This is a genomic window from Lentilactobacillus raoultii, from assembly GCF_900411375.1.
Lineage (GTDB): Bacteria > Bacillota > Bacilli > Lactobacillales > Lactobacillaceae > Lentilactobacillus > Lentilactobacillus raoultii.
Genome location: NZ_LS422991.1, coordinates 1 through 57671, shown reverse-complemented (window position 1 = coordinate 57671; position 57671 = coordinate 1). Strand labels below are relative to the sequence as shown.

The 57671-nt window shown below is 43.0% G+C and carries 58 protein-coding genes and 2 pseudogenes (1 of these 60 running past the window's edge); 38 read left to right on the top strand and 22 right to left on the bottom strand.

Features of this window, described 5'->3' with window-relative positions; all coding sequences use genetic code 11:
* The 5 genes from ED605_RS09480 to icd all read left to right on the top strand — a co-directional run.
* Nucleotides 1–51, top strand: partial view of a fucose-binding lectin II gene (locus tag ED605_RS09480; RefSeq protein WP_225419102.1) — the 3' portion only. It extends 999 nt beyond the left edge of the window; 51 of the gene's 1050 nt are visible here — the last part of the coding sequence; its start codon lies beyond the left edge, outside the window; the stop codon is at nt 49–51.
* Between the two features lie 17 nt (nt 52–68).
* On the top strand, nt 69–842 hold the full coding sequence (locus tag ED605_RS09475; RefSeq protein WP_121978661.1) for a DUF4430 domain-containing protein: 774 nt from the start codon (nt 69–71) through the stop codon (nt 840–842).
* A gap of 322 nt (nt 843–1164) precedes the next feature.
* Complete coding sequence (gene acnA / locus ED605_RS09470) at nt 1165–3807, top strand: aconitate hydratase AcnA (protein WP_121978660.1); 2643 nt, start codon at nt 1165–1167, stop codon at nt 3805–3807.
* 16 nt (nt 3808–3823) lie between these two features.
* Nucleotides 3824–4927 (top strand): citrate/2-methylcitrate synthase, encoded by a 1104-nt coding sequence (locus tag ED605_RS09465; protein WP_121978659.1) that lies wholly within the window; start codon nt 3824–3826, stop codon nt 4925–4927.
* Nucleotides 4920–6209, top strand: a complete 1290-nt coding sequence (gene icd / locus ED605_RS09460) for an NADP-dependent isocitrate dehydrogenase (protein WP_121978658.1) — start codon at nt 4920–4922, stop codon at nt 6207–6209. Before ED605_RS09465 ends, icd begins: the two co-directional genes overlap by 8 nt.
* Nucleotides 6210–6302: 93 nt before the next feature.
* On the opposite strand, the gene epsC is transcribed toward icd, so the two are convergent.
* From epsC to ED605_RS09445, 3 genes are read right to left on the bottom strand one after another with little or no spacing between them, the layout of a single operon-like run.
* The gene (gene epsC, locus ED605_RS09455; protein ID WP_121978657.1) at nt 6303–6860 is read right to left on the bottom strand and encodes a serine O-acetyltransferase EpsC; all 558 of its coding nucleotides are present in this window, start codon (nt 6858–6860) and stop codon (nt 6303–6305) included.
* A complete protein-coding gene (locus ED605_RS09450) occupies nt 6826–8010 on the bottom strand; it encodes a trans-sulfuration enzyme family protein (protein WP_121978656.1) in 1185 nt (394 codons plus the stop codon). The genes epsC and ED605_RS09450 overlap by 35 nt, the downstream gene beginning before the upstream one ends.
* Before the next feature lie 21 nt (nt 8011–8031).
* Nucleotides 8032–8943 carry a PLP-dependent cysteine synthase family protein gene (locus ED605_RS09445; protein WP_121978655.1) on the bottom strand — a complete coding sequence of 304 codons (912 nt, stop codon included), beginning with the start codon at nt 8941–8943 and terminating at the stop codon, nt 8032–8034.
* Nucleotides 8944–9484: 541 nt separating this feature from the next.
* Between ED605_RS09445 and ED605_RS09440 the strand changes: the two genes are divergently transcribed.
* From ED605_RS09440 to ED605_RS09420, 5 genes are all read left to right on the top strand, one after another.
* Nucleotides 9485–10333 carry a helix-turn-helix domain-containing protein gene (locus tag ED605_RS09440; RefSeq protein WP_121978654.1) on the top strand — a complete coding sequence of 283 codons (849 nt, stop codon included), beginning with the start codon at nt 9485–9487 and terminating at the stop codon, nt 10331–10333.
* A gap of 284 nt (nt 10334–10617) precedes the next feature.
* The gene (locus tag ED605_RS09435) at nt 10618–12225 is read left to right on the top strand and encodes an Nramp family divalent metal transporter (RefSeq protein ID WP_121978653.1); all 1608 of its coding nucleotides are present in this window, start codon (nt 10618–10620) and stop codon (nt 12223–12225) included.
* 28 nt (nt 12226–12253) lie between these two features.
* The gene (locus tag ED605_RS09430; protein WP_121978652.1) at nt 12254–12703 is read left to right on the top strand and encodes a universal stress protein; all 450 of its coding nucleotides are present in this window, start codon (nt 12254–12256) and stop codon (nt 12701–12703) included.
* A gap of 118 nt (nt 12704–12821) precedes the next feature.
* On the top strand, nt 12822–14192 hold the full coding sequence (locus ED605_RS09425; protein ID WP_121978651.1) for an MFS transporter: 1371 nt from the start codon (nt 12822–12824) through the stop codon (nt 14190–14192).
* Between the two features lie 307 nt (nt 14193–14499).
* The gene (locus ED605_RS09420) at nt 14500–15921 is read left to right on the top strand and encodes an NAD-dependent succinate-semialdehyde dehydrogenase (RefSeq protein ID WP_121978650.1); all 1422 of its coding nucleotides are present in this window, start codon (nt 14500–14502) and stop codon (nt 15919–15921) included.
* A 216-nt stretch (nt 15922–16137) separates the two neighbouring features.
* On the opposite strand, the gene ED605_RS09415 is transcribed toward ED605_RS09420, so the two are convergent.
* The 4 genes from ED605_RS09415 to ED605_RS09400 all read right to left on the bottom strand — a co-directional run bounded on the left by ED605_RS09415 (nt 16138) and on the right by ED605_RS09400 (nt 19993).
* The gene (locus tag ED605_RS09415; RefSeq protein WP_121978649.1) at nt 16138–17046 is read right to left on the bottom strand and encodes a diacylglycerol/lipid kinase family protein; all 909 of its coding nucleotides are present in this window, start codon (nt 17044–17046) and stop codon (nt 16138–16140) included.
* A gap of 82 nt (nt 17047–17128) precedes the next feature.
* The gene (locus ED605_RS09410; RefSeq protein WP_121978648.1) at nt 17129–17605 is read right to left on the bottom strand and encodes an 8-oxo-dGTP diphosphatase; all 477 of its coding nucleotides are present in this window, start codon (nt 17603–17605) and stop codon (nt 17129–17131) included.
* A gap of 150 nt (nt 17606–17755) precedes the next feature.
* Nucleotides 17756–19096 carry an ammonium transporter gene (locus ED605_RS09405; RefSeq protein WP_121978647.1) on the bottom strand — a complete coding sequence of 447 codons (1341 nt, stop codon included), beginning with the start codon at nt 19094–19096 and terminating at the stop codon, nt 17756–17758.
* 258 nt (nt 19097–19354) lie between these two features.
* Nucleotides 19355–19993: an NAD(P)H-binding protein gene (locus tag ED605_RS09400; protein ID WP_121978646.1), complete on the bottom strand. Its 639-nt coding sequence runs from the start codon at nt 19991–19993 to the stop codon at nt 19355–19357.
* 194 nt (nt 19994–20187) lie between these two features.
* On the opposite strand from ED605_RS09400, the gene ED605_RS09395 reads away from it, so the two are divergent.
* Genes ED605_RS09395 through ED605_RS09385 form a run of 3 tightly spaced genes read left to right on the top strand, consistent with a single transcriptional unit; the run spans nt 20188 to nt 22908 of the window.
* Nucleotides 20188–22098, top strand: coding sequence for a heavy metal translocating P-type ATPase (locus ED605_RS09395; RefSeq protein WP_121978645.1), 1911 nt, complete (start codon nt 20188–20190; stop codon nt 22096–22098).
* 29 nt (nt 22099–22127) lie between these two features.
* Nucleotides 22128–22349, top strand: coding sequence for a heavy-metal-associated domain-containing protein (locus ED605_RS09390; protein WP_121978644.1), 222 nt, complete (start codon nt 22128–22130; stop codon nt 22347–22349).
* A 13-nt stretch (nt 22350–22362) separates the two neighbouring features.
* Nucleotides 22363–22908, top strand: a complete 546-nt coding sequence (locus tag ED605_RS09385; protein ID WP_121978643.1) for a ferritin-like domain-containing protein — start codon at nt 22363–22365, stop codon at nt 22906–22908.
* 70 nt (nt 22909–22978) lie between these two features.
* Here the strand turns inward: ED605_RS09385 and ED605_RS15035 are convergent, their stop codons facing one another.
* The 5 genes from ED605_RS15035 to ED605_RS09360 all read right to left on the bottom strand — a co-directional run bounded on the left by ED605_RS15035 (nt 22979) and on the right by ED605_RS09360 (nt 25905).
* On the bottom strand, nt 22979–23269 hold the full coding sequence (locus tag ED605_RS15035; protein WP_121978642.1) for an SdpI family protein: 291 nt from the start codon (nt 23267–23269) through the stop codon (nt 22979–22981).
* Nucleotides 23270–23404: 135 nt separating this feature from the next.
* Complete coding sequence (locus ED605_RS09375; protein WP_121978641.1) at nt 23405–24022, bottom strand: sporulation delaying protein family toxin; 618 nt, start codon at nt 24020–24022, stop codon at nt 23405–23407.
* A gap of 1 nt (nt 24023) precedes the next feature.
* Nucleotides 24024–24980: a sporulation-delaying protein SdpB family protein gene (locus tag ED605_RS09370; RefSeq protein ID WP_121978640.1), complete on the bottom strand. Its 957-nt coding sequence runs from the start codon at nt 24978–24980 to the stop codon at nt 24024–24026.
* Nucleotides 24981–24994: 14 nt separating this feature from the next.
* Nucleotides 24995–25507, bottom strand: a complete 513-nt coding sequence (locus ED605_RS09365; protein ID WP_162919788.1) for an SdpA family antimicrobial peptide system protein — start codon at nt 25505–25507, stop codon at nt 24995–24997.
* Between the two features lie 23 nt (nt 25508–25530).
* Nucleotides 25531–25905 (bottom strand): DCC1-like thiol-disulfide oxidoreductase family protein, encoded by a 375-nt coding sequence (locus ED605_RS09360; protein WP_121978638.1) that lies wholly within the window; start codon nt 25903–25905, stop codon nt 25531–25533.
* 137 nt (nt 25906–26042) lie between these two features.
* Between ED605_RS09360 and ED605_RS14775 the strand changes: the two are divergent.
* Together ED605_RS14775 and ED605_RS09350 are read left to right on the top strand one after the other, a co-directional pair.
* A pseudogene (locus ED605_RS14775) lies at nt 26043–26168 on the top strand (heavy-metal-associated domain-containing protein); the annotation flags it as partial.
* A 13-nt stretch (nt 26169–26181) separates the two neighbouring features.
* A pseudogene (locus ED605_RS09350) lies at nt 26182–26725 on the top strand (ferritin-like domain-containing protein).
* 81 nt (nt 26726–26806) lie between these two features.
* Here the strand turns inward: ED605_RS09350 and ED605_RS09345 are convergent.
* A complete protein-coding gene (locus ED605_RS09345) occupies nt 26807–27097 on the bottom strand; it encodes an SdpI family protein (protein WP_121978636.1) in 291 nt (96 codons plus the stop codon).
* A 31-nt stretch (nt 27098–27128) separates the two neighbouring features.
* Nucleotides 27129–27422 carry an SdpI family protein gene (locus tag ED605_RS15030; RefSeq protein WP_121978635.1) on the bottom strand — a complete coding sequence of 98 codons (294 nt, stop codon included), beginning with the start codon at nt 27420–27422 and terminating at the stop codon, nt 27129–27131.
* 353 nt (nt 27423–27775) lie between these two features.
* Here ED605_RS15030 and ED605_RS09335 point away from each other — a divergent pair, with 353 nt between their 5' ends.
* Entirely contained in the window at nt 27776–28213 is a 438-nt protein-coding gene (locus tag ED605_RS09335; RefSeq protein ID WP_121978634.1) for a type II toxin-antitoxin system HicB family antitoxin, read from the top strand.
* Nucleotides 28214–28766: 553 nt separating this feature from the next.
* On the opposite strand, the gene ED605_RS09325 is transcribed toward ED605_RS09335, so the two are convergent.
* Nucleotides 28767–29744, bottom strand: a complete 978-nt coding sequence (locus tag ED605_RS09325) for an aldo/keto reductase (protein ID WP_121978633.1) — start codon at nt 29742–29744, stop codon at nt 28767–28769.
* An 85-nt stretch (nt 29745–29829) separates the two neighbouring features.
* Between ED605_RS09325 and ED605_RS09320 the strand changes: the two genes are divergently transcribed.
* The 12 genes from ED605_RS09320 (at nt 29830) to purD (ending at nt 42046) form a co-directional block, all read left to right on the top strand.
* A complete protein-coding gene (locus ED605_RS09320) occupies nt 29830–30276 on the top strand; it encodes a MerR family transcriptional regulator (protein ID WP_121978632.1) in 447 nt (148 codons plus the stop codon).
* Between the two features lie 382 nt (nt 30277–30658).
* A complete protein-coding gene (purE, locus tag ED605_RS09315; RefSeq protein WP_121978631.1) occupies nt 30659–31147 on the top strand; it encodes a 5-(carboxyamino)imidazole ribonucleotide mutase in 489 nt (162 codons plus the stop codon).
* Nucleotides 31128–32261: a 5-(carboxyamino)imidazole ribonucleotide synthase gene (purK, locus tag ED605_RS09310; RefSeq protein WP_121978630.1), complete on the top strand. Its 1134-nt coding sequence runs from the start codon at nt 31128–31130 to the stop codon at nt 32259–32261. Before purE ends, purK begins: the two co-directional genes overlap by 20 nt.
* A gap of 1 nt (nt 32262) precedes the next feature.
* Nucleotides 32263–33003: a phosphoribosylaminoimidazolesuccinocarboxamide synthase gene (gene purC, locus ED605_RS09305; protein ID WP_121978629.1), complete on the top strand. Its 741-nt coding sequence runs from the start codon at nt 32263–32265 to the stop codon at nt 33001–33003.
* Entirely contained in the window at nt 33003–33266 is a 264-nt protein-coding gene (purS, locus tag ED605_RS09300; protein WP_121978628.1) for a phosphoribosylformylglycinamidine synthase subunit PurS, read from the top strand. The genes purC and purS overlap by 1 nt, the downstream gene beginning before the upstream one ends.
* Nucleotides 33263–33949, top strand: a complete 687-nt coding sequence (purQ, locus tag ED605_RS09295) for a phosphoribosylformylglycinamidine synthase subunit PurQ (RefSeq protein ID WP_121978627.1) — start codon at nt 33263–33265, stop codon at nt 33947–33949. The genes purS and purQ overlap by 4 nt, the downstream gene beginning before the upstream one ends.
* Nucleotides 33942–36176: a phosphoribosylformylglycinamidine synthase subunit PurL gene (gene purL, locus ED605_RS09290; RefSeq protein WP_121978626.1), complete on the top strand. Its 2235-nt coding sequence runs from the start codon at nt 33942–33944 to the stop codon at nt 36174–36176. Before purQ ends, purL begins: the two co-directional genes overlap by 8 nt.
* Nucleotides 36161–37606: an amidophosphoribosyltransferase gene (purF, locus tag ED605_RS09285; protein ID WP_121978625.1), complete on the top strand. Its 1446-nt coding sequence runs from the start codon at nt 36161–36163 to the stop codon at nt 37604–37606. The genes purL and purF overlap by 16 nt, the downstream gene beginning before the upstream one ends.
* Before the next feature lie 13 nt (nt 37607–37619).
* The gene (gene purM, locus ED605_RS09280; RefSeq protein WP_121978624.1) at nt 37620–38636 is read left to right on the top strand and encodes a phosphoribosylformylglycinamidine cyclo-ligase; all 1017 of its coding nucleotides are present in this window, start codon (nt 37620–37622) and stop codon (nt 38634–38636) included.
* A complete protein-coding gene (gene purN / locus ED605_RS09275) occupies nt 38633–39220 on the top strand; it encodes a phosphoribosylglycinamide formyltransferase (protein ID WP_121978623.1) in 588 nt (195 codons plus the stop codon). The genes purM and purN overlap by 4 nt, the downstream gene beginning before the upstream one ends.
* Before the next feature lie 2 nt (nt 39221–39222).
* A complete protein-coding gene (gene purH, locus ED605_RS09270) occupies nt 39223–40752 on the top strand; it encodes a bifunctional phosphoribosylaminoimidazolecarboxamide formyltransferase/IMP cyclohydrolase (protein WP_121978622.1) in 1530 nt (509 codons plus the stop codon).
* A gap of 49 nt (nt 40753–40801) precedes the next feature.
* Complete coding sequence (gene purD, locus ED605_RS09265; protein WP_121978621.1) at nt 40802–42046, top strand: phosphoribosylamine--glycine ligase; 1245 nt, start codon at nt 40802–40804, stop codon at nt 42044–42046.
* A gap of 201 nt (nt 42047–42247) precedes the next feature.
* Here purD and ED605_RS09260 read toward each other — a convergent pair whose 3' ends face one another.
* The 3 genes from ED605_RS09260 to ED605_RS09250 all read right to left on the bottom strand — a co-directional run bounded on the left by ED605_RS09260 (nt 42248) and on the right by ED605_RS09250 (nt 44253).
* Nucleotides 42248–42637, bottom strand: a complete 390-nt coding sequence (locus ED605_RS09260; RefSeq protein ID WP_121978620.1) for a tautomerase family protein — start codon at nt 42635–42637, stop codon at nt 42248–42250.
* A gap of 235 nt (nt 42638–42872) precedes the next feature.
* On the bottom strand, nt 42873–43778 hold the full coding sequence (gene pepI / locus ED605_RS09255) for a proline iminopeptidase (protein ID WP_121978619.1): 906 nt from the start codon (nt 43776–43778) through the stop codon (nt 42873–42875).
* A gap of 115 nt (nt 43779–43893) precedes the next feature.
* Nucleotides 43894–44253, bottom strand: coding sequence for a hypothetical protein (locus ED605_RS09250; RefSeq protein WP_121978618.1), 360 nt, complete (start codon nt 44251–44253; stop codon nt 43894–43896).
* Nucleotides 44254–44440: 187 nt separating this feature from the next.
* On the opposite strand from ED605_RS09250, the gene ED605_RS09245 reads away from it, so the two are divergent.
* From ED605_RS09245 to ED605_RS09225, 5 genes are all read left to right on the top strand, one after another.
* Nucleotides 44441–44698, top strand: a complete 258-nt coding sequence (locus ED605_RS09245) for a hypothetical protein (protein ID WP_121978617.1) — start codon at nt 44441–44443, stop codon at nt 44696–44698.
* 11 nt (nt 44699–44709) lie between these two features.
* Nucleotides 44710–44886 (top strand): hypothetical protein, encoded by a 177-nt coding sequence (locus ED605_RS14630; protein ID WP_162919787.1) that lies wholly within the window; start codon nt 44710–44712, stop codon nt 44884–44886.
* 163 nt (nt 44887–45049) lie between these two features.
* A complete protein-coding gene (locus ED605_RS09240) occupies nt 45050–45622 on the top strand; it encodes a CPBP family intramembrane glutamic endopeptidase (RefSeq protein ID WP_162919786.1) in 573 nt (190 codons plus the stop codon).
* Between the two features lie 505 nt (nt 45623–46127).
* Nucleotides 46128–46307 carry a hypothetical protein gene (locus tag ED605_RS09230; RefSeq protein ID WP_121978614.1) on the top strand — a complete coding sequence of 60 codons (180 nt, stop codon included), beginning with the start codon at nt 46128–46130 and terminating at the stop codon, nt 46305–46307.
* A 195-nt stretch (nt 46308–46502) separates the two neighbouring features.
* Entirely contained in the window at nt 46503–46781 is a 279-nt protein-coding gene (locus ED605_RS09225; RefSeq protein ID WP_162919785.1) for a hypothetical protein, read from the top strand.
* 393 nt (nt 46782–47174) lie between these two features.
* Here the strand turns inward: ED605_RS09225 and ED605_RS09215 are convergent, their stop codons facing one another.
* The 4 genes from ED605_RS09215 to ED605_RS09200 form a co-directional block, all read right to left on the bottom strand.
* Nucleotides 47175–48230: an aldose epimerase family protein gene (locus ED605_RS09215; protein ID WP_121978611.1), complete on the bottom strand. Its 1056-nt coding sequence runs from the start codon at nt 48228–48230 to the stop codon at nt 47175–47177.
* 187 nt (nt 48231–48417) lie between these two features.
* A complete protein-coding gene (locus tag ED605_RS09210) occupies nt 48418–49005 on the bottom strand; it encodes a hypothetical protein (protein WP_121978610.1) in 588 nt (195 codons plus the stop codon).
* A 224-nt stretch (nt 49006–49229) separates the two neighbouring features.
* On the bottom strand, nt 49230–50471 hold the full coding sequence (locus ED605_RS09205; RefSeq protein WP_121978609.1) for an MFS transporter: 1242 nt from the start codon (nt 50469–50471) through the stop codon (nt 49230–49232).
* Nucleotides 50472–50654: 183 nt separating this feature from the next.
* On the bottom strand, nt 50655–50885 hold the full coding sequence (locus tag ED605_RS09200; protein WP_121978608.1) for a hypothetical protein: 231 nt from the start codon (nt 50883–50885) through the stop codon (nt 50655–50657).
* 319 nt (nt 50886–51204) lie between these two features.
* Here ED605_RS09200 and pyrF point away from each other — a divergent pair, with 319 nt between their 5' ends.
* The 5 genes from pyrF (at nt 51205) to ED605_RS09175 (ending at nt 57310) form a co-directional block, all read left to right on the top strand.
* Nucleotides 51205–51924 (top strand): orotidine-5'-phosphate decarboxylase, encoded by a 720-nt coding sequence (gene pyrF / locus ED605_RS09195; RefSeq protein WP_121978607.1) that lies wholly within the window; start codon nt 51205–51207, stop codon nt 51922–51924.
* On the top strand, nt 51914–52567 hold the full coding sequence (gene pyrE / locus ED605_RS09190; RefSeq protein WP_121978606.1) for an orotate phosphoribosyltransferase: 654 nt from the start codon (nt 51914–51916) through the stop codon (nt 52565–52567). Before pyrF ends, pyrE begins: the two co-directional genes overlap by 11 nt.
* Nucleotides 52554–53501 (top strand): dihydroorotate oxidase, encoded by a 948-nt coding sequence (locus tag ED605_RS09185; protein ID WP_121978605.1) that lies wholly within the window; start codon nt 52554–52556, stop codon nt 53499–53501. Before pyrE ends, ED605_RS09185 begins: the two co-directional genes overlap by 14 nt.
* A 191-nt stretch (nt 53502–53692) precedes the next feature.
* The gene (locus ED605_RS09180) at nt 53693–56230 is read left to right on the top strand and encodes an excinuclease ABC subunit UvrA (RefSeq protein WP_121978604.1); all 2538 of its coding nucleotides are present in this window, start codon (nt 53693–53695) and stop codon (nt 56228–56230) included.
* A gap of 114 nt (nt 56231–56344) precedes the next feature.
* Nucleotides 56345–57310, top strand: coding sequence for a type I phosphomannose isomerase catalytic subunit (locus tag ED605_RS09175; protein WP_121978603.1), 966 nt, complete (start codon nt 56345–56347; stop codon nt 57308–57310).
* Nucleotides 57311–57671 lie beyond the last annotated feature (361 nt).

Genomic DNA, 57671 nt, shown 5'->3' with positions numbered 1-57671 from the left:
GCGGCTTATCGCCAAGCTCAGAAGAAACAATCGGTCTATTCACTTAATTAATTAGTTGAGGCAGTTTTATGAAAAAAATGATCGGTATTTTGATTGCGATTGTTCTGGTAGTTGGGTTAGCGGTTGGTATCCGCGAAGTAATGGCCCAACATGCCCAAGAACATCCCAGAACAGCGCAATCAAGTCATCCTGCTAAATCGGATCAATCCACTAGTTCGAAGTCTAAGTCAAAGCAAAAGCATCGGGCAAAGGCCAAACAGACATCCAAAAAGCATTCCGCAGCTTCATCGAAAAAGCCGACAACTACCGGTCGTTCGAGTGATCGCCGTGCCAATAAGAAGTCGCATTCCAATGCACGCCATCATGCCCCGGCGTCTTCCGGGCAGTCCAAGTCTTCTAAACACCCGTCTTCTAAGGCAAAAAAGAAGGCTAATCGGCAACCCACCAGCAAGGCGAAGTCTCAAAAGAAGTCCTCTCGTCAAAAGCGAGTTGCAACGGCTAAGGCCAAGCCAAAGTCAGCTCATCACTCTGATGTCGTCGGCAAAGCGTATGTGAAGGTTTCTGGATATAAAAAACAGTTTTATGCCGGTTTCCAAAAGATTACCGGTAAAGCAACGGCTTTCTCACTCTTGATGAGGACCCATCTAAAAGTGAGTTACACTAAGAGTCCGGACGTCTACGTGAGTGCCATTAACGGGTTGAAGGAAAATGATATTCGTCCCGGTAGTGGTTGGATGTATTCGGTTAATGGCAAGTACGTCGATAAATCAGCTGGTGAAAAGCGAGTCAAGCCTGGTGATCGGGTTCACTGGTATTTTTCAGTTGATGGATATAAGCCTTAAACTCAATTATTTTAAAATTTAATTATTTAATCATGAGGTGTCTGGATCAGTAATTGGTCTAGATGCTTTTTTGAATTGATAGCTGTTTTGAGGGATAGATTCACAAAAATGGATTTAGTTTAAGGCTTGACATAGTTAATAAATAAATATGCAAACAGGCCTTGACAGTCCCGGCACTTGCAGGTAGATTAAATATACGTGAAATTATCATTAAAATAGGATGAATTGTTGACAATTTAATCGGAAAAGCCAACTATTATTCGGTTTTTAATAGCTGAATTCAAATAATTCATTGACACCTACAAAGGATGGTGGCTAGTTTATGGACAAATCGTACCGGCAACAACTGCATTTAGCGGACAAAACATACCGGTTCTATGATATTGATGCATATATGGCTGATAGGGGTCGGGATGTTAACTCCCTACCTTACAGTATTCGGATTTTACTGGAAGAAGCCCTTCGGCATGCTGATCAGGATCCTAAGCGAGAGCAGGTCCTTTCTGTTTTTGATGACTGGGATCACCAACATGATCAGGATATTCCCCACCAGCCGGAACGGGTGATTCTTCAAGATTTGACAGGTGTCCCGGCTCTGGTAGACTTGGCGGCAATTCGGGATGCCGTTGCCAAACGTGGTGGCGATGTCAACTCAATTAACCCCGAAGTGCCTGTTCACTTGGTAATTGACCACTCAGTACAAGTTGATCACTCTGGCAACGATGAAGCTTTTTCATACAATATTCGACAGGAGTTTAAGCGAAATGCGGAGCGTTATACTTTTTTAAAATGGGCGCAAAACAGCTTTGACAATTTAACGGTGATTCCGCCTGACACTGGGATTATTCATCAGGTGAATTTGGAGTATCTCGCGGATGTAGTTCATGCTAAGCAATTAGCTGATGGTAGTTATGAAGCCTTTCCAGACACGTTGGTCGGTACTGATTCCCATACAACCATGATTAATGGACTAGGTGTTTTAGGCTGGGGAGTTGGCGGCATTGAAGCAGAATCCAGCATGCTTGGTGAAGCCACCTATATGCCCATGCCAAAAGTAGTTGGTGTCAAACTAACCGGTCAACTCGGCGAGGGGGTTACGGCGACCGATTTGGCATTGGCTTTAACCCATTTATTGCGGGAACATAACGTGGTTGGTAAATTTGTTGAATTTTATGGTGACGGCATGCAGCAACTTCCGTTAGCCTATCGGGCAACAATTGCCAATATGGCGCCCGAATATGGTGCCACGTGCGGCTTCTTCCCAATTGACCAGCAGACACTTGACTATTTGAAGCTAACTAACCGATCATCACAACAAATCGAACTCGTTGAACAGTATGCCAAACACAATCATCTGTTCTACAATCCTAAGGAGACTCGTCATTACAGTGAAACGGAGACATTGGAATTGGCCACGGTGCAAAGTAGTTTAGCTGGGCCAAATCGACCACAGGATACGGTTTATTTAAAGGATATGCCCAAACAATTTGATGATCGACGTGACCTGCCTGATTATCCGATCACTGTTAATGGAAAAAAATTCAAGATTCGGGTCGGATCCCTTGGAATTGCGGCTATTACCAGTTGCACCAACACGTCCAACCCACAGGTCTTGGTAGCCGCTGGCTTGGTTGCAAAAAAGGCGGTTAGCTTGGGATTAAAAGTGCCGGATTACGTGAAAACATCGCTGGCGCCCGGGTCACGAGTTGTCACTCAATATCTAAAAGCCGCCGGGCTACAGCCATATCTGGATCAATTGGGCTTTAATCTGGTTGGTTACGGATGCACCACTTGTATTGGTAATTCGGGTCAATTAAAAGAAGATTTGCAAACGCGTCTAACTGACGATCCTTATCCGATTGCAGCGGTTGAAAGCGGTAATCGAAACTTTGAGGGTCGGGTTAACCCCTTAATTAAGGATACCTACTTGGCTTCTCCGCCCTTAGTGGTTATTTATGCTTTGGCGGGGACCTGTGATATTGATTTGACGACGCAGCCCGTTGGAAAAGATCAAACCGGCCGACCGGTTTATTTAAAGGACTTGTGGCCAAGTGATGCTGAAGTTGATGAATTGACGCATCAATATCTTAAACCAGCCGAATTTCAAAAGAACTATCAATCGATTTTAAATCAAAATGCGGCTTGGGATCGGTTACCGGCACCTCATTCAGCAACTTATCAGTGGGATCCACAGTCAACGTACTTAGCCTCACCACCGTTCTTTGATGACGCGGCGGGCAGCAAGCACCTGACGGGCTTACGGGTCTTAGCTAAGCTTGGGGATTCAATTACTACCGATCATATTTCACCGGCTGGCTATATCGGGGCTCAGACACCAGCTGGCCGATACCTGAAATCCAAGGGTGTTGCGATTAAAGATTTTAATTCATATGGGTCGCGTCGTGGCAACCATGAGGTGATGATGCGGGGAACCCTGGCGAATATTCGGCTTCGAAATCAACTAACGCCGGATAAAACCGGTGGCTTCACCCGGTATTTACCAACTAATGAAGAGACCACTATTTTTGAAGCAGCTCAACGCTATCAAGCTGATCAGACAGGCCTGGTCATTTTGGCCGGTAAGGACTATGGGATGGGGTCATCCCGTGATTGGGCAGCCAAGGGCGTTAAACTATTGGGCGTTAAAGCCATTATTGCTGAAAGCTTCGAACGCATTCACCGGGCCAACTTAGCCATGATGGGGGTCGTGCCGCTTCAATACCTGCCGGGCCAAACGGCTGAAACGCTGGGCCTGGATGGCACCGAGACTTTTTCAATCGAATTGGCTGGTCAGATCGCTCATGTAACGGCAGAAAAATCCGGCCGGCAAGTCAAGTTTGATGCGACAGTTCGTTTTGACACGCCGGTTGATTGGACTTACTACCAGGACGGCGGCATTATGCCAATGATTGTGGCTAACAAAGTTGGTTCAAAAAAAGCACCGCAACATGAGCGGATTCAATAGCCGGAGGTGATAAAAAATGGCATTACCTAAAGGCTTAGCCGGTGTGGTCGTTGATCAAACCAAAGTGAGCTCAACTCAAAACGCGGTACTGACTTATTCGGGGTACCCGGTTAGGGAACTGAAAAATGCGCCTTTCGAAGAAGTGGTCTTTCTGTTATGGCATTCGCGACTGCCAACGACTAATGAGTTACACGATTTTAGAAAACAGTTGGTTTCTCAAATGGCGTTACCGTATGAAACGGTTCAATTAATGGCCCGAATTGCCAGAGAGCCGCAGCACCCAATGAGTATTTTGCGGACAACGGTTTCACTGTTGGGGACGACAAATGACGTTGAGCGCGATGAGCCACCACGAATTTTGGCTAAGATGTTAACTGCGATTGCAGCAATTATTCGCATTCGGGCTGATCTGCCAATTAAGCATGTTCACCGGGAATGGGGAGTGGTGGAAAACTTTATCTACCTTTTCTCGGGAAAGCGGCCAACATCAGATCAAGTCGCAATGTTTAACACGGTGATGGTGCTTCATGCCGATCATGAATTTAACGCCTCGACGTTTACCGCTCGGGTAGTGGCTTCGACTCAATCTGATGATTATTCGTGTTTGACGGCTGCTATCTGTGCATTAAAGGGGCCACTTCATGGTGGTGCCAACGAACAGGTTTTTAGGATGCTTGAAACCATTCGCCAAACCAAGCAGGATCCAATTCAATACGTAAAGGATCAAATTGCCCGTGGTCATAAAATTATGGGCTTTGGTCACCGAATTTATAAAAATGGTGATCCCCGGGCAGCGATTTTACGCAAAATTGCTCATCGGTTGGCCGTCACGACTGGAAATGAAGCCTACTTCACTTTACAGGAACAGATTCGTCAGTATATGTTTGATAAAACCGGCCTTCATCCAAATGTGGATTACTATACCGCATTGATTTATCATTGCTTTAATTTGGATCGGCAAGTTTTTACCACGATGTTTGCGGCTTGTCGAACGGCAGGCTGGTTGGCTCATATCATTGAACAGCAGGCTGAGGGATGTTTGATCAGGCCATCATCCAAATACATTGGTAAAACCGATCGGCATTACCTTACCGACAAGGAGGAAAATAGCGTTGACTGAAGAAAAAATCACCATTAAAAATGGTCAGCTTCAGGTACCTGATCAACCAACCATTCCCTTTATTAAGGGGGATGGCATTGGTCCTGAGATTTGGCAGGCCGCTAAAGTCGTCTTTGATGCGGCTGTTAAAAAAATTTATGATGGGCAAAAACGGATCAATTGGTTACCGTTACTAGCCGGCGAAACGGCTTATCAACAAACCGGACAGTGGCTGCCGGATGAAACACTGGCGGCTTTAAAAAAGTATCTGGTCGGCATTAAGGGCCCGTTAACAACGCCGATTGGGGTGGGCCATCGTTCGATTAATGTCACATTGCGACAGGAGTTGGACTTATACGCCTGCCTGCGACCAGTTCACTATTATCCCGGTACGCCGTCGCCGGTTGTCCATCCTGAAAAAGTTCAAATTGACGTTTTTCGGGAAAATACAGAGGATATTTATGCCGGCATTGAAAGTGATGTTGGGACTGAAGATGCCAAGGCTTGGAAAGAGCTGTTGGCCAAGCAGGGTAAGTTGAGCAAGGTTCGCTTTCCGGAAACTTCGGCTTTTGCGATCAAACCGATTTCAAAACAGGGCTCTACCCGACTGGTCAATGCGGCCATTGATTATGCATTTTCTCACCACCGGCATACGCTCACTTTGGTGCATAAAGGAAATATCATGAAAAAGACCGAAGGCGGCTTTAAAAAGTGGGGCTATGAAGCTGCAGAAAAGTATGGTAACCAAGTCTTTACATGGCATCAGTACGAAGCAATTAAGGCTAATCAGGGTAAAGCAGCGGCTGATGAAGCCTATCAACAAGCCAAAAAAGCGCAGAAATTAATTGTTAATGATGTCATTACCGATAATTTCTTTCAGCAGGCACTCCTTCACCCGGGCCATTTTGAAGTAGTTGCCACGATGAACTTAAATGGTGATTATATTTCCGATGCATTGGCGGCTCAGGTCGGTGGCATTGGCATTGCACCGGGTGGCAATATTAATTATCAAACCGGCCGGGCAATTTTTGAAGCAACTCACGGTACGGCCCCTCAATTTGCCGGCCAAAACAAATTAAATCCGACGTCGTTGATCTTGTCGGGTGCGATGATGTTTGACTACTTGGGATGGACGGAAGTTGCCCAATTGATCCGGCAAGCCATTTCTCAAGCAATTGAGTCGCATCATGTCACTACCGACTTTGCCAAACAACCGACAGATACCGTTTTGAGTACCAGCGGGTTTGGTGATTACGTTGCTGAACTGATTGAAAATGCGCCTCAAAAAACACTTACCAAATAATTATTTTCGACACAATAATTAAATACGAAAAACACCTTGATGATATTTTTACCAACTGGTAAATCTTTTCATCAAGGTATTTTTGGTAAGTCATTAATTTTTAGTGGTTGATGTGTTGGTTGTGAAAGTCACGTTGATGACTTTGGCAGGCAATTTGTTAACAGTTCGGGCAGGATTACCAACCACGGTAGTTTTATCGGCCACATTATTTAATACGATTGCCCCCGCTCCAACTTTACTAAAGGCACCGATCGTGATGGTGCCAAGCAATTGGGCGTTGGCACCAATAAACGCCCCTTTTTTTACATAGGGATGTCGCCGACCTTCAACGGCTCTTCTGGCACCCAACGTCACGCCATGCAGGATAGTGACGTCATCTTCAATAACGGCAGTGGCACCGATTACGACACCAATTCCGTGATCGATGAAAACGCGCTTACCGATTTTGGCTTCCGGTGAAATTGAAATCCCAGTTACTTTGGCGGCATGTTGACTTAGGAGGCCGGCAATTGTGTAAAATCGATGAAAAGCCAGAAAGTGAGCGATTCTGTACCAAAACAGGGCGCGGATTCCGGGGTAGGTTAAGAGAACTTCCAAGAGACTGTGGGCTGCCGGATCACGCTTGAGAACGGACCTTGCTGTTTGAAACATTTTTCTTACTCCCCTTAAGCTGATTGAAGCCACGTTCCAGATCGGCTAACAAATCCTTTTGATCTTCAACGCCAACCGAAAGGCGAATCAATTCGTCTTTAATACCGTTCTTCAACCGAATATCGCGTGGAATCGAGCCGTGAGTCATCAAAGCTGGAATCTCGATCAAGCTTTCCAGCGCCCCCAGACTTTCAGCCAATGTGATAACGTGCAGTTGTTCGACAAATTGCTTTGGATCCAGCCCATTCTGTAATTCAAAAGAAATCATGGCGCCAAAGCCGTGCATTTGTTTTTTGGCAACTTCATAATCAGGATTGTCAGGATCACCAGGATAGTAAATTTTGCTGACAAGTGGTTGGTTTGATAGATAATTGAAAACGGCTTCGGCATTGGCTAAATGAGCACGCATTCGAAGAGACAACGTTTTAATCCCACGTTGCAATAACCAGCTTTCCTGAGGTGCCAAAATACCGCCAATGGCATTTTGAAGATAGCCGATTTTTTCGGCCAACTGGTCATCTTTAGTGACAATCAGGCCGGCAATTACATCGCTGTGACCGCCCAGGTATTTGGAAGCACTGTGAAGAACGATATCGACTCCCTGTTCCAGCGGCCGCTGAACGTAGGGCGAGGAGAAGGTGTTATCGATAATGCTTAAAATTTGGTGTGCTTTGGCAATCTTGGCAACTGCCGCAATATCGGTCACCCGTAAAAGCGGGTTGGTTGGAGTCTCCAAGTAAATGGCTTTGGTATCCGGCGTAATCGCTTCTTCAACAGCAGTCAGGTCACGGGTGTCAACCACTGTAAAGGTCATGCCAAAGCGTTTTAAAACGGCGTCAATCAGGCGGAAGGTACCACCATAGACATCATTGCCAATAACAAAATGGTCACCGGCAGAAAACATTGAGAAGACTGTATCGATTGCAGCTGAACCGGAGGCAAATGCAAACCCGGCTGTGCCGCCTTCCAGCTCGGCAATTAGTTTTTCAACCGCTTCTCGAGTCGGGTTTCCGGAGCGAGAATACTCATATTTATTTTCACCGATTTTTTGTTGGTGAAAGGTTGACGCCATATAAATTGGGACCGAAACCGCCCCGGTTGTTTTATCTTCGCTAATGCCACCATGAATTAATTTTGTATCAAATTCCATTTTAATAACCTCACTTTATTTTTATTCATAAATATTTTCGCTCATGTAACGTTCACTACTATCTGGGAAAATCGTGACAATGGTACTGTTCTCAGGAAGTGTCTCAGCGACCTTTAAGCTGGCAGCCAAAGCGGCGCCGCTTGAACTGCCAATGAATAATCCCTGCTTTTTAGCCATCTCCCTAACTTGATGAAACGCATCGGCATCGGCAATTGTTAAAGTTTTGTCGATGGCAATATTTTTGAAAAATGGCGGAACAAATTCAACACCAATCCCTTCCGTCCGATGGGGATGGGCAGGCCCGCCATTTAAAATCGAGCCTTCAGGTTCCACAACGATGGTTTGAGTTGCCGGATTCTGCTCTTTTAAGTAACGGGCGACACCTGCAAATGTACCACCGCTGCCCGCACCGGCAACAAAAGCGTCAATTGGGCTATTGAGGTCATTAAGCAGCTCCGGTGCCAGGGTGTGATAGTAAGTATCGGGGTTGGCCGGATTCCTGAATTGCATTGGAACAAAGCTATCGGGGGTTTGATCGTGAAGCGCCTCAGCTTTTTCAATGGCGCCCTTGATGCCTTGATCACTAGGGGTGTTAATTAATTTGGCCCCCAAGGCTTTCATCAACTGTTGCTTTTCAAAACTGAATTTTTCCGGCACAACCAAAATGGTTGGTAAATGATGTTGTTGGGCGGCGAGGGCAACGCCAATTCCGGTATTGCCGGCGGTGGGTTCGATAATCGTTGTCACGCCTTCGGTCACCTGACCGCGATTAATGGCATCTTGAATCATGTATTGGCCCAGCCGGTCTTTGATGCTGCCTCCGGGATTAAACATCTCCAGTTTGGCATAGATATGACTGTGATTTGGAATATTAATTTGCAGATCGATCAGTGGTGTTTGGCCGATCAATTCTGAAACGGAATGAATAAGCATGAGAAAGATCCTTTCTAATAATTTGTCGGTGTTAGCTATTTGGATGCTAGGAAAAATGGTCATAATAGTATAGAAAAAGGGCGCAAAATTCTGAAATTCAGAATTTTCGCGCCCTTAGTTCAATTCCAGCCAAGTGGACATTGAACTCTTTTTAGGTCATGACTTCCCAAAAAATGTCAATGCTAACAGGCCGAACATCGCCAAAAACGCGTTGTTCGACAGCAACAATTAATCGCATTAAACATTGATTGATTCATCATGACACCTCCGAAATTTTTGTTGTCATTAATATACACAATTCTAAAACCGCTGTCAATCATTTTTGGACTAAAAGATAAAAAAATCATGATAAATAATTTGGAACTCTAATTTATTTATCATATTTTACGGAGCGGATTGAGCGTAAGTTCAACAATTTAACTGCCTTTCGTCATGGTTGTCAGTTAATATTCTTAAAATAACCGGTATTTTATATAGAAAGTTGATATAATTAATATGACTAGGGCATTTGATTAAATCAATTCATTAGAAAGGTATAATTATGGACATTCAAAAGTTTATTAATCGGCGAAAACAGCTTGGTCTCTCACAAAGCGAGTTGGCGAAGGGGATTTGCACCCAGGCAACCATCAGCAAATTTGAAAACACTGGCAAAATGATTTCAACCAAAATTTTAACGCAACTGTGCCAGCGCTTAGGACTTTCGCTAAGCGATATTTTTCCGGGGCCGCTTGATCAGGACGCAACGATTTTGGAAAAACTTCATCAAGCTGAATTCAAGTTGATTACGATGGAATATGAAGAAGTTGCTGAGACGTTGTCAACGATCGCAATAACGCAGATGGGCGATTCCAATACTAAAATGGAATACCTATTCATTAAAGGCTATTTAATGGCGCTGGGGGATTATCCAATCAATGACGCCGTTTTTTGCTTTGACCAAATTTTAAACGGTCTGGATGACGTTCACCAAACCATTTTCTCGCAGTTAGCTTATGTGGGACTAGGAATCGCCTATGAACATGCCGGAAATATTGAACGGGCTGACTTTTATTTTTCCAAAGTCCCTAAACAATTAATGATGCCAAAGGATCAAGATGTTGACAGTGTTTGGAAAACGCTGACGATGTTGTTTTATACCGGCGACTTTTATTCGTATCAAAATGACTTTACAACCGGCAATCAATTACTTAAATCGCTGATTTCACTCAGTTCAAGGCAGCATGTGACTTTTTACGTTGCCAGAGCACAGTTTCGATTGGCTAGGAATTATGCTGCTCAACAGGTTGACCCAAAGCTGGTTAACGAAACGATTCGGGATGCTTATGCGTTCGCCAAATTTAATGGTAATCAAAAATTAATTGCCAGAATCAACGATTACTCACATTAATAAAGGTAGGCCAAATGTTATCGAGGGTGCCGGCCTTTTTAAAATATCAGAAAATAATTAATGGTTTTGCGTATCACCGTTTCAATTTGAGTGTCGGATTGAGTGTTTACTGAATTTTTTTAAATTTTTTTTGCTAAATTAAAAAGCGTTTCCATTGGCGGTAACTCACAAATCCCGTTTTAATTACTTACAATTATTAAGTTAGGCTCTCCTAAATTCATATTTACTTTACATTGGATTATGGTAATATTGGATTTGAACTTAAAAGGAGGTACCTATGAAAAATGGTAAAAGATAAAGCTCCGAAGAAGCAACATTTGATTCACTATGCAAATGGACCTTCATTGGAAGAAATTAATGGAACAATTGAAGTTCCGAAGGGCCGAGGATTCTGGAAAACGTTGTTTATGTACTCGGGGCCTGGCGCACTAGTTGCCGTTGGTTATATGGATCCTGGTAACTGGTCAACTTCAATTACTGGTGGTCAAAACTTTGAGTACCTGCTCATGTCTGTTATCTTAATGTCGAGTTTAATTGCGATGTTACTTCAATACATGGCGGCTAAACTGGGTATTGTGTCACAGATGGATTTGGCTCAAGCAATTCGTGCCAGAACCAGTAAAACACTTGGATATGTGCTGTGGATTTTAACAGAGTTAGCTATTATGGCGACTGATATTGCCGAAGTTATTGGTGCGGCGATTGCGTTGTATCTGTTGTTCCACATACCATTGGTTTATGCCGTCTTTATTACGGTCTTTGATGTATTGCTTTTGCTATTATTAACTAAAGTTGGTTTTAGAAAAATTGAAGCAATTGTTGTTTGTTTGATTTTAGTTATTCTGTTTGTCTTTGTTTATGAAGTTGCACTTTCAGGTCCTAACTTCGGTGACATTGTTAAGGGCTTAATTCCAACTGGGCAGACTTTCTCAAGTGGTGATAAAGTTAACGGTGATACACCATTAACTGGTGCCCTGGGAATTATTGGTGCGACGGTCATGCCTCATAATCTGTATCTACATTCTGCGGTTTCTCAAACCCGTAAAGTTGATCATAGCGATCAAGAAGATGTTGCACGAACGGTTCGTTTTGCAACTTGGGATTCCAACATCCAACTATCTTTTGCTTGGGTTATTAACTCATTGCTTCTAATCATGGGTGTTGCGGTATTTAAGACTGGCGCCGTTAAGGATCCGTCATTCTTTGGTTTGTTCCAAGCTCTATCAGATTCTTCAATGTTGAGTAATGGGGTATTGATTGCGGTTGCCAAATCTGGTATTCTGTCAATTTTGTTTGCGGTCGCACTGTTGGCTTCAGGTCAAAATTCTACTATTACCGGTACGCTAACCGGACAAGTCATCATGGAAGGCTTTATTCATATGAAGATGCCATTGTGGCTGCGTCGTTTGGTTACTCGTTTGATTTCAGTTATCCCAGTTTTGATTTGTGTTGCTATGACGAGTGGTGAATCACCAATTCGGCAACATGCGGCGTTAAATACATTGATGAATAACTCGCAGGTCTTTCTGGCCTTTGCGCTACCATTCTCAATGTTGCCATTACTAATGATGACCGATAACTCAAAGGAAATGGGTGATCGTTTTAAGAACACGTTGTGGGTTAAAATTCTTGGCTGGATTTCTGTTTTAGGGTTGACTTTCTTGAACATGAAAGGACTTCCTGATAACATCACAAGTTTCTTTGGCGATAATCCTTCTGCAAGCAGTGTTTCACTGGCACATACGATTGCTTATATCATCATTGCTGCCATCATTGCGTTGTTGATTTGGACAATTTATGATTTGTGGTCAAGCAGAAATAAGATGCCAAAGCGTTTTGAAACGACTGAAGAGCACTATAATAAAGATAAGGCTGATAAAAGTAACGCCTAGTGCTGCTGACAGGAGGCTTAGCGAGTAAATGGATAAAGAAAATTCACCACATACAAAGTTTAAACGAATTTTAGTAGGGGTAGATGATTCACCCGATGCACAATTGGCATTTAGATATGCAGTTTCGGAAGCACGGTTGTCCGATGCATCGTTAGTCATCGTTTCGATCCTTGAAAGCGAAGAAATGAATGTTTATCAAGCGCTCAATAAAGATTATGTTCATGGTGAACGTAAAGAATTGGTTGCCCATCTTAACGAGTATCGAAACTTGGCATTACGTGCCGGAGTTAAAACGGTTGATACAGTTGTTGAAGAAGGTGACCCTGGTGAAACCATTGTTAAGAGTGTTATTCCAGCGGTCAATGCTGACTTGTTAGTCGTTGGTTCACTTTCGAAAAAAGGTGTTCGGAAGTATTTTGGTTCGCAAGCAGCATACATGGCTAAGTATTCACCAATTTCGGTAATGGTCGTTCGTTAATCGGAATTATCTAAAATGAATTAAATACGAGATAAAGTTGAGAGGAGCTGGGCACAGGAAAATTATCTGTACCGGCTCCTTTTTCATAATTTTATCCGTAATTAGGGGGATGGAAGTAATGGAGCTTACGGAAAAAAGTCGCAAATGGTTTGTGGCGACGCTACTGTTGGGGACTTTCACAATGTCGATCAGTCAATCCTCTCTTTCGACTGCTTATCCGACATTTATGCGTTATTTTAATCTGCCGGCCAGTACGATTGCTTGGCTGACAACGGGATTCATGCTGATCATGTCGGTTGTAATGCCATTGTCGCCGTGGTTGATGGATAATTTTAAATTTAAGCCGCTATATTTAACGCTGTTAATTAATTTTGTGATCGGGACTCTAATCGTTATTTTTGCGCCTAACTTTCCAATTATGATGATTGGCCGGTTGATGGAAGGCTTTAGTGTTGGTGTCTTATTTCCTTCTTACCAATCAATTATTTTGGAAATCACACCGCAAAATCAACGGGGAGCGATGATGGGGACCGTTGGACTGGTTATGGGCTCAGCGTTAGCGGTGGGCCCAATTATTTCCGGGGTCATTTTACAAGTGATGAACTGGCAAGCAATTTTTGGCTTCTTTTTAGTCGTCCTGTCAATTGTCTTCTTACTAGCGTTGAAGACAGTTGTCAGCCCGCTAAAAACGAAAAAGACCGGGTTTGATTTTATCTCGGTCTTCATGTCACTTGGAATTATTGGCCTGCTGTACTTTATCAACGAAGCTTCTCATATGACAGCCGGTAATTATTCGAATTGGATTATTTTGATTGTATCGTTGGTACTGCTGGCTTTATTTGTTCGCCGACAATTGAAGATGTCCAAGCCATTGTTGAGATTGGATATTTTGAAAATCGGGAATTTTGATCTTGGGGTTGCCCTAACCTCGTTGTCCTATATGTCATTAATTACGGTGACCATTATTATGCCACTTTATTATCAACAGGCTTTAGGGATGTCGCCCTTCTGGTCAGGAATGGCTTTGGTACCGGCAGCTGCCTTTCTTTCATGGCTAAACCGCCGAAGCGGCCAATTAGCCGATCGGATTGGATTTAAGCCAGTGATTACAATCGGATTTGGTCTGTTCATCATTGGTTGGGGATTGTTATTATTGCTATCAGGCTTTAGGAGTGTGTTGGTGGCAATTCTGTGTTCAATGATCATTGAGGCAGGAAATGCCTTTGCAATGATGCCGGCAACAACTTTGGGTGCTAACTCTTTATCGAATGATTTGATTCCTCATGGGTCATCGATTATTGCCACTTTCCGGCAAGTTTTAGGATCCACAGCCATTGTTTTAGCAACGGTCATTCTTGGTAATGGTAATTTTAATGCCGTGTTTATTACTTTTTTAGTTATGGAGATCGCAGCATTAGGGTTAGCCTTGATGATTAAAGATACAACAGCGGAGCGTCATTCATATGCGGCCGCTAAAAATGTAAAATAAATAAACTACTTCAAAGAGGACAGCTTGTTTTTCGTTAGAGCCATCGATTGGTTTTTAGCGAAGTCACAAGCTGTTTTTTACTTTGTGAATGAAAAATATTTACATAGTTAGGTTTCCTAATTTTCTGACGAAACACTTGGTTTTGAAAATCACAAAGTATTTTCTTGTAACTGTTTTCAAGTTGTGCTAATCTTTAAATGGATTCAAAATGTTGAACGCATTGGGGTACATAGACAGTGGATATAAGTTTCGAAACTGTCTGAGATTGTGAGACGTTTAAAATCGACTTTAGGAGGAGAATCAAAAGATGGCATATAGAACTGTTAACCCGTACAACAATGAAGTGGTTAAAGAATATCCATTCGCAACTGATGAGCAGTTACAAAAAACATTGGCAACGGCACATGATCTGTATAAGACCATGCGCAAGCAGCCAATCTCAGAACGTGCAAAAATTCTTCATAACATTGCTGCTAAATTACGGGAACATTCGGATGAACTATCAAAAGCTTGTACCATTGATATGGGAAAACTTTATCGTGAGTCAAAGGGCGAAGTTGAGCTGGTAGCGATTATTGCCGACTGGTTTGCGGACCATGGTGAAGAATTACTTAAGCCGGAAAAAGTTAAGACGATTGCGACCGGTGAAGCTGAGATTCGTCATCAATCAACTGGGGTTGTGATGATGGTTGAACCATGGAACTTCCCTTATTATCAGATCATGCGAGTCTTTGCGCCAAACTTTATGGTGGGTAACCCAATGATTTTAAAGCACGCTTCTAATACACCAACGTCAGCTCAGATGTTTGCCGATGTAGTTGCGGAAGCTGGTGCTCCTAAAGGCTCATTAACTAACCTGTTCTTATCTTATGATCAAGTCACTAAAGCTATTGAAGATCCACGGGTTCAAGGCGTTGCGCTAACTGGTTCTGAACGTGGTGGGACTGCTGTTGCTGGTGCTGCTGGTAAGAACCTTAAGAAGAACACGATGGAACTTGGCGGCATGGATCCATTTGTTGTCTTGGGAGATGCCAACATGGATGATGTGAATGACATCGCATGGCGGGCACGTCTCTACAATTGTGGTCAAGTATGTACGTCATCCAAACGGTTCATTGTAATGGATAACGTTTATGATGAATTTGTTGATTCATTGAAGGCACACTTTGCTGCTGTTAAACCAGGTGACCCAATGGATCCTGCAACGACTTTGGCGCCAATGAATACTGAAAAGGCTAAGAATAAGCTTCAGGGACAATTGGATGATGCGATTGCCCATGGTGCTAAGGTGGTTTATGGTAACCAGCCAATTGACTTACCAGGCCAATTCTTTATGCCAACGATCTTAACGGATATTGATAAAGATAATCCGGCTTATAAGACGGAGTTGTTTGGTCCAATTGCCACCGTTTATAAAGTTCACAGCGAACAGGAAGCAATTGATGTTGCCAATGATTCACCTTATGGCTTGGGCGGCATTGTCTTCTCAGGTGATCCTGATCACGGTGCAGAAGTTGCCGGTCAGATTGAAACCGGGATGGTCTTTGTTAACAACTTCATGGTATCGTTGCCTGAATTACCATTTGGTGGTGTCAAATTATCAGGCTATGGCCGTGAAATGAGTCATATTGGTCAAATGGCCTTTGTTAACGAACAGTTAATTGTTAAAGCTGATAAACCTAATATGGGTAATTTGGCTGGTGGCTTAGTGGCCACTGATCCTGAATAGCCAGTTATGTGATTGACTTTGAGAGCAGCTCGTCCGCAGTATCGGGCACTCACACCAGTGTTTTCTTGGTGACTCTTTTCCGATAGTGTGATACCAATCTTTACAGTTATTGATTAGAGTACAAATCCCATTTTCTTAACAGAAACAAAATTCAAAAAAGCAATTAACAGGTTCTACAAACTTGCTAATTGCTTTTTTGAGTCTCTGGAGAATTCTTTAATCGTTTTTGGAATTTGCCTTACGAGGAAGTAATACCCTGAGAAAATCAGCTTTAATTCGGACGGTAATTGGTAATGCCATTGCCGGATCACCATCAATGCGGGTTTTAATGTCGCGAGATGAGAGGTTTTCGATTTGAATTTGTTTGCATTTTAAATACTTGACGCCTCGAGCGTTCTTAAGATTTCCCGATAAGAAAAAGGCGCCATAAGTCATAATTTTTGGCAGTGTAAATTCTTTCAGAATGAAAACGTGCAGAAAATCGTCATCGTAGGTGGCGTCAGGATTAAAGGCGACGTTGCCGCCGACGGAGTTAGTGGTTGTGATCAGAAGAATTTGGGCCCGCAAGGTTTCACTGCGACCGTTAGCGGTTATTTTCAGTTTGTAGGAACGGTTAGTGAATAACTCTTTGAGACCCTTAAACAGGTAGATCAACACCCCAAACCGGCGCTTTTCGTCCTGTTTGACGTTTTGCGAAATATCTGCCAAACGCCCAAGGGTTAAACTGCTGACCATCGGAATATTACCAATCGTTGCCAAGTCGACTTTGGCAGGCTGGCTATCTAGTAGAGTTAAAATAGCTTGGTCCGGATCCAGGGGAAGCTTCAAAGCACGCGCAAAGTTATTGACAGTGCCACCAGGAATGATGCCTAGAGGAATTGAGTTACCAGCCTTCAAGAAGCCTTTGCAAGCGGTATTAATCGAGCCATCACCACCGATCGTGACCAAACAGTCGTGAGTAGTGGTAGCTGAGGCGGCTTGCTGAACAGCTTCTTTTTCGGAGCCGGTAGCAACCACGTCAACGCTTTTGTCAGCTTCGCTTAAAACTCGCTGCGCCTTCTTCGCAATAGCTTCATTGTCGGATTTACCGGCTGTTCCGTTATACATAATCAGATAAGATCGCATAAACTTCCCTCCTTCGAAATTGCCAAGTGTGGCATCTTGAGTTGAAGTTGCTTCACTTATCATTATATCGAACTCGCTGAATTCATTCCTCTTTGGGGATTATTGATAATGACCCGTTCATGACTTGTGAGGTGGCATCAACGGTGGTTGAATCGGTAAAAATCTTGAGAAACTTCATAAAGCTCTCGGCAGTATTTTTTTCATTTAATTCGGCGAGAGGCAGCCAATAGATTTTCCCCTCATCACTTTGTTTTAAGGTGCCAGAAAAATGGGTCGTTTTATATAAAAATCCCAACCGGCGGTAAGCAGGATCCTGATTAAACCATTCAACGGTTCCACAAGCTTCCAAATGGCTGACGGTTAAGCCGGTTTCTTCGTAAACTTCTCGAACCATGGCGTCATATAAGGATTCATTTTTTTCAACGTGTCCCCCTGGAAATGTATGGCCGAATTTCCAGGCGACATCGGTTTTGTCCTCTACCAACACAGATTGAGTTGCCGGATCATAAATCATACACATATTAACCATTTCAATATGCTCTGAGCGCGAATAAGTCACTTGAATGACTCCTTTCTCTTCATTGTTTTTTAATTCATCGAAAAAAGCTGCTCTTGAAATCAGTATACCAGACTTCAAAAGCAGCTTAATGATTGAGAAATAGTTTAATAAATTAGAAGCAAATTTTGTAGTGCGATGTTAATGAAATTGTCAGTGGTCTCTTGGTCCAGGCGTCTTAGGAGCGTTTAGGCCGGCCATTTGCCCTCTGAATTCTTTAGCGTACATATTCATATCGGATTGATAAGCGGCCATGTCGTTACTGATTTCAACGGTGTAGTCGGCTTCTTCACCGTGTTCACCTTTATCCAGGCCCAGCTCTTCTTCCTTACGGTCAACTCGCATTGGCATAATCACGCCAAGCGCTTTGATAATAATGGCAGCTGCGATTGAAACGAAGACAATGGTGACCAGTGTGGCAAAGACCTGCACGCCTAATTGATGCCAGCCGCCGCCGTAAAAGAGGCCGTTGTGGGCAACAATTGGATTGACTGCTTTGGTGGCAAACAAACCGGTAAAGATACTGCCAACGATTCCACTCACTCCGTGACAACCAAAGGCATCGAGGGCATCGTCGACACCAATTCGGTCTTTGAGATAGTTAACGAAGAAGTAGCTGGCAAAGGTGGAAAACATCCCGATCCAAAACGAACCGGCGATGGTGACAAAGCCACAAGCAGGCGTAATGCCAACCAACCCACATAGTGTTCCGGTACAAACGCCTACCAATGTCGGCTTACCGGAAATAATCATATCCAAAATCATCCAAGTGACCATAGCGGTCCCAGTCGACATGGTTGTCGTAATCGTGGCCTGAGCGGCAATGTTATCGACACCCAGTGCGGAACCGGCATTAAAGCCATACCAGCCAATCCACAGAATGGTGGCACCTAGTAAAACCCAAGGCAGATTGTAATGAGTGTGTGGTTTATCGCCAAACTTAATTCGTTTCCCTAAGAAAGCCGATAATACGAAAGCAGTAACCCCGGCATTAATATGAACAACTGTCCCACCAGCAAAGTCAAGGGTTCCTAGTCCGGCTAACAAGCCGTTTGGACTCCAAACCAGATGAACCATTGGGTAGTAAATCAAAATGGACCAGAGAATTAAGAAAACTAGTAAGAAGTTGAATTTGATTCGCCCAACAACCGCCCCGACAAAGAGCGCCGGTGTAATAATGGCAAACATCATTTCAAAAATTGAAAAGATACCTGTGGGAATCTTAGTCGCGGTTAATGCGCCTAATTTGACGCCGTTCATGAAGAAATTGTTGAACGTTCCAATTACGCCGTGGATGTCGCCTTCAAAAGAAAGACTGTAACCAACCATGACCCAGAGCACAATGGCAACTCCGGTCATCACGAACACGGATAACATTGTGTTGACAACGTTGCGTTTTGACACCAGGCCGCCGTAGAAGAAAGCCAGCCCGGGTGTCATGAATAAGACCAAAATACTGGATAAAATCATAAATGACGTATTTGCAGCATTCATAACATCGCTTCCTTTTTATTTAATGTCATAAATTCTAACATCATCAATTGGAATCGTCCAGACGTTGTTAGAATGGTTCTTAACCAATTTTTAGACTCTTAAAAATGGAAACGATCTCAAAAGCCCGTAATCTAGTGATTTTTGAAAAACAAAAAAGTTGAAAAATATTTTGGCCACTGACCGTTAGATGTTATAAAACATTACAAACATAATAAAAAAAGGCTATTCAATCAGAGTTGAATAACCTTTTAATCATTATTAAGCTTCACTGACGGCATCCTCAATTGGGGTTGCGCCGTCGCTCATCGGCAAAATTTTACCAATGGTGTTATCACTTTTAACGATTTGAGCTAGTACGTTGGCAACGTTTTCGATACTATTGTCGTGATTGGTATACTCGCCCAAACTGACTTTGCCGGTACCCGGCGTTTCGGTTAACGCGGTTGGTTGCAGAATGGTGTAATCAAGGGTGGTATTTTTGATTAACCAGAGATCGGCAAAATGCTTGGCAATCAAGTAATTGGCCAATGGTGATGGATCATCGCCGCTAAACGCATCCGGCGTTAGGGAATCTCTGGAACTCAGCATGACAAACCGCTCAATCCCTTTTTTAGCGGCTTCGATCATCACTTTAACGGCACCGTTCAAGTCAACCTGCAAGAGATCTCGGCCACCAGAGCCGGCAGCAAAAATCAGTGCATCGGCTTCCGGTAGCTCGGCTAACAGGTCGGCCTTCGTATCATGTAAATCGATTTTAAATGGTTTAACGTTGGCAGCCTTCATAATAGCTTCCGGTTTCCTGGCGCCCGCTAAAATTTGATCATTTTTATCTTCGGCTAATTTAGCCACTAATTTTTGACCAACTCGGCCGGTGGCACCAATAACGATAATTTTCATGATGTTCCTCCTTTAAACTTCTTTTTCAGTTTCCTGAGATCACTCAACAAACCAAAAGAGGCTCTTTTAAGGATGAGTGATTTAGCAAATTCAAGCTTAATTTAAAAATTAAACTCGAATTCTTGACCTGTGTCAATTATTTTAAATCAAAATCCTCATATACTCAATGTATCATATCAAGGAGGCAACGACACGTGAAATTTCAACGATTTATTAATCAACATACAAATCAGATAACGGCAGTGACTGCGGGCCTGATTGGCATTGGCTTGCTGGGTGGGGTAATGCAGATGACCTGGTTATATCAAATTGCGTTTATCCTGGCATCCCTTATCTCAGCGGTCCCAATTGTCCTGCGGGCAGTCTCGGCGCTTCGCTTTAAAACCATCAGCATTGAACTATTAGTCAGCATTGCCGTTGTGGGAGCCTTTATCATTGGTGAGTACAACGAATCGGCCATCGTCACTTTTCTGTTCTTATTTGGGACGTTTTTGGAAAATAAAACGTTGGCTAAAACCCGACATTCAATTAAAGATCTGACGGAAATGGCCCCCACCACGGCTTTGGTCCTTGATCAAGCCGGTCATCCAACGGAAACGGATGTTGATTTTGTTGACGTTGGGGATGTTGTCCTCGTTAAAACGGGGGCGCAAGTGCCGGTTGACGGTCAAATTGTTTCGGGAACCGTTTACGTTAACGAGGCCAGTATCACTGGTGAATCCAAGCCGGTTGTCAAAGCTGTTGGTGATCAAGTCTATTCAGGTACTATCTTGGATAATGGGACTCTCAAGGTGAAAGCCACCAAGGTTGGTGAGGATACCACTTTTGGTAAAATCGTTGACCTGGTTGAAGAGGCCCAGGACACCAAATCACCAGCCGAAAAATTCATTGATCGCTTTGCGACTTACTACACACCGGCTGTTTTGGTGATTGCGGTATTGGTTGGCGTGATCTTCGCTGATTTCAAGTTGGCAATCACGGTCTTGGTACTTGGCTGCCCGGGTGCGTTGGTCATTGGGGCCCCGGTTTCAAACGTCGCTGGAATTGGTAATGGCGCCAAGCATGGTGTCTTGGTTAAGGGTGGCGATGTCATGAATACCCTGAGTCACGTGGAAACGGTTATTTTTGACAAAACCGGGACCTTAACGGAAGGTAAACCGGCAGTGACAACTGCTTACCATTACGTTGATGATCAATCTGGTCTGTCATTGGCAGCAGCGGTTGAAGCCCAATCCGATCACCCATTGGCACGGGCCATGGTAGGGTTTGCCGACCATCAGCAGCTTGATTTTGCGACGTTGCCGGTAACATCAAGTCAGACGATAAAGGGCCGTGGGATGAGTGCTCAGGTCAATCAAAAACAGGTGCTGATTGGTAATCAACAGTTGATGGTTGATCATGGCATCCACTTGTCTGCTAAACAAACGGCAGATTTACGAAAAATTCAGCAGCGGGGGAGTTCTTCGGTGATTGTAGCAGTTGATCAGCGGGTTTACTTGATTCTTGGTATTTCGGATGTCATTCGAAATGGTGTCAAGGAAAGCTTGGCTCAGCTGAAGAAACTGGGGGTTAAGAAAACGGTGATGCTGACGGGCGATAATCAGCTCACAGCTCAGGCGGTTGGTAATCAGCTGCAACTTGATGACGTGCATGCGGACCTCTTACCAGAGGAAAAGGTTGCTTACGTAAAACAGCTGCAACATGCTGGGCAAACTGTCGCCTTTGTCGGAGATGGCATTAATGATAGTCCATCACTGGCTACCGCGGATATTGGCATTGCAATGGGCAGCGGCACAGATGTCGCGGTTGAAACCTCGGATGTGGTATTGATGTCTTCCGGATTTGACGAGTTGGTTCATGCTTTTGGGTTGGCTAAGAAGACGGTGCTCAACACCAAAGAAAACATTGTGATTGCCGTTGGAACGGTTGCGTTACTGCTGATTGGGCTGATTGCCGGATACATTTATATGGCCAGTGGGATGTTGGTTCACGAAGCTAGTATCCTGGTCGTGATCTTCAACGCAATGCGACTGATTCGTTATCAAACAAAATCGCTAAAACTTGATGTAGATCAAGTAACCGAAAAGCAAATCAAGTTATCGTAATCGTAGATAGAAAAATGGAGGTCTTAAAAATGACAAAAGCAATTTTACAATTAGATGCCTTGGCATGCCCATCATGCATGCAGAAGATTCAGGGGGCCTTGGCAAAGCAGCCCGGAGTTGAAACGGTTAAAGTTCTCTTTAATGCTGCGAAGGTTAAAGCGGATTTCGACGCTGATCAGGTTTCAGCCGATCAGTTATCAAAGACGGTCACTGAGTTGGGATACGACGTAAAATCAGTTAAAGTGAAGTAAGGGGAAAATTAAAATGACAACTGAAACACCAGAAAAATTATATCAAGCAGAAGTTAAACAGGCTGACATTGATCATCACACGCCGACAGCCGGCGCAATGACTGGCCACATTGTTGCCAACCTAGTCGTCTTGGCCGATAAATTGCAACAGACCAAGTGGTATCTCAAAGGGCTTCATGCGGCGGCTCTAAAACAGGTGATGGCTGACTTGCTTCAGCAGGCGTATCGCCAAAAGGACGACTTGGGCACCGTGTTAATCGATGAAGACTTGTTAACGCCAACTACTCAAAAAGAGTTTACCGAGTATGCAATGTTGCGGGAAAAAGGTCAAAATAAGTATCAAACAGCCGAGTGGTTAATTAATGAGTTGGTGCACGATTATGACACCTCAAATTTATTTGTTACCCGGGCAATTAAGTTAGCAGAAAAGGAAGATCGACCGGTTTTAGCTCAACATTTGACAACTCTCCTAGGTGAAAATAATCATCAGATTGCTTCTTTACAAGCACTCTTAGGGCGGACACCGCGCGAAGGCTTGGATGAAGAGGACGATGATTAAGTTAGGACGGTTGGGATGCAAAGGGACCCGCAACTTTGGAATGAGTTGCGGGCCCTTTTTGACAGATTGATTACCTGAGTTTATATTCGATAGTAAAAATGGTGACAATGGCAATGAACACGATCAGGCTTAGGTTAAGCCAATTTGGAATTGAAATGAGATAGTTGAGCACCGTGAAGAAAACAAAATAAGGTAGTGTCAGCTCGTAGCCAATTTTTTGAGCATGTTCCCAGTTTTCTTTAGATTTGTACGCCGAGGGGGTTCGAAAGCCAACGAAATGTGAAACTTGAGTGGAATCGAATCTAAAAAAGATATAATTAACGACGGTTATGATCAGAAGAACTAAGAAGATTATGCGCATATGAATCCCCCCTCTAAATACCGGAAAATTGCTAGAATTATTTCAAAAGATATTCTCCGAGAAAATACACAATCAAGGAGTTTTGTAGAGTCACAATGATGACCAAAGATGTTTTTAATGGCAATTTCTTAGAACTTATTGAGTAGCATTTACCAGACCTTTAGTAACAATCTGCGTATTAATTGAATCTGTGAAATAAGCTCCTACTATAACTAAAGTGACAGCAGCGATAGCATCCACCACACCTACGACAGCATTGACCGCATATGCAATATTTTCAACCTTTGCGATAGTGCTAAATGAGATTTTACCACCTCTTTTGTCCTCGGTATTCGTAATGAAAGACTCAGCTTTTTTATTACCATTAACCAGAAGCAAGTGCTTATAATAATTTTCGTTATACTTCTCTCCCTCGTAAACTAATTTTTGGGCAGCAAGATAGTCTTTGTGATAAAAAGCTTTCTTTAACTCTTTAAAATAGGCAGGGTTCTTTTTATAAACGAGCGTGTCAAGCTTCTTTTGATAGTCTTTTCGTCCATTCAAAGTTGATTTTTGATTTTTCTGAATGAAAATTTGATTTTTTAAGCCGTCCGATAAATGATGCGCAAAAGCACCGGTATCACTAGTGAATCCAGCATATAACTGTTCGCCAGAGTATTCTCTTTTAGCTGAACTTGTACTCTTTGGGATAATAATTCCAGTGAATAGAATAAAGGATAAGGCAGCAATTAAAACAGATTTTAAAATTTTCATCTTAATTTTCCTCCTTTGAATGTGGAGAAGATTTGATAGTTGATAATTTGAGAGCTTTCAAGTGAGTTCGTAATTCGTAGAGATCTGTCTTTAGAGGTACCAGGTACAGGACTAATGCGCCTATCATAACTAGTGAGAATGAAAAAAGACCAATTATAATAGCAAACATCAGATGCATGAAAAATCCCAATAAGAAAAAGTATTTCCATTTTCCAACCGGCGCTAAGAAGGATAACATTAATAAGCATTCGGCAATAAGAGTCCCCCACGTTGGAATGATGACCAATTTGCTGTTTAAAATGAAGTCGAACATTTTATGAAAAATGTTAGGCATGCTGATGAGATAGTTGTTGAAATAGTAATACAGAGAAGTACCATCGAGCCATTCTTTTACAGATAGTTTTTGAATAAAAGCATCTGCATAAATGACAAAGACTTGGAATCTTAGCGCCCAGTAAAACATTAAGCCGATTATTTTAAAATAATCTCGAAGATCGTTTTCGTTTGGGGATACTTGAAGCCAAGCGTTTTTTCTGAAATCAGTCACTGCTATCGGGATTAAAAGAAGCGTGATGACAACGGCTACCTGTTCGCCACCATCAATGGTAGTCATTGAATTTTGAACGCTAAAGGCGACCCAATAATGAAGTAATCCTGTAATTTGGGGGAAATAACCACTGATTACTGCTAGGAGAATCAGGATACAAACTGTTTTCCCCATAACTAATCCGACCGAGTTGAAACCTAAAATATGGAAAATTGAAAATGGTGAACTTGTTTCGTTAGATAATGCTATTGGGTATGGAAAAAGAGTTGTTATCTTGTTAAAAATTAGGGTTAATAGCAGCGATAAAGCAATTAAAGATCTCGCCAAACTATAAACCGGCGTCCAAGGGTTGAATTTTGATAGATACTTTGAAAATGAAACGCTTTGTGCGCTAATCCAATCTTTGACCATGAATATCGCCTTCTTTATTTCAGAATGTTTAGATAAACGTATTTTTTCATAATATGCTTATTTGAGTATTCATTTGCATATGCCCACGGAATGATTTCTTGATAGGATAATTTATACTTTCCATGAAGAAATTTTGTGCGGCTTGGATTCTTTATTGATAGATATAAATGTTTCCCTCGGTTCTTTTGGGAACCTCTTTGCCATTTATTTTTGGGGATCAAACTTGAGATACTGCCAATTTCAATTCCTTCAGTACGCCCATATCGATTAAATCCGGAGAAATCATGGCTGTTTAACATTGGCCAGTAGACTTTATTTGATTTATTTCCAACTGGTTGTAAGTCGATAGCTTCATCTAAAGGATTTTTAGTGAAAAATCCCCAACCTTGTGGGAAAACATTAGAAACGGTTAGTTTTGTTGTTAGAGGTAGGTTTAATGCTGTTGAGGGAATTGCGCACAGTAAAGCGATTCCAAGCATTCCAAAGACAACTACAAATGTGAGAATTGCAAATAATAATTTTCGCATAAAAAACCGCCCCCCTGCTATTGCTACTTGCCAATTTTGCATGAATCGTTGTTGCAATTGTTAACGGGTACCATGCGTCTATTTTTAGCAATGAGTTTATACAGCCACTTGCCGAAGCCAAAGATGATTGAGAGCTTTATGAAAGCGCTTAAAATTCTTAGCGAAGGGATGACCAAAGTGAGCTCATAAATAGCATTTATACCAGTTGAAAAGTGATGATTTTGTTCGTTATAAACGTACATTTCTTTTGACATAAGTTCTTCTGAAAAAGGTAAAAAAGCATTGTTTCGAATTCCAATGAAGTCAATATTCTGATTATGATCTAATTTCTTCAACTTCTTTTGAATTTTAATGCATAACGAGCATTCGTTATCATAATAAGCAATTATACGAGTCATTTTTAGCACCTCCTTATATTGTGACTACATTATAATCTTCAAACAATAATAGTCTAGTAAATGATCTTTAAAATTGAAATTAAAAATGCAATTATTCTGCGTGAAAATGGATTTATAATCTCTCTAACAAATAAATAGTTAAGGTTCTCTTTAATGCTGCAAAAGTTAAAGTGGATTTCGACGCTGATCAGGTTTCAACCGATCAGTTATCAAAGACGGTCACTGAGTTAGGATACGACGTGAAATCGGTCAAAGTGAAGTAAGAGGGAAATTAAAATGACAACTGAAACACCGGAAAATTATATCAAGCAGAAGTTAAGCAGGCTGACATTGATCATCACACGCCGACAGCCGGAGCCATGACTGGCCACATTGTTGCCAACCTGGTCGTCTTGGCCGATAAATTACAACAGACAAAGTGGTATCTCAAAGGGCTTCGTCGGCGGCTTTAAAACAGGTGATGGCGGGCTTACTTCAGCAGGCGTATCGCCAAAAGGATGAGTTAGGGACTGTGTTAATCGATGAAGACTTATTAACGCCCACTACTCAAAAAGAGTTTGCTGAGTATGCAATGCTACAGGAAAAAGGACAAAATAAGTATCAAACAGCTGAGTGGTTAATTAACGAATTAGTGCATGATTATGACACTTCAAATTTGTTCGTTACCCGAGCAATTAAGTTAGCAGAAAAGGAAGATCGGCCAGTTTTAGCTCAACATTTGATAACTCTCCTAGGTGAAAATAATCACCAAATTGCTTCATTACAAGCACTTTTGGGGCGGACACCGCGCGAAGGCTTGGATGAAGAGGATGATGATTAAGTTAGACATTAAAATGGGCTATTGGGATGCAAAGGGGCCTACAACTTCGGATTGAGTTGCAAGCCCTTTTTGATAGGTTAATTACCTGAGTTTATATTCAATAGTGACAAGTACGATAACGGTGATGAAAGCTACAAAGCTTGAGTCCAGCCAATTAGGGATTAAGATAAAATAGTTAAGAATAGCGAAAAGTACGCAAAAGAAGAACATCAGCTCGTAGCCAATTTTTTGAGCGTGTTCCCAGTTCTCCTTAGATTTATAAGCAGATGGCGTGCGAAAGCCAACGAAGAATTGGACTTGGGCAGAATCGAATCTAAAGAAGAGATAATCGACGGCGAAAATAATGAGGAGGAACAGAAAGATTACTTGCATATTAATTGCCCCCCTTTGGGATAGTAAGCGCTTATTTATTAACCTTTTGACCAATGTAGATAACAGTGATTGAGATCAAAATGATCAGCAAACCGAAATTTAGCCAAGCAGGTATTTTGATCAAATAGTTAAGAATAATTAAGACGGCAAGAGAAAGTAATATAATGCTGTAACCGGCAGTTTGACCTCGGCTCCAGTCCTCTTGGGAATGGAAAACAAACGGCATTCGAAATCCGACAAATCGAGAAATTCTGTAGGGGAGAAATTTAAAAATGAGGTATGTGATGGTTAAAGCCACAAAGAGGATCACGAAAAGTGAACGCATGTCGATACCCCCATTCCTTTGAACGACATTAATCAGTAAAAGCTATCAGGTGCTTCTTGAAATGGTGCTTATAGTATAATCCTCAATTGGTAATAGTCCAGTAAAAGAACGCAGAATCTGATAAAAAAGTTGGCTGAAATAATGAAGGAATCAAGCCTAATGTTATTGCTTGCTGATTAGCTTGTTAGCGGTTAATTGTTTGAATATCGTTTTGAACACTTTTTTTCTACTCACACGTATTATACGTGTTACAATGATTTTGTGGGGTGGTATCTTGCACATGCCTATGACACAAAAGCAAGGGGTTGGGCTGCTTTAGCCGGCTTTCTTTGCGCATCGAAAGGAGCGTCAACATGTATATCGCATATCCTGCTTTGTTTTATTATGATTCTGAAGAGTCGATTAAATATTATGTTTACTTTCCTGATTTTGGCTCGTCTGGCACTCAAGGAACCAATGTTGCGGATGCTATGAAAATGGCGGCTGATTGGTTGGGGATTGTAGCAGCGGATTATTTAGACAATGGTCATGAATTGCCGGCTTCTTCGAATTTAAATGATGTTTCATTGGCTAATGACAATCCCTTCAAACAAGAGCCGGATTTCACGTTGACGTACGATCCAAACCGTTCGTTTAAATCAATGGTTCCCGTTGATTTAGAGAAATATTTGAATAATAATAAGCCGGTTAAAAAGACCTTAACGATTCCTAAATGGGCTGATACCATGGGTAAAAAGAAAAAAGTTAATTTCTCAAAATTACTCACCGAGGCAATTTCAAAGGCTAACTGATTTAAGTCTAAAAGTAAAAACTAAACATTGACGATGGCCCTTAAAAAATGGGGCTTTTTTGGTGTAGGAACAGCCACAAACCTCAATAGTAAAAACTGGTTTATGGGCAATTAATTTATTGAGCTTTTTGTTTTACTAATTGGTTAATAAGTATATTATGAAGTCATCTTGAAAAGCGGCAATTAGGGTTGGACAAATGGTTCTTTTTAAGCAGAGGAAAGCGGGAAATCCAAATGAGAAATTTATTATTATCATTGGCTGGATTTTGTTTCTTAATCTTCATTGTTTTGTTTACGGCAGCACTATTCAGCAATAAAACAGTCGTTGTTATTGGCTACAATCGGCCATAAGGCGTAATCGGCTGGTCGTTTGTGTTGGCAATCATTTTGTTTGGCTGTTCATTTATTTTTCGAAAAAACCATAAGTAATTTCAAACCAACTATTCTAAATTGATTAATGCTAAGAAAAAACAACCGATCACAAGTCCTCGTTAGACGATTTGGTGATCGGTTGTTTTAGTTAACTTGGATTAGTTGCTAAATGATTAAGAAGTTTACCAGAGATATTCGACCGGATTCTTGATGTACTTATCATAGACATCTTTCACAATGGCCATTTGTTCGTCAGTTAATGCTGGTAAATCAGCTGCCGTTGTATTCCGTTCGATTTGGGTTGGATTGCTGGCACCAGGGATGACCGCAGAAACCGCATCATACATTAAAATATACCGCAAGGCCAGCGCTGCAAGGTTATCAGTACCCAACCGTTCCTTTAACTCATTGGCTGCCTTGACGCCGGTTAGGTAATCCACACCGGAGAAAGTTTCTCCCTTATCAAAGAGTTGACCATTTCGATTGGTTGTTCGATGATCTTCGGGGGCGAATTTTGTATCTGCGGTGTATTTACCGGTAAGCAGGCCACTTGCCAATGGTACTCGAGCCAAAATACCAATGTTATTTTTCTTGGCTAAATCAAAGAACAACTCAGCTGGGCGCAAACGGAACATGTTGAAGATAATTTCAACCGCTGAAATGCCATAGGACATGGCTTTGATTGCCTCTTCAACTCGTTCAACACTGACACCGTAATGCTTGATTTTGCCGGCCTTTTTTAACTGATCCAGTGTAAAAAAGGTTTCCGGCATATAGTAAACGCTCATTGGCGGACAATGCAGTAAGACACAATCCAAGGCATCCACGCCCATATTTTTCAAGGAGTCGTCAACGTAACGGGTTAAGTGGTCCGGATTGAAATGTTCGGCGCTGAGTGGTTCTTCTTTGCGGCCGATTTTGGTTGTAAAATGAACGTCCGGATGGCTTTTAACAAACTCACCAACGGCTTGCTCACTCTTACCACCTTGATAGCCGTCTGCGGTATCAAAGAAATTAACCCCGCGATCGTAAGCTTCCGAAAGGGTGTCATGAGCATCTTTTTCGTCAAATGGGGTTCCCCACTTACCGCCAAGTTGCCAAGTCCCGAGAGAAACTTCACTGATCTTAAAGTTGGTTTTACCAAATGTTCGATATTCCATCTGTTTGGTCCTTTCTATGTCTAAGAGTATAATCACAATAACTGTTATTTCTAGAATACAATAGTTTGATTAAAGGAGATTTAAAATGCCATATTCCATTGGAGAAGCCGCTAAAAAGACCGGCCTGAGTATCTACACCCTTCGTTATTACGATAATGAGGGCTTAACGCCTTCGGTTTCCAGAAACGCTTCCGGTAGACGTCAATTCACCAACCACGATCTGGAGTTCATTAATTTGATCACTTGTTTGAAACAAACCGGGATGACAATTAATGAAATCAAACAGTTTGTTTCGATGACGATGGCGGGCGATGACACGTTGGCAATGAGACTGGCATTGTTTAAAAAACAGCAGGAAAAGGTTGTGTCGCAAATCGCCCAGCTGCAAAGCCACCTTGACCGGATTAATTACAAGGTCGATTTTTTCACAAAATGTGTTGAAGTAGGCACTGAGGCCGGTGTTGACGGCAATTGCGATATTCCTGGTTATCCGATTACGGTTTTACCAGGATACAGCATTAAGAATCATTAACCAAACCAACACTAATAGTGTACAACCTCTAGTTAACTGGAGGACAAGCCTTTTTTCTTTTAAAGTAATCTGAATGGGTCATCATCAGAGTTCAATCTGACGATGGCCTTTTTTAGTATGATTGCTAATTCAGTAAAATCCGAACAATTAAATTAAAGTTACAAAGTGAGTTCGTTTTTCAACTAAATATGCCGACTCGGTTATTATTTAGATAAATTGAATATCGTGCCAGCTTAGTTTGACTAGCCAAATCCGAACAATCGCCCACAATATAAAATAAATATTGAGAATTTACAGCAAAACACGAACTTTGGGTATTGACTTCCATATCAATGTTAAGTATTATTTAGACACAAAATAATTTAAAAGGTGAGTGGTTAAGATGGCAAGTGTCGTTGGCGTGGCAATGGGATCGATTTCGGATTGGCCAACAATGAAGTTGGCATGTCAGCAATTGGATAAATTGGGAATTGGCTACGAAAAGCACGTGATTTCGGCCCATCGAATGCCGGATGAGCTCCAAGCATTTGGTAAATCAGCCCGAAATAAAGGCTTAAAAGCGATCATTGCGGGTGCTGGTGGTGCAGCTCATTTGCCAGGAATGATCGCTGCCAATACGACATTGCCGGTAATTGGTGTTCCAATCAAAACCCGAACATTAAACGGCGTTGATTCATTACTTTCAATTGTTCAAATGCCGTTTGGGGCGCCAGTTGCAACCGTCAGCATCGGTGAATCAGGTGCCAAGAATGCGGCGCTGCTGGCAGCCCAAATTTTGGGAATTAATGACAAGACCATTCACCAAAAACTTTTAGATTTGAAACATGAACAACGAGTGGAGGCTAAAAACAGTGAGCAGCAATTTGATTAAAACTATTTTACCGCCGGCAACGATTGGGATTGTTGGTGGCGGTCAATTAGGCCAAATGATGGCGCTGATTGCCAAATCAATGGGCTATCGGGTCGGCATTCTTGACCCAACTCCCAACGCACCGGCCGGTCAGGTCGCTGATTTTCAAATTGTCGCTGATTATGACGATGTCACCTCACTAATGAAGTTGGCTGATAAAAGCGATGTTTTAACTTATGAATTTGAAAACGTTGATGAACAGGCATTGTTAAAAGCTAAGCAGGTGACTGAATTGCCCCAGGGTGTCAACCTGTTGCATATCACCGGCGAACGGTTAAACGAGAAGAATTTTCTCAAAGATGCCGGGATTCCGGTCACCAACTTTGCGGCAGTTTCAGATGAAGCCTCAATGCGGGCTGCCGTTGCCAAAGTTGGGTATCCGGCGATCCTCAAAACGGTCTCTGGCGGCTATGATGGTCATGGTCAGTTAGACATCAATGGCCCGGAAGATGTTGACAAAGCAGCCGCCCTTTACACCAAGACGCAATGTATTCTTGAGGCGCGTCAGAAATTTATCGCTGAAGCCTCGGTGATGGTCACCCGGGATCTCAATGGAAAAGTGATTACCTTCCCGCTGGTTGAAAATCGTCACAAAAATCATATTTTACACACAACCATTGCCCCAGGGCAGTTTTCTAAAACCATTCATCAAAAGGCCCACGATTACGCGGAGATAATTGCTAAACAGCTTGATTTGTACGGGGTGCTGGGCATCGAACTCTTTGTCATTGATGAGACTGATTTGATGGTTAACGAACTGGCACCGCGGCCACATAACTCCGGTCACTACACAATTGAAGCCTGCAACATTTCCCAGTTTGAAGCGCATATTCGAAGCATCTGTGGCTTACCGATTCCACCAATTACTCAGGAAAAGCCGGCAGTCATGCGAAACCTGTTGGGTACCGATTTAACGCTTGCCAGAAATTTACTGAAAGAACATCCGGAATGGCACTTTCACGATTATGGCAAAGCAGAAATTCGACCCCAACGTAAAATGGGTCACGTCACCGTGCTGGGTGATGACATTGATCAACTACTAAAATCAACAGACATGCTAAAGGGAGAAAATTAAAATGACTGAAATTGCAGATATCGAAAAGAAAGCTTTAGTTTACAAAGGCAAAGCAAAGGAAATGTTCGCCACCAACGACCCGGAAATTATGTGGGTCCACTATATGGATCAGGTCACGGCTTTTAATGGTAAGAAAAAGGTTCAAATGCAGGGTAAGGGTCAAACCAACTGTGAAATCTCGTCGTTGATTTTCACGGATTTAGCCAAGCACGGGATTGAAAACCACTTTATCAAGCAGTTGGATGCAAATAATCAATTGGTAAAGCGGGTTAAGATCATCCCGTTGGAAACCGTCGTTCGTAACTTTGCTTCTGGCAGCTTTGAAAAACGCTATGGCGTCAAACATTTAATGAAATTTGAAAAGCCGGTCACCGAATTCTTTTATAAGAGTGACGAACTTGACGATCCCTTCATTAATGATTTTGATGCCGAGGCCTTGAACGTGGCGACTGAAGCCCAAATGAAGCGAATTCGAGAAATTGCGTTAAAAGTCAATGACCGCTTAAAGGAAATCTTTGCTGAAATGAACGTTGATTTGGTTGATTTCAAGCTTGAATTTGGCACCACCAATGATGGTCGGTTGATTTTAGCCGACGAGATTTCACCAGACAGTTGCCGGTTGATTGACCGCGACACCCAAAAGTCTCTTGACAAAGACGTCTTTAGAAAGGGCCTGGGTGCCTTGGTGCCAGTCTACAAGGAGTTGCTCGGTCGTTTGGAAAAAGTGGAGGATGTTCAATAATGGCATTGGTAAAAGTGTACGTCAACTATAAAAAATCAATTCTTAATCCTGAAGCTCAGGCCATCCAAAATGCACTTGGCCGATTGGGATATGACAATATTAACGATCTCAAGCTAGGCAAATACTTTGAAATTAAAGTGGCGGATGGCCTTTCCCATGATGAGTTAGATAAAGAGATTAACGAAATTTGTGACAAGCTATTAGCCAATTACAACATGGAAAACTACCGTTATGAAATTGTTGAAACGGAGGCCGCTCAATGAAATTTGCAGTTTTGGCATTTCCCGGCTCCAACTGTGAAATGGATCTGTATGACGCAATTGCCGACATTATGAAGGAAGAAGTTGAACTGGTTTCTTATAAGGAAACCTCACTGGCTGGATTTGACGCTGCTTTAATTCCCGGCGGCTTTTCCTACGGTGACTATTTACGTAGCGGCGCAATCGCCCGCTTTTCACCAATTATTCCGGCTTTGCGGGAATTTGCCAAAAGTGGCAAGCCGGTTTTGGGGATTTGCAACGGGTTCCAGATTTTGACAGAAGCCGGCTTATTACCCGGAAGCCTGCAGAAGAATGTTTCAGCGAAGTTTATTTGTCAGACTGAACCGCTAGTGGTTAACAATGCTGACTCAATGTTTTCTTCTGAGTTTAAATTAGCCCAAATCATTAATTTACCCATTGCGCATGGGGATGGGAATTACTACTGTGATCAGGAAACCTTGGCTCAATTAATTGCCAATGATCAGATTATTTTTAAATATCGGCAGAATCCAAATGGCAGTGTTGCCGACATTGCCGGGATTACCAATCGAGCCGGTAACGTGCTGGGAATGATGCCCCATCCTGAACGGGCCGTTGAAGCCATTTTGGGATCCGATGACGGAGTTGGAATTTTTCAATCAATTGTAAACCATGTCAAAAGTCGAGGAGTAGTCGCTCATGGATAAAGTTATCAGTCAACCGGTTGAAGCAACGCCGGCACAAATCAGAGATCAAAAGCTTTACCAGTCAATGGGGCTTTCGGATCATGAGTATCACTTAATTAAGGATGAGGTCCTGCATCGTTTGCCAAACTATACCGAAGTTGGCCTCTTTTCCGGGATGTGGAGTGAACACTGTTCCTATAAAAACTCTAAACCGGTTTTGAAAAAGTTTTATACCAAAGGTGAACACGTCGTCAAAGGTCCTGGCGAAGGTGCCGGCATTATTGATATTGGTGATAATCAGGGTGTCGTGTTCAAAGCTGAAAGTCATAACCATCCTTCTGCAGTTGAACCTTTTCAAGGAGCAACGACCGGTGTTGGTGGCATTCTCCGGGATATTTTCTCAATGGGTGCTCGACCAATTGCCTGCTTGGACAGCTTGCGATTTAGCGAGCCTAAAACCAATGAGGAGCGTTACTTTATTTCTCAGATTGTGGCGGGGATTAGTTCTTATGGCAACTGCATTGGCGTGCCAACCGTTGGTGGTGACACCACGTTTGATGAAGCCTATGCGCATAATCCGTTAGTCAACGTAATGTGCGTTGGCTTAATGGATCTCGATAAAATTGAGGTTGGCGCAGCCGCCGGTGTTGGCAACAGTATCGTTTACGTCGGTGCCAAAACTGGGCGTGACGGAATCAACGGCGCTTCGTTTGCCTCGTCCCAGTTTGATTCTGAACATGAAAGTCAGCGCTCAGCCGTTCAAGTCGGCGATCCGTTTACCGAAAAACTGGTGATGGAAGCTTGCTTGGACGTCATTAATCACCATGCGGACGCATTGGTCGGTATTCAAGACATGGGCGCTGCCGGGTTGGTTTCATCATCTGCTGAAATGGGCTCCAAAGCTGGTGGTAACGGGATGGTGCTGGACTTGGATCTGGTACCGCAACGGGAAGCCAATATGACACCGTTTGAATTGATGTTGTCAGAATCTCAGGAAAGAATGCTGCTGTGTGTCAAAGCCGGTCACGAAGGTGAAGTTCTTAAAGTGTTCGCGGATCACGGGGTGGCGGCTGTCGTAATTGGTCACGTGACTGAAGGCGATCGTTATCAATTAAAGCAACACGGTCAATTGGTGGCAGATGTGCCGGTTGACTCGTTGGCAAGTCAGGCGCCGGTTTATCATCGTGAATCAGCGATGCCCGAACACTTGAAAACGGCTGAACCCAGCCAGTTTCAACCTGAAATTAAAAATCCAACCACGACTTTAAAACAGATGTTATCGCAGCTGACAATTGCGTCAAAAGAAAGCATTTACCGGACCTATGATACCCAGGTTCAAACCAATACGGTGGTTGCACCGGGATCGGATGCTGCGGTTATCAGAGTTCGTCATTATGACAAGGCATTGGCGATCACCACGGATGTCAACGGTCGCTACCTCTACTTGAACCCGAAAATTGGGGGCCAGATGGCGGTGGCTGAAGCAGCCCGCAATATTGTGGCGTCGGGCGCTGTACCACTTGGCATAACCGACTGCTTAAACTTTGGTAATCCTGAAAAGCCCGATCAGTTCTATGAATTGGATCAGGCAGTAATGGGGATGAGTGAGGCCTGCGAAAAGTTTAAGACACCGGTGATTTCAGGAAACGTTTCACTAAATAATGAATATGACAACGTGCCAATTTATCCAACGCCGATGGTTGGCATGGTTGGCTTGATCAAGGGTTTGAACCACGTGACAACGCAAGACTTCAAACAAGCTGGCGATTTGGTTTACGTGATTGGCGAAACGACCGATGGCTTTAACGGCTCACAGATTCAAAAAATGCAAACTGGTCAAATTTCCGGTCAGTTGTTTGACTTCGATTTGGATTATGAAGCGCAGATTCAACACTTGGTGACGGCTGCCATTCAAAACAACCTGGTTGCCAGTGCCCATGATATTTCTGAAGGTGGGCTGATCACGGCAATTGCTGAAAGTACTTTTGGCCATCAGCTGGGAGTTCAATTAGCCAGTGACCTGAGCGTTGCCCGATTCTTCTCGGAAAATCAATCACGATTTGTTCTGTCAATTGCACCTGAAAATCAGGCAGCCTTTGAAAAATTAATGGATCAAAATGCCAATTATCTGGGAAAAGTGACGGATGATCATCACCTAATTGTTTCAGCGGCTGACGGTAACTTTGATTTAGACGTTGAGGAAGGGCTTAAGCTTTGGAAGGGAGCACTGCCATGCAGTCTGAAGTAAAAAGTTTAAATGAAGAATGTGGCATCTTCGGCGTTTGGGGAACCCCGGATGCCGCCCGGTTAACCTATATCGGGTTATTTGCCCTTCAACACCGTGGACAGGAAGGCGCCGGAATTACGGTTAATCATGACGGTGAATTACGGACCAAGCGGGGCTTTGGCTTGTTGACGGATGTGTTTGATTCACCCAATGCAGTGGCTGATCTTGATGGTCAGGCCGCCATTGGCCACGTCCGTTATTCAACTGCCGGCAGTAATTTATTGGAAAATATCCAGCCCTTACCGTTTAACTTTAGTGATACCCAGTTTGCTTTAGCTCACAACGGCAACCTGACCAATGCGATTTCAATTCGAAAGCAGCTGGAAGATCGGGGCGCCATTTATCATTCCAGTTCGGATACCGAAAACTTAATGCATTTAATCCGACTGAGCCAAGCACCTGACTTGGATGATCAAGTAAAGGAAGCCCTCAACATTATCAAAGGGGGCTTTGCCTACCTGGTAATGACCAAAGATCGGTTGTATGCCGCACTTGATCCAAACGGTTTTCGACCACTGGTAGTGGGGCAACTGCCGAATGGTGCATATATTGTTTGCAGTGAAACCTGTGCGTTGGACGCGGTAGGAGCCGAGTTCAAATTCGACGTTCAACCTGGCCAGTTAATTAAAATTGACGATAGCGGGATTACGATTGATCAATATACCACTGAGACGCAACTATCGATTTGTTCCATGGAATTTATTTACTTTGCCCGACCGGATTCTGATATTTACGGGGTTAACGTTCACTCGGCTCGAAAGCGGATGGGCGAATTATTGGCCAAGGAACAACCCGCTGACGCTGACATTGTCACCGGCGTACCAAACTCATCACTTTCAGCGGCGATGGGCTATGCCGAAGCGGCCGGCTTACCTTATGAAATGGGGCTGGTTAAGAACCAGTATTCTGCCAGAACCTTTATTGAGCCGACCCAAGAGTTGCGTGAACAGGGCGTGAATATGAAATTGTCGGCAGTTAAGGGCGTTGTTAAAGGAAAACGAGTCGTTTTGGTGGATGATTCAATTGTCCGGGGAACGACCAGCCGCCGGATTGTTAAATTACTTAAGGATGCCGGCGCGGCTTCAGTTCATTTACGGATTGCCTCGCCGCCGCTTCGTTACCCGTGCTTTTACGGCATTGATATTCAACACGTTAGCGAACTAATTGCGGCCAACCACAGCATTGAAGAAATGCGGCAAATCTTTGATGCTGACTCGTTGGGCTTTCTGAGTGTTGAAAGCTTGATTAAAGCTGTCAATTTGAAAACCATCGCACCTAATCAAGGCCTTTGCGTGGCTTACTTTGATGGCAAATATCCAACCCCATTGTACGATTATCAAAAAGAATATGATCGTGATCAGGCACAGTTACACGCTGCCAAAATGAGATGAGAGGGAAATTAAAATGGATGCCTACAAAAAAGCCGGCGTTGACATTAACGCCGGGTACAAATTGGTTGATGAAATTAAACAACTGTCTCACAATGACGCGCTGGGAAGCTTTGGCGGCCTATTTCCGTTAACCCTTGGTCACTATCAAAAGCCGGTGCTGGTTTCGGGAACCGATGGTGTGGGAACTAAATTATTAGTTGCGATTAACGCCGGCCTTCACGAAACCATTGGGATTGATTTAGTGGCGATGTGTGTGAACGATGTGTTGGCTCAGGGGGCTAAGCCGCTCTTCTTCTTGGATTATCTGGGAATTGGCCATTTGGATCAAACGCAAGCCAAAGCTATTTTAACCGGGGTCGTTACTGGAACCACTCAGGCGGGTGTCAAATTAATCGGTGGCGAAACGGCGGAAATGCCGGATATGTATCAACATGGTCACTATGATTTGGCGGGATTCACCGTCGGCATTGCCGATCAGGATCGGCTGTTAGCTGCCAAAAACTTGCGAACGGGCGATGTCCTGTTGGGCTTAGCTTCAAATGGCCTGCATTCCAACGGTTTCAGCTTGGTTCGAGACATTTTGTTTAAGCAACACCACTATTCATTGGATGATCAACTCTCCGGCTGTGAAGGTGATCTTAAACACGAATTGTTACGGCCAACTCGGATTTACGTTAAATCGGTCTTACCATTGATTGAGCAGGGGCTGATCCAATCCATTGCCCACATTACCGGTGGTGGGTTGATTGAAAACGTGGGGCGGATTTTGCCCGATCATTTATCCGCTGAATTCGACTCGACGAAGTGGCCGGTCCCGGCAATTATGAAGGACTTACAAGAAATCGGTAATCTGTCATTTGATGATTTGAAGCACACTTTCAATTTAGGATTGGGCATGGTCTTGGCGGTTCACCCAACCGATGTTGACCAAGTAACTGCTGAATTAAAAAAGGCCGGTGAGACGGTTTATCAAGCGGGCCGATTAGTTCCTGGTTCGAAAAAAGTTGTGATTCGAGAGGACTCGTTATGAAACCAAACGTTAAGAACATTGCGATTTTCGCTTCAGGAGAGGGAACCAATTTTACCGCCCTATGCGAGTCGTTTAAAAAAGAAAATCTGCCAATTAACGTTAAATTGTTGGTCTGTGATCATCGGCAAGCCAATGTCTTGAATCGAGCAAAAAAAGAAGGTGTGCCGACTTTCGTCATTAATTTTAAGGATTATCCGGATAAGGCGGCCGCTGAAAAGGTGATTGCCGAAAAACTGGCGGCTACTAAGATTGATTTTATTTTATTGGCCGGTTATATGCGGATTATTGGGCCAACGTTATTGGCAAAATACGAAGGCAAAATTGTGAACATTCATCCAGCCCTGTTACCGAAGTTTCCTGGGCGTCACGGCATTGAAGATGCGTATCAGGCTGGTGTTAATGAAACCGGCGTGACGATTCACTGGGTTGATTCGGGGATTGACTCGGGAAAGATTATTGCCCAACGAGCAGTTCCAGTGTACAAAGATGATAAATTGACCGAACTTGAACAGCGAATTCACGCGACTGAACATCGGTTATATCCGGAAGTTGTCAAACAACTATTAGAAAGAGGAGAAATGTAATCATGGCTAGAAGAGCTCTGCTAAGTGTTTCCGATAAGACTAATTTGGTTGACTTTGCCAAACAATTAAAAGACTTGGATTTTGAAATCGTCTCAACTGGTGGCACCAAAAAAGCCTTGGAGGCTGGTGGCGTTGAAGTGACCGGCGTTGAAGAAGTGACCGGTTTTCCAGAAATGTTGGATGGCCGGGTTAAGACCCTGCATCCCAAGATTCATGCCGGCTTGCTGGCAAAACGGGATAACGCTGATCATATGAACCAATTAAAATCAGCCGGCATTACCCCCATCGATTTGGTGGCCGTTAACCTTTACCCGTTTAAACAAACGATTGAAAAACCGGAAACCACCGAAGCTCAAGCAATCGAACAGATTGATATCGGTGGTCCGTCAATGCTGCGAGCAGCCGCCAAAAACTTTGCCGGTGTCCTAACCATTGTTGATCCAGCCGATTACCAGCCGGTCATTGATGCCTTAAAAGCTCATCGTGACGATAACGCTTTTAGGAAACATTTAGCAGCTAAAGTTTTCCGTCACACAGCCGCTTACGATGCCATTATTTCAAATTACTTAACGGAAGAGGAGTTCCCGGATCAATTGACGTTGACCTATGAGAAGCAGCAGAGCCTGCGCTATGGTGAAAACAGCCACCAAAAGGCAGCCTTCTACCGGAACCCGATTCCGTCTCAATTATCGATTATTACTAAGCAACTTCATGGTAAGGAATTGTCGTTCAACAATATTAAGGATGCCAATGCAGCCCTGAATATGGTCAGTGAATTTGATGAGCCGTGTGTAGTTGCGATGAAACATATGAATCCGTGTGGTGTCGGTACGGCGGAGACTATTAGCCAAGCTTGGGATGAAGCTTACGAATCCGATCCAATGTCAATCTTTGGCGGGATTGTCGCGGTGAACCGTGAAGTGGATGCTGAAACGGCTGAAAAAATGCATAAGATCTTCTTGGAAATTGTAATTGCACCATCCTTTAGTGATGAGGCATTCAAGATTTTGGCTAAGAAGAAAAATATTCGCCTATTGCAGGCTGACCTGAGTCATCGGGACCAACCGGACCGCTTTGAAACAATTTCGGTAAGTGGGGGGATGTTGATTCAAGAGTCCGATCATCAAATCGATCAAATTCCGGACTTTAAAGTCGTAACCAAAGTTCAGCCAACCGAGCAGCAGTTAAAAGCATTGCAGTTTGGACAACATGTAGTGAAGTTTGTTAAGAGTAACGCGGTGGTTGTGACGACCGATACCAAGACGTTGGGTGTCGGCATGGGGCAGCCCAACCGAATTGATTCAGCTAAAATTGCCATTCAAAAGGCGATGCCAAAGGATGGCTACGAAAATGCCATCATGGCTTCGGATGCTTTCTTCCCAATGGATGATTGTGTTAAGTACGCTGCTCAACACGATATTAAAGCGATCATCCAACCGGGCGGTAGTATTCGTGATAAGGATTCGATTGCGATGGCGGATAAGTATGGCATTGCAATGGTAACAACGGGGGTCAGACACTTCAGACATTAGTGAGCGGATTCAAGCGGTTCATCGATAGAGACTAAAAGGAGAGATAAAATTGGCAAACGTTCTTGTGATTGGATCAGGCGCGCGTGAACACGCGATTGCTGCAACATTGATGAAAAGCCCCCAGGTTGAACACGTCTATTGTGCGCCTGGTAACCCGGGGATGAAAAAAGATGATATTGAACTGGCCGCAATTGACGAAACCAACTTCAAGCAGCTGGGGGATTTCGCTGAAAATCATCAAGTTGAATTGGCCTTTGTCGGCCCGGAAGTCCCACTGGCAATGGGGGCAGTTGATACTTTGCAGAAACGGGGCTTAAAGGTGTTCGGCCCGGGTCAGGCATCGGCTTGTCTGGAAAGTGATAAGACGTTTGCCAAGCGTTTCATGAAGCGAAACGGCATTCCAACGGCGGCGTTTGAGACCTTTACGGATTACGACGCAGCAGTGGCCTACGCTGAAAAGCAGCCGTTACCATTAGTAGTCAAAGAAAACGGACTAGCTGCCGGCAAAGGCGTCACCATCGTCACTCAACGGGCAGATGTGAACCCGCTGCTTCGAAGTGAATTGGAAAAGTCCGGTGAGATTCTGATTGAACAGTATCTAGAAGGAGAAGAATTTTCTCTGATGCTGTTTGTGGGTGGCGATAAGCGGGTCATCCTTCCAATTTCACAAGATCACAAGAAAATTCATGAAGGTGAGACGGGTCCCAACACTGGTGGAATGGGTGCTTATTCACCAGTGCCACATATTACGGACGACGTGTTAGCCGAAACAATCAAAACGGTGGTCGATCCAACGATGGCCGGTCTTAAAAATGAAGGTTTGGAATTTGCCGGGACACTTTACGTTGGATGCATGTTGACAGCCGATGGGATCAAAGTCATTGAGTACAATGTTCGCTTGGGGGATCCGGAAACTCAGGTCCTGCTCCCACAATTGAAGAGTGACTTTTATCAAGTCATTGTTGATTTAATCGATCACAAGTTGCCGGAGATGCAGTGGCAGGAAACAGATTATTACCTGGGCGTTGTGGTGGCTGCGCCGGGATATCCGAAGGCCCCACAGCAGGATATTCCGTTACCGGCATTACCCGAGAATGTTTTCTACGCCGGCGTCACTAGTGATAATCACAAGCTATTTAGTTCAGGCGGCCGCATTTTCACGATTGTTGATCACGCGGCAACGCTTCAGGCAGCCCAAGACAAAGTGTATGCGGAGTTGGCTAAAATCAATCTTTCTGATTTCTACTATCGTAAAGATATTGGCTTTAAGGATTTGGAAAAGACGCGAGTATAGCCTCTGATTGCTAAATTAAAGATTTGAACAACCTTAAATGAGCCAAGGACTTCTGAGTTTGAGAAAGTTCTTGGCTCATTTGTGAGGTAAACATCAATATTGGTTTTTCAATTGTTAACATGGTGACCGCTTAGTTTTTTGTAAAAGAAGTAGCCACTAATCAGTGAAGCGAGTGGTATTACCAGCAAATCAAAGCTGCCATCAGAGCTCGCCGGTCAGAAACTGAGCTTTCCCGAGCCCGAAACTCCAATCTTCGTCACCGTTGACGATTAGACTAACTACAATGTCCTCTTTTCGCATCCCTAAATTTTCGTGTAATTGGTCGACTAACTGCTGATAGAATTGTTGTTTCTGTTCAGTGGTTCGTGGGCGAGTGACCAGGTTAAAGATGATGACCTGATCAGTTCGCTTGATACCGAGTCCTGTATCAAGAACCGGCATTTCGTAAGGCTCGTGTTGGGTGACCACTTGATACCGATCACCGTCCGGCGCGTTAAAGGTGTCCAGCATCACATGGTAAGAAATATCCAAAATTTGTTTAATTTCTTCCTTGCTTCGGCTTTTGATCATATCGATTCGCATGAGTGGCATATTAATTCCTCCAAACTGTTTGTGAGTATCCGATTAACTATGTTTAGCTTAATCCAACCACTTACAATTGGTGGAAATTTTGTTCAAGAATTTTTTCCTCATTTTTTGATGGCATTTGGGGGCTGTTTGTAAATGCATGGATAAATCATTATATTGCATATGTCAAAAACTCCCCAGCAAGTGTCTGCAAGGGAGTTTTGTGTTTAACGATTCAGATTTAAAAAAGCAATGGCGATCAGTCGTGTTCATTTAGCCACTGGTCCATGACTTTAATAAACTCATCATGCTGATCCAGCAATGCTAAGTGACGACTGTTGGCAAACAAGTGCCACTTGGCATTTGGAATATGATCATAGACACTTTTAGCGATTAATGGTGTACATAAATCATCGGTGCCGTTGGTAACTAACACGGGGACATGAATGTTTTTGAGCTGATCCGTTACATCAAAATCACTGATTGTGCCGTTTTCGGTAAATTCATTGGGTCCTTCGGCAATTAGGCTGGCTTTTTTCCCGTTAGTGGGCCGGCGTAAAGGCTCTGGTGAGTTTTCATCGGGATCATCCCAACAGTACCGCTCCATATAACGGTCGTTGGCGGCTAAGTATTTGGGACCGCTGAAGTTGCCGGTTCTTTCGGCTTCACTAATTGCTTGCCGATCTTCATAGCTTAAGTATTTAATGAGTCGGTGCTGTTCTTGAACCCATAATTTAATGGAAGCCGGCGATCCATCGATCATTACGCTCTTGATGCCGTCTTGACTATAGCTAGTCAGATAGTACATTTCCAGCATCCCGCCCCAAGACTGTCCGAGCATGTGAATCTGATCCAAATGGAGGTACTTTCGCAAGGCCACGAGTTCTTCAGCCCAGGTTTCTTTGACATAGACTGAGCGATCATCGGGAATTGAAGACTTGCCACAACCAACCTGATCGTACATAATCAGTTGACGACCGGTGTTAGCGTAGTCATCCAGTAATTCGAAGTAATTGTGCGAAGACCCTGGCCCACCGTGAATCAGCAACAGTGGCGCTTTATTTTCACTGGGTTCACCAACAATTCGATAATAAGTTTTGTATCCTCGAAATGGCATGTAACCTTCTTGTATTTTAAGTGTCTCCATAGCACCAAATCCTTTCATTGAAAAATTCTGTCGTTGAGTCGATTATACTACGGGATAAGAAAGAATATTAGGGAATTTTAAGCTTCTTCTCAGCAATCAGTTTGGTTAAGTGACCATCGCTGGTTGGCCTTAGTTAGTCCTTCTCCCCTAAAATCCAACCGTGTCCTTTTAGGTAATTCCAATTGACACCTTGGGTATTAATTCTTTTAGTCAGTTTATAAGTGGTGTTGGCTTTAGTAAACCCAATTAGGCTAAACGTTACTTTTGAAGCATGATCAAAAACGTGGGCTTTATACAGTGCAAAATGTGAGTCACCAATATGATATCTTTTGGGCTTAGCGTAGGTAGTTCGCTTTGAGAGCTTCATGGTAATGGTATCTGAAGCTGTTGGTTTTACAGAAGTGATTGGTTTAGCATTTGCAGAAAAGGGTAGCAAGGACGATAATGATAGTGTAATTGTAATTAAGACTAGTTGGTTAAGGAATTTTTTCACTGAAATCAGGTCTCCTTTAGCTGAATATGGTTGCTTAGGGTTATGGCGAGATCACTAAACCATGCTGTGATTGGGTTTAGAATATGATTAATTTGATGACCTGTCAACCGAACTTAAAAGCCCCTCGCATTGTTAAGCAACGTTATGGTAATCTGTTAGCAAACCATTAATTGAGGAGGACTTTGAGTTGGATTCTGAACAGTATCGATATCGAAAAAAGCGACGATTAAAACATCAATTAGTGTGGTTTAGCCTGGTGTTGTTTTATTTTAAATTATGTTTTAGTCTGCTATTTTGGCTTTATGAAGAGTTATCGTTTGTGGAACACACCAGCATTGGCGTTGATACGATAGCTGAATTAGTGTTATTAGTGATCAGTTTGATAGCGGCAGCGTGGCTGACACATTTATTGGCTGGGCCACTTGAATTAAAACAACTTGATTAGAGGGTGATGGCATGGGTTTTTGGATAATGGTATTATCAGGATTAATTGGCTTGACTTTGGTTAGGGTGAGCTTTGATCGACACTTCTCTAATGATTCCAGGCGGCTTTGGGCAGTCTTGGGAATCATTTTAGTGACCTTCGCAATCCTGTTAGCGACGCCATGGGGTGCAGATATGTTACATATGTAAGCATAGATTAGGCAGTAAGCGGGATGAGTAGACAAATAATAAGGTGAAAGAGGGTAATGAAAAGAGCGTGTTGTTACAATTCAAAAGCACTAAATTAACCAAGTATTACGTTTGTTTTATCAGCGTGGTTACTTTACAAATTTTTAGGGTTTTCTTATATGGAGTGCCTTATTTTCGTGATATCAATCATGCTTTTTGGCTGCGATTACTCACACAAATAGTGCTGGCTGCCTTGGCGATTGTGTTACTTAGAAAAGATTTAGTGGCTGATTGGAAAATTTTCTTGAGCCGGTTTTTGAAAACGTTGATTATTGCCCTAATTGGTTACTTATCAATAATGGTCGTCTTTTTAATTGCTATCCCATTATTTCATTCTGAAATGCAGGCGGGAGATGCGACTGCTAACTATGTAGGTCAGATCGCTGAAGTTAATCCTTTAGTTGGTATTTTTGAAAATGTCTGTTTGGCACCTTTTATTGAGGGATTAACATTCCGGACAAGCTTGTTAAAAATATTGAATTCCCTTTTAAAATCTAAAACGCTCGTCGTATTGTTAGCCAGCTTTTTGTTTGGGTTAATTCACTGGGACTTTTCTTCAGCTTCGTTGTTTGCACCGGCACAAGTTTTCATGATCGAGATAAGGTCCTTAGTCGGAATCATTATTTGCTTAGTCTATATCAAGTCAAAAAATATCTATGGCAGCATTTTTTTGCACGCCCTGGCTAACTTGATCTAGGGTGTTCATTTTAAAGTTAAACGAATTAAGCTTTAAAAAAATTGAAGATTGTAGTGTTGTTAAGCTACATCCTTGGGCATATTAAGTAATCTGTATCATACCTTGATTTTTTAGGATATGGCATGATATTATTTTTGTATTCAATAAATTAATGTTAAGTGTTTATAACAAAATTTTAATAAACACTATAGGAAATGTGAACAAAGTGTAGATCAATTTATATTCTGGTACTACTTGATTTTATAGGCTATGGGAAAGAATTTAATGGCGCAAGTTGGAAGTGATAAAGTGAGATTGGTAAATTATTTCCCTAGGATAAGTGCATGGTCAATCATTTCTTTATGCAGTGGGATTGCCGCCTTTCTGATGCGATCTCTATTGAAAGAAGACTTGGCTTCGGCTTTCTTAGGGTTCTGGGTTATTCTTAATTTAGTAACTGCGGTTGTCTTTTTCATTGATTGGTTTCGACAAAAAAGCGACTCTAACGGTTCTTCGAGGAGGAAACATGAAAATTAAGTATAGCGTAGTGACACTAATTCTATTATCTGCGTTATTACAGATCGCAATTAGTTTAAATCTGATTGAATCCTTGAACTTCGTAATTCAAATGGCCTCAATTACTTTGCTATTAGCCGCATTAGTTCTAGTAATTCTGTATCAAACTGTCAATTCAAATGAAAAATAGAGTCATGGAATAATTGACGGCTGGCAAACATAAGTTAAATCGGCTAATTAATTAGTTTTTGCTAGTTAAGGGAGTAAGACCATGCTGAATAATCGAAATAAAAAGCAAAAGTATCAGTGGTTTAGGACGACTATAATTGTTTTTTCGTTAATTTCAATTTGCAACGTATTTCTATTTTTCTATATGGGTTACAATGTGAAATATGATTTACGTCGTCAAGTAAATTCGTGTTTATCTACAAATACATTTCAAAATAGAAAAAGCTTAAAACGATTATCTGCTAATCACAACACTTTTATCTTTTTGAGGGATTCTTTTGGAAGCGAGGTTAGGAGTCTTTCCGATTCGCAGGGGAATCTAGGAGATCCAAATGACGGCTATTTTGGCTGTTCAATAAATGGAAAAACCGCTGGTATTGTGATGACCAAGAAAAATGGTGGTTGGAAAGTCACGTCAATTCAAGTTTATAAATAATGATACGAATTGTTGAAAAGGGCTGATCAATTTTGAAAAAGCTTAGGCAAATTAACCAAACACGAGTCAAAAGCTTTTGGTTACTCTTTGTTTGCAACCTAATTGCTTTTGGACTGTATTTTGGCTTGCTAGAGAAGCAGTTCACCCTCTTATCAAATCATTTTTTGGTTGGTTTAGTGGTTTATGTTATAATTGCCGGACTGTTCTTTTATTTGGCCAAAGTGATTACATATTTTTTCAGGAAACATTCTAATAAATTATAAATCATGATTCGAAATTGAAATCGTCAATTTATGGTAGATAAAAACAAAGCTAAATCGCCGTATTTCATTGAAAGATGTGGCAATTTAGCTTTATTTGGCTGATTATTAAATTAATCCGGAAATCAACGAGTTAAAAGCTGAGGTGATATTTAATACTGTACGCCACAGTTTGATCCTCCGGAATGGTCATTTCTGAGAAGTCACGATCTTGACCCGGTTTTGGCAAAATCATCGGCTCCATTGCGACCCCTTCGTGCGGGTAGCCCACACCATCCGTTCGAACAAAGTTCATGTGATCATGGGTGAACGAGTTGGCGGTGAACAGGATCATGCCGCTTCGACTGGATTCGATGGCAACAGCACAATTGGTTTCGGGATCCTTCAATTCAGCGATGATGTTGTTGGCGTCCGGGTTAACAGCAAAAACGTCATCGAAGCCCTTTTCTTTGGTTGCTGACATCGCTTGAATGGCTTGGCCAAGGTTTTTAGTTTGCCTAAAGTCGTATGGGGTTCCTTCAACGTCAATGCGATCCTCAGTTGGAATTTTCTTGTCATCAAGCTTAAGTGCTTGGGTCGAGTTGAGTTTCAACTGGTGATTCATAATATCTGACGTCTTACCTAAATTAAAGTAGGTATGTTGGGTTGGATTGAAGACGGTCTTGGCTGAACTTTTGGCAGCAAAATTGATTGAGACCACGTTGTCAGAGGAGAGGGTGTAGGTAATGGTGACCGCCATGTCGCCGGGAAAGCCATCATCGGCAGATTTTTGCAGATGGTGCATGATAATCACATCGTTGCCATCTTGTTTGCCAAGTTCACCCTGCCAGATTTGAGTATTGAATCCGTGTGGCCCACCGTGAAGTGTGGTGGTACCCTCGTTTTGAGGAAGTTGAGTTTGCTGATCATCGATGACGAGTTGACCGTCAGCGATTCGGCCACCAGTCCGACCAATGCCCATTGAAATGTAGAATGGGTTCTCAAAATAATCTTGACTGTGTTTAAAGTTTAAAATCAGATTGCGACTACCACCATCTTGATCGGGTACGTTGAGTTCGTATAAGGTTGATCCGAGGGTGATGACTGAAATTGAAACGTTATTGGCATTTGAAAGAGTCAGTTTATCGATTTGATGCCCATTGAACTCATCAAACTTTTCGATTTTACCAACGGTTTTTGTATTTGACATAGTTAAGAAAGCCTCCAGAGTTTATTTAGCATCATTGATGCATCCGCTTACAAGAAAAGCATATTTGATTTATCCGGATAAGTCAATGGTCGTTTAATTTATAATGATGAATTTTGGCAAAAAAATCGATGTTAACCTACCTTGGAGATTGCGATGGTAGTTAACATCGATTGATTGAAAAATAAACTTAAAGGGTTAGTTGATGGTTGATCTTATTGACAGCCTGCTGATAAAGACCAGCAATCATTGAAAGAATGACCAGCCAGAAGAGGTTTTCCAACACATTATCCCAATTGGCACCTAAAATACCAAAGTGAAGTTGGTGTAACCAGCCGATAGGTAATTGATTTGCCAAAGTAATGACCCCATTACCAATGGTGATGAGTAATTGTGACTTGACTAGCCGCCTCAATAGATTGATGTTTTTTGGCGACCAGCTTAAACCGGCGATAAGATTATGAAAAAGTTCGGCTAATGATCGAAGAAAAAATAGAATGCCAAGAGTTAAGATAAGGGCGCCGATGACCATGGTTAGGGTAAATCCCCAGCTCGGGAAACTGTTAACAGCACTTTGAGAGACTTCTAAAGGTTGATGATCTGAATAACTGCCAAGATTATGGAATGAAGAGGCTGTGAGGATAGCCTTAACGGTGTGACCGGTTATGGCATCATATAGGTATTTAAATGGTAATAAAAGTAAAGTAAAAGTTAAGTAATAGCCTAAAATAGTGAAAAATCTAATCAATTTGAGCCAGGGAATAATCCGATGAGACACGTTGACACCCACTTTCTTTAATTAATGATGATGTATATTGTTACCATAGATTAGGAATTAGTTGGTGTCAAAGTCTTTTTCCCTTATGATGATACTTAGTCTGATTAAAACATCATTATAAAGCCGCTAATTGATCTTAAAAAATAATAGATCAACTTCTCAAATTCAAAAGACAAAATCGAAAAGTTGATCTGTTAGTGAGTGCATTTATTTAATGTTTAGAACTAATTGTTCTTTACAGCCAATTTTTTTAATCCAGGGAGCGTCATCATTGTAATAAAGCTAATGATATAAAGAACGGACAGGAAGCCCATGACAACGGCTACTGAATAGTGATCCATCAGAATGCCAATGACTACGGAAGAAAAACCACCGACAGCCCGGCCGATATTGACAATGATATTGTTGGCAGTTGAACGAATTTCAGTTGGATATAGTCGGCTAATGACTGCTCCGTAACCGCCAAACATCCCATTTGAGAAGAAGCCAACGATTGCACCAATGATTAGCAGTGAGAGCGTATTATGAGCTAAAGTAATGGTATAAACCATTGCAGCGGAAGCAACCAGAAAGATTCCGAAAGCTCGTCGCGGGCCAAAGAAATCAAGAATTGAGCCAAAAGTCATCATCCCAAGACTCATTCCTAAAATCGTGGCAATCATCCAAAGTGAAGATCCGGAGACGTTTAAGCCAAGCTGTTTTTGGACGATAATTGGCAGCCAATTCATTAAGCCGAAATAGCCGGCAATTTGAACAGTGGTCATGATCATCAAAGCAAAACTTTGATAAGCCAATTTGGGTGAACTGAACATAAATTTGAAGACGGCGCTGGTAGTGGATTCGGTTTCCGTTTGTTTAGCTTGAACAAAGGCAGTGGTTTCAGTTAGGTGACGACGAACAAAGTAAGTCAGCACCACTGGTACCAAGCCGATAAGAAAGAGGGCGTGCCAGCCAAGATGGGGAATGATAAAAGCAGCGGCAACGGCGGCTAAAATGGCACCAATTTGACCACCAATGGCAGCCACCGACGTCATTTTACCGATTTGATTTTTGTGAAATGACTCAGCGATTAAAGAAATGCCAACGCCATATTCACCACCGGCACCAATACCTGCCAAGAATCGCAGTACATAGATTAAAGCAATGTTGTTGGCGAAAGCCATAGCTGCCGTCGCAAAGGCAAAGATGAAAATGGTGTAGGTAAAGGTCTTAACCCGGCCAAACCGATCGCCAATTAATCCGAATAGGACACCGCCAAACAACATTCCTAAATTAGTGATCGAACCAATCAGCCCAGCAGCCCCGCCGCTTAAATGAAGTTGGCCAATCATTGAACTCATCGCAAAAGATAGAAAAAGCACATCCATGTTTTCCAAAGCAAATCCAGAACTGGTGGAAGCAATCACCCATTTCTGATTCTTGGTAAAACTACGGCTGTGCGTAACGGTTGCGTTTGTATTTTCCATATACTCGTTCCTCCAAAATGAGCGCTCACCGGCACTCGTTATTTTTTAGCTGTCAACATTATGGCATGGATGGCTTGGAAATGCAAGCTACGATTCGCTTGGTGGGGGGGAATTGATGGATTGCTTAATATGGAGAAAAACTTCTGATGGGTAGATTTCACTGATGGCTTTTCTAACCAATCGTCATTTCGAACGTGACCCTTTATGGTTTTTCTCGCGCTTGATGGTTTCCTTACGAATTTGATAGATCCCGTATCCTAACCAAATCAGGGACACAAAAATGATGATTGCAATTAGAACGATGACACTAAGAGGCTTGCTCCCGTTACCAAAAAAGGTCAAAGCACTTCCCAAGGTACCGATAATGAGTAGAGCAGGGAGTAAGACGTTAAAGTTATAAGTTTGATTTTTCACTTTAATCGCTTCCTAACTACGAGCCTGATTTGTTTAGCTATTCAACTAAGGATATTTTAAAGCATTTAATGGCAAACAATTATCAAAAGGCTCTCTAAAATAAAGAGTCACACTTACTCAAAAATCTGCTTGAACAAATGCACCGGTCGTGATAAAGTTAATTACAAATAATAAAGCTTTAATTTGGTTCAGAGAGGCCAAAAGCGGACGACAGAAAACAATCAAAGAGTCCGTGATTTTGCGAGGAATTTAGTGCCTGAGTGCATTAAAGCGCATCATTAACGGGCTCTTTTTATGTAAAAAATGACGGAGGCTAACCATGAGAGGACCATTGATTGTATCACTGGATGTTGCGAATAGAGAGGGACTATTTAAAATTATCAATAAATTTCCGACGGGCGAAGATATGACCGTTAAAATCGGCATGGAACTGTTTTACGGTGAGGGGCCGGAAATCGTTCGCAGTTTACTTAATAAAGGCTTCAAGGTCTTCTTGGATTTGAAACTTCAGGATATTCCCAATACGGTTAAAATGGGCATGATGCAAATCGGCCGGATGGGTGTGACTTATACGACGGTTCACGCATTGGGCGGTTCGGAAATGATTGCCGCCGCTAAGGAAGGCTTGGAACTCGGCAGTGAAGAAGCCGGGGTCCCAACGCCCAAATTATTAGCCGTCACCGAGTTAACCTCAATTACAGAAAACGCGCTGAAAAATGAACAGAACTGTCGGTTGGATATGGTGGATCAAGTGGTTTCGTTGGCTAAACTAGCGAAACGATCAGGTGCCGATGGGGTCATTACGTCACCATTGGAAGTCAGTTCTTTAAAGAAACAGGTGGGCGATGATTTTCTTTATGTGACGCCGGGAATTCGACCAGCCAACTTTCCAAAGGATGATCAGTCAAGAACCGCAACGCCAAAGCAGGCTGCCACATATGGCAGTTCCGCACTAGTGGTTGGTCGACCGATTATTCGCTCAACTGATCCGGTAGCCGCCTATCACAAGATGTTAGAGGAGTGGAATTATGCAAACTGATAAAATTATTCAATCATTAATTGACAATCGAATTGTGAGCATCAATTTAAAGAAGCCCTTTAGATATGCCAGCGGAATTTTGTCACCGATTTACACTGATTTTCGGTTGACCATTTCGATTCCCGAATTGCGGGATATGATCGCTGACGGGTTGGCCGAATTGATTCGACAAGATTATCCGGAAGCAACGGTAATTGGTGGTGTGGCCACCGCCGGGATTCCTCACGCTGCCTGGGTGGCACAACGCCTCAACTTACCACTGATTTACGTTCGGGCTAAACCAAAGGACCACGGGGCTGGTAAGCAAATTGAAGGTCGGATTTCCAAAAATGATAAAGTGGTCTTAATTGATGACCTGATTTCAACCGGTGGCAGTGTTTTGGGAGCAGTTAAAGCCGTGCGTAATGAAGGTGTCAACGTGATCGGCGTTGCCTCAGTCTTTACATACGGACTGCCGGATGCTGACAAGAATTTTGCGGCTGCCAAGACGACACTTCATCCGCTGTTGAGCTATGCCGACTTAATTTCACAAGGCCACAAAGAACACAAATTCTCTGATGAAGAGTATGCCCGCTTATCAACGTGGCATCAAGCACCTTGGGATTGGACAAAACGGGAGGAACAGGCTGATGCTGCAAAATAAAATTTCTTTAAAGGCCAAGATTGGCCAACACCGCTTTAACAACGTCTTATTAAACGCAGCGGGGATTCGGTGTGCGACGACCGACGAGCTGACTAAAATTTTACATTCAACTGCCGGGGGCTGTGTTACTAAGAGTGCGACCCCCGAGCCGCGTGAGGGTAACGAAAGCCCCCGAATGAAAGCCACGTCGATGGGCTGCATTAATTCAATGGGCTTACCCAATCATGGTTTGGACTATTACTTGAAGTTCGCGGAAGAAAATCAAGGGAAAAACGACAACCAGGTGTTATTGTCGATTGCCGGCTTGACGGTGGCTCAAAACTTGGAGATGCTGCATAAAATTCAGGACAGTTCATTTAATGGGTTGACTGAATTGAACCTTTCCTGCCCGAATATCAAGGGAGAATCTCAAATTGCTTATGATTTTGAAGCGGTTCGCGATATCCTTACCAAGGCATTTAAGTTCTTTACAAAAGAAATCGGGATTAAATTACCACCTTACTTTGATATGCATCAGTTCGACCAGATTGCCGATGTGTTGAACGACTTTCCAATTACGTATGTTAATTCAATCAATTCCATTGGTAATGGCTTGGTGGTTAATGCGGATACCGAGTCAGTGGTGATCAAACCGAAAGGCGGCTTTGGCGGTCTCGGCGGTGATTACGTGAAACCAACGGCCTTGGCAAACGTTCGGGCATTACGACTGCGCTTAAAACCGGAAATCGCCATTATCGGCACGGGTGGCATTAAGTCCGGCCGAGATGTTTTTGAGCATGTCCTTTGTGGCGCTAATGTTGTTCAAATCGGCACGGCCTTTGGCTTTGACGGTGTTCCAATTTTTGAGCGAATTTCTAAAGAATTAAAAGAAATAATGGCTGAAAAGGGATACACCAGTTTAGATGATTTTAGAGGAAAACTAAAGACGTTATAACGTCAGTCGAGATTCAGATAATTGAAAACAGTTTGCCATTAGTGAAAACTTGAGGCTGGGACTAACGGGTTCCGGTCTTTTTTTGACGGCTTTTACTGGAGTTGGTTTGGAATTGTTTGGTAAACGATTGTGACGGATAGAAATAGGTTGTCTATAATAGGAAGCAAAGATGATTTGAAAGGGGCTTTGGTATGACAGCACAATCGCAGCCTAAAGAAATTCAAGTAATTGGCGGCAATGTGAATAACTTGAAAAATATTTCGGTTAATATCCCGCTTCATAAATTTGTGGCGATTTCCGGGCTTTCCGGTTCGGGGAAGTCATCGTTGGCAATGGGGATTCTGTATTCGGAGGGTGCCCGGCGCTATTTGGATGCGTTAGCCACTTACACTCGGCGACGCATCAGTCAGGTTGGCCGGGCCGATGTAAAAGAAGTCCGGCACATTCCTTCAGCACTAGCGCTCCGGCAACGGCCAACGGTGCCCGGCGCCCGTTCAACGGTTGGTACCATGACTGAGATTTTTAACGTGCTTCGGCTGATTTATTCACGATTGGGCTCACCGGTTTGTCCAAATGGGCACCGGGTACCGCCAACTATCAAAATCGCTGAAGCCATGGATAAAGCCGGTTCGGAAATGGGGATGATCACTTGTCCGACCTGCGGGGCACGATTTATGGCGTATAGTGCCGAGGACTTTGCTTTTAACTCGGATGGGGCCTGCAAAAATTGTGAGGGCCTTGGGGTGACGAAGCAGATTGATCCGACGACGTTAATTGGTGATGAAACTAAGAGTATTCGGGATGGTGCTGTGGCAGCCTGGCGAATCCCCGGGCGCAACTTTATGCCAATTGTGGCTCAGGCGGCCGGCGTTCGAATTGATGTGCCATACCAGCAATTGACGGATCGGGAAAAAGACATTGTTTTGCATGGTAAGCAACAGAAATTTGCTATTAACATTCCCAGTAAGAATGGTCGGGTCTTTCACATGGATCATGCATTATATGAAAATGCGTATCACGCGATTGAAGACAGTATGGCCACCACTAAAAGCGAGATTGCCTTAAAACGCTTAAACCGATTTTATCGTTTCTTTACCTGCCCAGTGTGTCACGGGACCCGAATTAATCCGGATCGGTTGAACCAATTGGTTGCCGGGAAAAATATTGCGGAAGCCAGCCGATTACCGTTGGGAAAACTGCCGGCATTTGTCCAAGAAATTAAGAACGAGTTGCCTGATAATATGCAGGCACTGGCTAATAATCTGACTGGTGAACTCTTGAATCAGCTGCAACCACTGCTGGATTTAGGATTAGATTATTTAACAATGGATCGGGCCGGGGCGACGCTTTCAACTGGTGAATTACAACGAATTCAGTTGGGCCGGACACTAAGAACCCAGACCACCGGTGTGCTTTACGTTTTGGACGAGCCCTCCGTTGGTCTGCATCCGGATAACGTTTCAGGATTGATTAAAATTTTTCATCAATTGGTGGCTCAGGGTAATTCGCTGGTAGTTGTTGATCATGAGACGGCAATTATCAATGCGGCGGATTGGATTATCGAAATCGGGCCCGGCTCCGGTGAAAAGGGTGGCACGATCATTGATCAGGGAACACCAGCTCAAATCAAAGCCAGCCCTAACTCATTGATTGCACCGTTTCTAACCGGTCGGGGACGCTTGCTGACCCGGACACCTGCTGCTAAAGATCAGGATGTTTTTGCTGACGGGGCCATCCGACTGGCGATCAACCATCGATTTAATTTGAATCATGTGAAAGCCAAGTTTCCGATTAACCGGTTAATTTCAATTACCGGTTTTTCAGGAGCTGGGAAAACTACCTTGGTGTTGGATGGCTTGCTGGCAGCCTTTAAAGCCCAACTGGCTCATCGTCAGTTACCAAGTGATGTCGATCGGTTTAATCCGGCTCGCATTAAACACATTGTAAGCGTTGATGCAACACCGGTTGGTAAGAATGCCCGCTCGACGGTGGCAACCTACACGAATATTATGGATCACCTGCGAAAGTTATTTGCATCTTTGTCCGCTGCTAAAGAGAAAAAGTATACACCCAGTTATTTTTCATATAATAACAAGCAGGGCGGTTGTCCAACCTGTAGTGGAACCGGCGAAATCTCACTGGATATTCAGTATTTACCAGATATGGTGGAAACTTGTCCGACTTGTGGTGGAAAACGCTTCAACCAGCGAATTTTACAAGTTAAATGGCAGGGACGCTCGATTGCTGACGTACTGGATTTGGATGTTGATCAGGCAACGGCCCTATTTAAACCGGCAACTGCAATTGGGGCAACGCTACGGATTCTTCAAAAAATGGGGTTAGGTTATCTTCATTTGGGTGAGGCAACGCCAACACTCTCCGGCGGGGAAGCCCAGCGTCTTAAATTAACATCACATATGCGACGCAGCCAAGACAATACCCTGTTTATTTTTGATGAACCTTCCGTTGGCCTGCACCCACTGGACGTGCATGTCCTACTAAAAGTCTTTTCACAGCTGATTGATCAAGGTGCCACGGTCATGATGATTACTCATGATCTGGATTTGATGGCTAATTCCGATTATTTAATTGATATGGGACCACGTGGCGGTGATCAGGGTGGCCGGATTGTGGCAGCGGGCCGGCCACAGGATTTGATTAAATCGCCACAAAGTCTGACAACTTCTTATTTGAAGGCCCATTTTGAACGTTATCAAAACCATTCTTAAGAAGTGAGAATTTTCTAAAAAAGTGCACATTTTCAAGATTTGCGTTAAGGTGGTGTTGGAATCGGTTACACAAACGTTTTCAATACTGCTATTAGGGAGACTTTGAAACTTATTATGGATTTGAAAGCAAAACGGACACCATTATTTTTATCGGCGGTTCTTCACCAGAAAATTTGGGGTGGGACCAAGTTACAGGATTATGGATTTAAGTTGCCCAGCGATCACACGGGAGAAGCGTGGTTAATTTCAGCTCATCCCCATGGCCTCAGTCGGGTTAATAACGGACCATTGGCGGGGCAGACTTTGACTAAAATCTGGCGGGAATTTCCGGAATTGTTCGGCGGCCATGCACAAGACGCCCCATTTCCACTGCTGGTTAAACTTTTGGATGCCAAGGACAATTTGTCCATTCAGGTACATCCAGACGATGATTATGCGCGAGCTCACGGGGAACGATTTGGCAAAGCGGAAAGCTGGTACATTCTATCAGCAGCTCCTGGAGCCAAGATTTATTACGGCCATCGGGCAAAAACCAAGGCGGCACTGCAGGCGGCGATTGATGCTGGTCAAATTGAAACAGTTTTAAGGACGATTCCAGTTAAAACCGGTGATTTTTTCTATAATCCAGCGGGAGTTTTGCATGCGCTGGGAGCTGGAATTGTCGCACTTGAGACGCAACAAAGCTCCGATATGACCTTTCGATTCTATGATTTTGACCGATTGGATCCAACAACCCATAAGAAGCGGCCGTTGCAACTCCAAAATGCGTTGGCGGTCACCCAAGTACCTCATCAGGATCCACACATTGTGCAGGCAACCCGCCAAGTTGCACATGGGATGGTCACTATGCTGGTCAACGCTGATGACTTTGTTGTGGAAAAGATCCAGACAACTGGTGAATTAGCGCTTAATCAGGCCCATAATTACTTATTACAGACAGTCGTTGACGGTGGTGGCGAGTTGATCGTTGATGGCACGGTTTATCCAGTCAAAAAAGGGACTTCTTACATCCTGCCAAAGCCGATTACAAGTTATCGACTAAGTGGACTAATGACGGTGATTGCCAGTTACGCCAAATGAAGAGATAATAAGATTTTATGTAAAAAAAGACACCGGATTGGTTATCCAATGTCTTTCTTTTTTAAAATATAGGAGAAAGGGGGCATATAAACACGACATATTTATAAAAAAGGAAGAGTATCTAGACGGGTACATGGCATCCTTTTTGCCCCCTCTATATGATTATATACGCAAGGTTGTTTCTGGATTTTTTGAGGAATTTGGATTTATTCACGGAATTTTAGGTTAAGATATCTGAAACTTGAAAGCTAAAAATCACTTCAATATTGCGTGATTTTTGGCTTTTTCTGATCAAAATTAAAACGCAAGGGCTCCTGCGCTGTATACTTTAATTGACAAAAGAAAGATACAAAGGAGTGCT

Bases quoted from the DNA above. Each gene is read 5' to 3' on its own strand.
- purS (WP_121978628.1), top strand. From the start codon at position 33,003: ATGGCATTGGTAAAAGTGTACGTCAACTATAAAAAATCAATTCTTAAT.
- ED605_RS09215 (WP_121978611.1), bottom strand. From the start codon at position 48,230: ATGTCAAATACAAAAACCGTTGGTAAAATCGAAAAGTTTGATGAGTTC.
- ED605_RS15030 (WP_121978635.1), bottom strand. From the start codon at position 27,422: ATGCGTTCACTTTTCGTGATCCTCTTTGTGGCTTTAACCATCACATAC.
- purE (WP_121978631.1), top strand. From the start codon at position 30,659: ATGGCAAGTGTCGTTGGCGTGGCAATGGGATCGATTTCGGATTGGCCA.
- ED605_RS09420 (WP_121978650.1), top strand. From the start codon at position 14,500: ATGGCATATAGAACTGTTAACCCGTACAACAATGAAGTGGTTAAAGAA.
- ED605_RS09205 (WP_121978609.1), bottom strand. From the start codon at position 50,471: ATGGAAAATACAAACGCAACCGTTACGCACAGCCGTAGTTTTACCAAG.
- purN (WP_121978623.1), top strand. From the start codon at position 38,633: ATGAAACCAAACGTTAAGAACATTGCGATTTTCGCTTCAGGAGAGGGA.
- acnA (WP_121978660.1), top strand. From the start codon at position 1,165: ATGGACAAATCGTACCGGCAACAACTGCATTTAGCGGACAAAACATAC.
- pyrF (WP_121978607.1), top strand. From the start codon at position 51,205: ATGAGAGGACCATTGATTGTATCACTGGATGTTGCGAATAGAGAGGGA.
- ED605_RS09405 (WP_121978647.1), bottom strand. From the start codon at position 19,096: ATGAATGCTGCAAATACGTCATTTATGATTTTATCCAGTATTTTGGTC.
- ED605_RS09445 (WP_121978655.1), bottom strand. From the start codon at position 8,943: ATGCTTATTCATTCCGTTTCAGAATTGATCGGCCAAACACCACTGATC.
- ED605_RS09440 (WP_121978654.1), top strand. From the start codon at position 9,485: ATGGACATTCAAAAGTTTATTAATCGGCGAAAACAGCTTGGTCTCTCA.
- ED605_RS09260 (WP_121978620.1), bottom strand. From the start codon at position 42,637: ATGCCACTCATGCGAATCGATATGATCAAAAGCCGAAGCAAGGAAGAA.
- ED605_RS09180 (WP_121978604.1), top strand. From the start codon at position 53,693: ATGACAGCACAATCGCAGCCTAAAGAAATTCAAGTAATTGGCGGCAAT.
- ED605_RS09370 (WP_121978640.1), bottom strand. From the start codon at position 24,980: ATGGTCAAAGATTGGATTAGCGCACAAAGCGTTTCATTTTCAAAGTAT.
- purC (WP_121978629.1), top strand. From the start codon at position 32,263: ATGACTGAAATTGCAGATATCGAAAAGAAAGCTTTAGTTTACAAAGGC.
- ED605_RS09400 (WP_121978646.1), bottom strand. From the start codon at position 19,993: ATGAAAATTATCGTTATTGGTGCCACCGGCCGAGTTGGTCAAAAATTA.
- ED605_RS09425 (WP_121978651.1), top strand. From the start codon at position 12,822: ATGGAGCTTACGGAAAAAAGTCGCAAATGGTTTGTGGCGACGCTACTG.
- ED605_RS09465 (WP_121978659.1), top strand. From the start codon at position 3,824: ATGGCATTACCTAAAGGCTTAGCCGGTGTGGTCGTTGATCAAACCAAA.
- purH (WP_121978622.1), top strand. From the start codon at position 39,223: ATGGCTAGAAGAGCTCTGCTAAGTGTTTCCGATAAGACTAATTTGGTT.
- ED605_RS09450 (WP_121978656.1), bottom strand. From the start codon at position 8,010: ATGGAATTTGATACAAAATTAATTCATGGTGGCATTAGCGAAGATAAA.
- epsC (WP_121978657.1), bottom strand. From the start codon at position 6,860: ATGTTTCAAACAGCAAGGTCCGTTCTCAAGCGTGATCCGGCAGCCCAC.
- ED605_RS09360 (WP_121978638.1), bottom strand. From the start codon at position 25,905: ATGACTCGTATAATTGCTTATTATGATAACGAATGCTCGTTATGCATT.
- ED605_RS09185 (WP_121978605.1), top strand. From the start codon at position 52,554: ATGCTGCAAAATAAAATTTCTTTAAAGGCCAAGATTGGCCAACACCGC.
- purF (WP_121978625.1), top strand. From the start codon at position 36,161: ATGCAGTCTGAAGTAAAAAGTTTAAATGAAGAATGTGGCATCTTCGGC.
- purQ (WP_121978627.1), top strand. From the start codon at position 33,263: ATGAAATTTGCAGTTTTGGCATTTCCCGGCTCCAACTGTGAAATGGAT.
- ED605_RS09415 (WP_121978649.1), bottom strand. From the start codon at position 17,046: ATGCGATCTTATCTGATTATGTATAACGGAACAGCCGGTAAATCCGAC.
- purM (WP_121978624.1), top strand. From the start codon at position 37,620: ATGGATGCCTACAAAAAAGCCGGCGTTGACATTAACGCCGGGTACAAA.
- ED605_RS09375 (WP_121978641.1), bottom strand. From the start codon at position 24,022: ATGAAAATTTTAAAATCTGTTTTAATTGCTGCCTTATCCTTTATTCTA.
- ED605_RS09435 (WP_121978653.1), top strand. From the start codon at position 10,618: ATGGTAAAAGATAAAGCTCCGAAGAAGCAACATTTGATTCACTATGCA.
- ED605_RS09325 (WP_121978633.1), bottom strand. From the start codon at position 29,744: ATGGAATATCGAACATTTGGTAAAACCAACTTTAAGATCAGTGAAGTT.
- ED605_RS09345 (WP_121978636.1), bottom strand. From the start codon at position 27,097: ATGCAAGTAATCTTTCTGTTCCTCCTCATTATTTTCGCCGTCGATTAT.
- pepI (WP_121978619.1), bottom strand. From the start codon at position 43,778: ATGAAAGGATTTGGTGCTATGGAGACACTTAAAATACAAGAAGGTTAC.
- purL (WP_121978626.1), top strand. From the start codon at position 33,942: ATGGATAAAGTTATCAGTCAACCGGTTGAAGCAACGCCGGCACAAATC.
- ED605_RS09430 (WP_121978652.1), top strand. From the start codon at position 12,254: ATGGATAAAGAAAATTCACCACATACAAAGTTTAAACGAATTTTAGTA.
- ED605_RS09175 (WP_121978603.1), top strand. From the start codon at position 56,345: ATGGATTTGAAAGCAAAACGGACACCATTATTTTTATCGGCGGTTCTT.
- ED605_RS15035 (WP_121978642.1), bottom strand. From the start codon at position 23,269: ATGCGCATAATCTTCTTAGTTCTTCTGATCATAACCGTCGTTAATTAT.
- ED605_RS09320 (WP_121978632.1), top strand. From the start codon at position 29,830: ATGCCATATTCCATTGGAGAAGCCGCTAAAAAGACCGGCCTGAGTATC.
- ED605_RS09335 (WP_121978634.1), top strand. From the start codon at position 27,776: ATGTATATCGCATATCCTGCTTTGTTTTATTATGATTCTGAAGAGTCG.
- ED605_RS09385 (WP_121978643.1), top strand. From the start codon at position 22,363: ATGACAACTGAAACACCAGAAAAATTATATCAAGCAGAAGTTAAACAG.
- ED605_RS14630 (WP_162919787.1), top strand. From the start codon at position 44,710: ATGGGTTTTTGGATAATGGTATTATCAGGATTAATTGGCTTGACTTTG.
- pyrE (WP_121978606.1), top strand. From the start codon at position 51,914: ATGCAAACTGATAAAATTATTCAATCATTAATTGACAATCGAATTGTG.
- ED605_RS09390 (WP_121978644.1), top strand. From the start codon at position 22,128: ATGACAAAAGCAATTTTACAATTAGATGCCTTGGCATGCCCATCATGC.
- ED605_RS09365 (WP_162919788.1), bottom strand. From the start codon at position 25,507: ATGCGAAAATTATTATTTGCAATTCTCACATTTGTAGTTGTCTTTGGA.
- ED605_RS09475 (WP_121978661.1), top strand. From the start codon at position 69: ATGAAAAAAATGATCGGTATTTTGATTGCGATTGTTCTGGTAGTTGGG.
- ED605_RS09230 (WP_121978614.1), top strand. From the start codon at position 46,128: ATGAAAATTAAGTATAGCGTAGTGACACTAATTCTATTATCTGCGTTA.